The organism is Virgibacillus sp. LDC-1, from assembly GCF_030137545.1.
In the GTDB taxonomy this organism is placed as follows: domain Bacteria; phylum Bacillota; class Bacilli; order Bacillales; family Amphibacillaceae; genus LDC-1.
The window spans coordinates 1-57671 of the sequence record NZ_JARUVL010000002.1 but is presented as its reverse complement, the minus strand read 5'-3'; the positions used below and the strand labels follow the sequence as shown (position 1 = coordinate 57671).

The window sequence follows — 57671 nt, the reverse complement described above, 5'->3', positions numbered from 1 at the left end:
TGCAATCGATAATTTTTGCCTTTGCCCTCCTGAAAGATCATTTACTTGTTTATGAAGAAATTCCTTTTCTAACGCCACCATTTCGAGTAGTTCGGAGGCAACCACTTTATCTAATTGCTGCTCACGTAATCGAAGCGGTAATGATAGGTTGTCAAAAACGGTACCTTGAATCATTGCTGCATCTTGCAATGCAATGCCCACCGTACGTCGAAGTTCAACGGGTTCAAACTGATTAATATGCTTATTGGCAATAAAAATGTCCCCAGCATTGGGTGAGATTAGTCCATTGCAAAGCTTAAATAAAGTTGTTTTCCCAGCTCCTGAAGGACCAATCAAAGTGGTAATCTTTCCTTTATGAAAGGTGCCGGAAATATTTTTTAAAATCGCAGTGTTGCCATTCGAATAACTAACATTCTTTAATTCAATCGCAGGTTCTGTCGTTGTTGACAATGTGATCCACATCCTTGCGTGTCTAGTATTATAATTAATAAATAAATTAATTAATGCTTCAACTAGTTAGTATGTACTTCATTCGTTTTTATCTTACATGGCTATGCGCTTTTTTGCCACGAATTACATTTTGTTTGAATTATCGCAATAAAAAACATACTTGTGTAAACCACAAGTATGTTTCAAAGCATGTAACACTCCAATTAATAATTTGTTTTTCTATTGTGAATAACTTTCTGGATCTGCGCAACGACAGAAGGATCTTCTAAACCAGTAATATCTCCAGCTACCTCACCGGTCGTTACAACTTCTTTTAATAATCGACGCATTATTTTTCCACTTACTGTTTTCGGTAACGCCTTGGTAATAATAATCTCTTTCGGACGAGCGATTTTACCAATGTTTTCAATAATGGCGTGGTGAATCGATTGTTCAATTGAACCCGTGTGTTCTATGTCATCTGCTAACCGAGCAAATACAATTGGAACCTCTCCTTTAATTTGGTCAGGTACGCCAATTACAGCAGCTTCCACCACACCATCTACCTCTAAAATGGCACTTTCCATTTCCATCGTACTTAGGCGATGACCAGCTACATTAAATGCATCATCAGATCGGCCGACTACCCAAAAATGCCCATCCTCATCCATGAGTGCCAAATCACTTGCAAAATAACAGCCATCTACCTGGCTATAATAAGAGCTATAATAGCGTTCCGGCTCTTTCCAAAGTGTGCGACAAAGCATCGGAAACGGACGCTTAATGACAAGATTTCCTAATGTATTGGGAGGAACTGGTTGACCAGCATCATCTACAATTGCTAGATCTGCACCTAGAAACTGGACACCTGCTGACCCTGGCTTCATTGGAGTGAGCCAAGCAGCACCAGCTAATGGTGTTCCAGCTGTTTCTGTTTGTCCCCATGTATTATTAATATAAATTTGTTTTTTTCCAAGTGTTTCATATGTCCATTGCCATGTTTCTGGATCGAATGGCTCGCCAACAAGTGATATGACTTCTAAACAAGATAAATCATAGTGCTGTAAAGGTTTTTCGCCCATGCTCTTAAGCATCCGTAATGCGGTAGGAGCAGTAAACAATTTATTAATACGATATTTCTCGATTAACTGATAGAATCGATCCTTTGTTGGATAATCAGGAGCCCCTTCATAAACAACAGTGGTTACGCCGTTTGCGAGTGCACCCGCTATTCCCCAAATATGCATCGTTAACCAACCGATGTCTGCAGAGCACCAAAACACATCATCTTGATGAAAGTCCATATGGTATTTTGCATAAAGATAATTTTGAATAACGAACGCCATCCCAGAATGAACGACACCTTTTGGCTTTCCAGTTGTTCCGCTCGTATAGAAAACAATTCCAGGCTCATTTGCTTCCATTTGCTCTGGTTCGCATTCAATGCTGGCTGATTCACGAATATCATGCCAATAATAGTCCCGACCTGATTCCATTTTAGGGTTGGTTCCCATTCTGTTAATCGTAATGACGGCTTCCACAGAAGGAACGTGAGGGAGTACGTTATCCACCTTTTCCTTTAGGAAAATTTGCTTTCCACGACGTTCTGTAGCATCAGCTGTGACAACAACCTTTGGATCGAACTTGTTTAACCGATCCATAAGGGATTTTTCAGAAAAACCAGAGAAGATTGCATTATATACTGCACCAACTCGAAAACATGCTAAAACCGCAATGAACGCTTCTGCTAAGTTTGGTAAAAATATTGCAACACCATCTCCTTTTTGAACACCAAAACGACGTAAGGAGTTAGCAAAACGATTCACTTCAGCGAGTAGCGTGTCATACGTGTACGAAGTGGTATCCCCATTCTCTCCCTCCCATATGAGTGCAGTTTGATTTCCATTGCCGGCTTGAACATGACGATCAAGGAGGTTGACACACGGGTTACTAATTCCACCGGTAAAAAATTGAAAATTAGGTAGCTTTCCAGAAATAGTCTTTTCCCATGGATGATACCAAATAAAGTCTTTCGCAACGGTTTCCCAAAAATGGTCAGGGTCTTTCTGTGAAAATTCTAGGAGATCTTGAAATGCTTCTCTACTCTTTATGGTAGTTGCTTGTTCTTTATCTCGGTTAGAATAAACAAGCTTACTTTGTTGAACAACCTGTAAAATACGATTTTGATCCATGTAATCCCTCCATTCTTTCCTCTATTTTAGCATAAGGTATTATGCCTAGGTACTATTATAAGCAATGTTCTGAATTTTGATGATGACAGTTAAGTGACAAATTTAGAGAAAAACAGCTGATAAGACAATAAAATAAAACAGCAATCAAGGTGGGGATGAACAGAGTCATCAATTACTGTTAATGCATTGAGAAAAGAAAAAAGACTTATGGGGACTCCATAAGTCTCGGTATATTTCATTGAATAAGTTGTCAGTTATATTCATATAGGGACGATTACCAGCCCCAGCCTGGACCGCCATATCCGGGTCCATAGCCTGCACCACCATAACCAGCGCCATAGGCAGGACCATAACCGGCGGCACCACCAAATCCACCGACATATGCCGTGCCAACAATGACGAGTAGAATGAATAATACAACGATTAACGCAAATCCAGAACCAGCTCCATAGCTTTCACTCATGAAATACACCTCCTTCTTCCTTGCGATACTGTTAGTGTATGTGTCCCTAATCAGCATGTGTGGACGTATATCCATAAAATAATGATAGACGTCGTAATCATTACAGGATTTTCTGAATAGGATATTAGAAATACTTGTCCTATTAACTTAAAATCGAAATGCTTCATTTTCATAAGTGAAGAAGGTACGGTGTGAATGCGTGTGAGTTTTATGTAAAGCCCCTGACTTTCCATTTCGCAATATAGCAAGAATTAATTCCTTATTAGGAGGAAGCAAATGAATAAAACGTTTAGCGTGATATTAGGAGGGGTGATACAAGGGTTTGGCATGGGACTTTTTCTCTTTCCACAGTCGATTCCATCAGGGGGAGCTGGTGGATTGGCGTTAGTTATTCACCATTTTTTTTCCGTTGGAATGGGTCTCTCATTATGGATTGTGAATTTTTCACTTCTTTTATGTGGTATGTATTATTTAGGAAAGCGATTTGTATTATGGACAATTGTAGGGATAAGTATAACTTCCTTTTCCATTTATTTTTTTGAGCAGCTTTTTTTTATTGAAGAAAGATTACTGTGGTTTGATTTATTTGTTGGATCAATATTTTTAGGGACAGGCATTGGGCTGTTGATGCGTAGTGGTGTATCCAATGGTGGAATTGGAGTGATAGCTTTCATGATATCCCATTGGAGAAACACACTTCCAGGCAAACCATTATTTTGGATTAATTGCTGCATATTTTTATTAACTGCAGCTATTATTAGCTGGAAGGTGTTAATCCTAGCTTTTATTAGCCAATGGATATCTACTTTTGTCGTTAATATGATTTATCGATATTAAGTATACGTATACTTAAAGGTTGTATGCTTGTCTTTTTTTCCATCTAGCCCTTTTACATGAAGCAAGAATAAGATAAGTAGAGCAACAATAAAAGTGAAAATGGCAATCGATAAAAACATACCAGCAACAGACCAACTCATTAATCGAGCAAAGATTGGAGGTCCAATGGCAACACCAATAAATCGAACAGAACCATATAAAGACGTAACAAATCCTCTTCTATCTTTACCGACAGCTCCAGTAATTAAGCTGTTAGTACATGGAAGTACGAGTCCGGCACCTACACTGCTGATGGAGAGAATAATTAAAAAAAGAATGAGTTTGTCAAACCAAATAAGCAGTGTATAGGAAAGCGTCATGAATAATAATCCAATAAGAATAAATTTCTTCATTTTTTCTAGATTTTTTTTAATTCTACTTCCCGTAAAATAGTTTGACGTTACCATGACAAGTAATGGAATAGCTAAAACCAACCCTTTCGTAAAGCCTGTTATACGATGCTTTTCCTCGAGCAGGTCAGATAAAAAAAATAAAATCCCAAACAGTGTGAATAAACACGTCCCGCCCGCTAAATAGGTTACAAACAACCACCTTCCTTCAAGCTTAAAAACACTTACAAGTCCATGGACGTATTTTCGAAATGAAAGGGGAGCTTGTTGATTCTTTTTTTCTTTTATCCATATCCATGTGAGGAAGATTGAAAGCACACATATAACTGGAAAAGCAAAAAAGACGGCATACCAAATGAGTAAGCCTAATAATGCTCCGAGAATTGGGGAGAGCACCTTTCCCAGTCCATTAGAAGCTTCCAAAATCCCGAGTACACGACTTTGTTCGGCACCTTTAAATAAATCCCCTGCTAGTGCCATTGCAATAGGAGCTGTTCCAGCCGCTCCAATTCCTTGAATAATTCGACCTACCATTAACCATAAATAGGCATTCGAAAATGCTGCTGCTGCAAAACCTGCGAGCAATCCCCCAATGCTAGTAAGAAAAAGTGCAGGGATTATAATCGCCTTCCGAGAAAAACGATCAGATAGATAGCCGAATAAAGGTATAAAGATGGCTGCCGCAATAGAATATCCTGTAATGGTTAAACTCACTTGCATTTCAGACAGGTGTAAGGCCTTTTTCATTGCTGGTAATATGGGGATAAGCATGGAATTTCCTAATGTCGTAATTAATGGAATCGATCCGATGGCCCAAATCGCCATCGATTTATTTTTTTTAGCCATGAATTAGCCACTCCTGCATTATTTTTTATCAGCATGTAACTTGCAGTAAGCCTCTCACTTTAGCATATAGGTATTAGCCCACAAGTTAGGTTGGTTCTATTCAACTAACAATCAGTGGTGGATAATCCCCCACTGATTGCTGATTATTTTATATGGACAGGTGGTGAAACAACCCATCCTTTTTTCTTTGATAAATCGGATAATTTTCGGTAATAAGTTGTTTTTTGTTCGTGAAAGTCACCAAATATTTCCTCGAAGTCTGTTCGTATAGATATGTTCATCATAGAGCTACATTGTATTTTGCCATACATTAGCTCTTCCTGAACTAATATCGCAATTTCAGGTTCATGAAAACGAGCGCCTGCGGGAATGTCTTCCACTTCAACATTTGGACGATCAGGTGGGGCAGGAGGTAATCGGATTCCAGCCTCTTTTAAAATCATTTCGATTTGCTGTGCTTCCTGCGTTACTTCATTTTCCAATAAATCCTCTAAATATGCTTTTAAATCTTCATCGCCAGTATGATTAATAAAGACTTGTAGTGTGACTAAGTAATGCTTTGTATGAAATAGATATGCCCATAAATGGTATATCTCCCCTGAATGGAATGGTTCATTTTCTTTGTTTTTGCTCATTTCAATCACATGGATTTTCCCTTCTTTTTTAGTTTTAGGTTTCCATAAATAAAGAAAAATATGATGGTATTGGATATAAATGTTTTAGAAAAGAAGAGAAAATGGAGCGGGACAGGAACCTAGATTGAATTTTTACATAGGCTAAAAGCAGAGATTTTAAGCTGGGCGTTTTAGGAAAAAGCAAAGGAGATGACATGGTGGGATTGAAAAGAAAATTATTTTTCTTGCTTATAGGCTTGCTGCTGTTATTTGCATATGGTTGCAGTGGTGAAGCGAAAAAGAAGGATACGAAGGATGAGGAAAAAGACAAAGTAGTGCGTATTGGCTATCAGAAAAACTGTCCTTTCGTCATTGTTAAAGGCTTAGGAAAATTGGATGAGCGCTTAGATGAACTTGGCTATAAATTAGAATGGAAGGAATTTCAAGCTGGTCCAGCTTTAGTGGAGGCATTGAATGCAGGGAGCATTGATGTTGGTAGGACCGGGAATTCCCCAGTTATTTTCGCACAAGCAGCTGGTACCCCATTTGTTACACTTGGCGCTGGAAAACCAAAATTTTATGGAAGTGGAATTCTTGTGCCAAACGATTCCAACATTACATCGATTCAAGATCTAAAAGGGAAAACAGTAAGCTTTGCTAAAGGCTCTAGTTCCCACTACTTATTAATCAAAGCATTACAAAATGCAGGATTACAATATTCCGATATTACACCAGCATATTTGTCACCGGGAGATGCGCGAGTAGCTTTTGAACAAGGAGATGTAGATGCAATGGTTGTGTGGGATCCTTATACAGCTTCTACAGAGCTACACGCTAATGCAACTTTACTTACAAGTGGGGAAGGGCTCTCAACAGATCGAGATTTTTTTATCGCAACAGAAGCATTTGCAAAAAAACATGACAATATAGCAAAGATTATTATGGAAGAAGTAGAAAAATCTTCTCTTTGGGCAAATGAAAATCATGCGGAATTAGTGGAAATGCTTGCTCCGATACTAAATCTTGATGAGGATTCTGTAACAAAAGCTGTTGAACGCAGAGAATATGGCGTAGATAAAATAGGAGAAGAAATTATTCAAGAACAACAGGATATTGCTAATATTTTTTATGAATTAGATATCATTCCAAAAGCGGTTAATGTATCTGATGTGATGCGAAAATAGTAGAAAGGGAGGTCGATTCGATTGCAAGGAAGCAGGAAATTTTTAAAAATAACTCCTTGGATCGTTCCCATATTATTAGTATGTTGTTGGCAGCTTTTATCGATGATTGGAGTCATCCCAGTTAGAATACTTCCGTCACCTGGAGCGGTTTTACAGGCAGCAGTTGAACTGATTGGCACAGGGGAGCTGTTTGAGCATGTTTCAATTAGCCTTTGGCGTGCTTTAGCTGGGTTTTTGATTGGTGGTGGCATTGGCTTTTTACTCGGTATTTTTAATGGTATTTCTAGAATATCAGAGCTTTTGTTTGATACATCGGTACAAATGCTACGTAATATCCCACATTTAGCCTTAATTCCACTCGTTATTCTATGGTTTGGCATTGATGAATTTTCGAAGATCTTTCTCGTTTCATTAGGGGTCATGTTTCCGATTTATATTAATACGTATCATGGCATTAAATCAGTGGATAAAGGCCTAATAGAAATGGGTAAAGCCTATGGATTAAAAGGACGCTCCTTGTTTATGCATGTTATTTTACCTGGAGCGATGGCTTCCATTCTTGTCGGTGTTCGTTTTTCATTGGGGGTTATGTGGCTTACATTAATTGTGGCAGAAACGATTTCAACCCGATCGGGAATTGGGTATATGGCCATGAATGCCCGTGAGTTTATGCAAATGGATATTATTGTACTGAGTATTTTACTGTATGCATTATTTGGTAAGCTTTCAGATGTGATTGCGAAATATTTTGAGGGGAAATTGTTGCAGTGGAATACGTAAAGAGAGGTGGGGAAGAAGGAGATGGTTAGTAACGATAACACGTTTATCCGGCTAGATCATGTGGATAAAGCATTTGATAATAGAAATGTATTGAAAAGGATTAATTTATCGATTAATGAAGGCGAGTTTATTGCGATTGTAGGGAAGAGTGGCTGCGGAAAGAGTACATTACTTCGTATTATTGCAGGATTAGAAACGTATGACTCTGGAAATGTTTCCGTTCGAGAACAACCTCTACGGTCCTTTAACAAAAAGGCCCGTATCATGTTTCAGGATGGGCGTTTACTTCCATGGAAGACAGTAATTGAAAATGTAGCAATTGGACTTGGGAAAGGGAAAGAAGAAAAGGCTTTGGAGGCATTAGATAGTGTAGGACTTGCAGAGCGTATGAAAGACTGGCCGAATAAATTATCAGGGGGACAGCAACAACGTGTCGCCTTAGCACGAGCGTTAGTGCACGATCCCAAGCTTCTATTACTAGATGAACCGCTTGGTGCACTTGATGCATTAACACGAATTGAAATGCAGGAGCTAATTGAGCGGTTATGGAGGAAAAATAAATTTACAGCAGTATTAGTGACACATGATGTAGAAGAAGCGGTTGCGATAGCAGATCGCGTACTATTAATTGAAGATGGAACGATAAAGCTGAATCAAGAGATTAATCTTCCACGACCTAGACTACGTACACAACAGGCGTTTGGTATGTACACGGAAATGATTTTGAATCGAATATTAGGACGGAAACCGCTTCCGAATCCACTTCAGAGTCAGGCGGTAAATTAAATAAGGATAAAAATAATTTCAAAGATATAAAAAGCAGTTGTCTCTATGATTGAAAACAGATAGAAACAATTGCTTTTTAATTTGTATTTATTTGAAGAGGAATGTTCAAATTCATCGAAGGCGAGGTGGATTTTTTCAAATTAGGTAAACATAGTGATAAGGATAGGGGATTACGTGAAATATTCCATTCTTGCCTCGGGGAAATATGACTTCAGATAGTTACCGAGTGTTAGTTTAATTTGCTCTTGTTGGTCTGTCGGATACACGTATTTACCAATTCCATATCGACCCCACTTCCATTTTCTTTTTGATTCATCAAGCTCAAGCTTTGTCATTGGATAATTTTCTTGAATGACTCGTTTTGCTGGTTTTGTAAAGCGATGTTGAATAAGCTCGAATGTTAAATCCTTCTTGGCGAAGCTAGGAAGTGCTGCTTCAAGTTTCTCAAACATTTCGAGATATCCTTGTTCCCAGCCCTCATGTAAATAAATCGGTGCAACGATAAATCCAAGTGGGTATCCAGCCTCTGCCACCTTAACAGCTGCTTCGATTCTTTCATGTAATCTTGAGGTGCCTGGTTCAAAATATTTAATAATGTAATCGTCATTAATACTAAAGCGAAACCGAGTTCTGCCATTATGTTTTGCATCTAGAAGATGATCTACATGTGCAAACTTTGTTACGAAGCGCAGTTGACCATGCTCCGATTGTCCAAAATATTCGATCGCGTGCTTTAATGTATGGGTTAAATGATCTATACCTACAATATCTGACGTACAAGAAGCTTCAAACCGAGTGATTTCTGGAGCGCGCTCTTTCATATATCCTTCCGCTGCATCTAGTATTTCTTCCACATTAACATAGGTTCGGATATACGGCTTACTTCCCATTGTAGTTTGTAAGTAACAATAATGACAGTGCCCCATACAACCAGTAGCAAAGGGAATGGCGTATTCTGCGGATGGCTTCGATGAATCAAATTGAAGTGTCTTTCGAATACCAATTACTAATGTTGATTTAGCTAGTCGATATTTCTGAAAATGATTTTCACCAGGAAAATTACGGATTTGATTATGGGATGTTGTTTGTTTGATTTCCACTCCCATTTCCTCGAATTTTTTCAGAAGCTGATTGCCGAGCGGATAATCTAATGCTTTTGGTTCAATATATACAAGCTGGGGAATGAAAGGTTTAACCATACAAATCACCATCATCCATCACTGCACCACTAAAGGCTTCTTGATAAGCATTTTCTGCTTCTTCCTCTGATTTAAAAATAGCAAATTCATCTGACAAAGGATAATAGGTTTCATAGACAAATAAGGCAAGTTGTCCTCTTTGTTCGGGATTCTCCACAATCGCCGCTTGCTGGACATTTGCTACTCCTTGGACATGTGGATTTCGAATAATTACATATACAATTTCACCAGCAGAGAATGTTTCATTTACCATCGTATTGTTCCACCTTTTCTTTGTTTAATATCTTTTTATTATGCTTTTAAGCGATTATTTTATGCTGTGTATTACGGATAACTAAAACCCCTTTTAAAAACGAAATTTTTTCGTATGAATTTACAATAAGTTGTAAAAGATATCATTGAATCATACTTGCAGAAGGATTATTTTCAATGAGAAGAGAGCTTGTTCACGAAATGGCTTATCGTATACGTTATCGAAGTTTGTTTTGTACCATTATTGCCGTGTCCAGTGCTGGAGGAATGCAAGTTAGATTCAATTAGAAGTGAAGGCTTCTTGCAAGGAATAGCTTATGGGAAGGAGGTGGATGCATCATGCAAACACTGCAACGTATCGCATTAGCTTTGGTCATCATCGGTGCAATTAACTGGGGTCTAATTGGTTTTTTCAATTTTGATTTAGTTGCCGCCATTTTTGGAGGACAGACTGCAGCTTTATCAAGAGTCATTTATGCGCTTGTTGGGTTAAGCGGTTTGGTTTGTATTTCTTTGTTATTCGCCCCGCTTGGTGAAGAAGATGACGTAACCGATCGTACTGTAAATACAGGGAATTTACAGTATGGAACTGAGTTTGGAGAGGACCCGGATTTTTCTAATACGGACAAGCCAAATCGGGATTAATCGAATTACATGATTCGCCATGCATATGAAAAGATATGCATGGTTTTTTCTTTGACATTAAAGAAGGATAACACGATTAATTAATTGAAAATTAACTTTATTTAACCTACCATGTGTTATAGTTGATTAGGGGTAGTTTATTTAATAAAGGAGTGGGGTGTATGATACATAACAAGCTTCTCGAATTAGATGGGAGTTATTATGAAATAGGAAAAAAGATAGGGGAAGAAGCAGGGAAATCGCTGCATTTCCAACAGGTGTTAGCTTTGATTAAACAATATAATTTTCAGCAGGATTCACATGAAATTAGAGAAAAACTCACGGAATGGTGTCCACAATTATTAGATGAGATTGCTGGAATAAGCGATGGACTAAAAATTTCCAATGAATCGGGATTAAGACTCTTTGCAGGCTATGATATGCCAAAGCTTGAAGGAATGGGTTGTACCAGTTTTTGTACGCAAGACTATTACGTTCGAAATTATGATTTTAGCCCACAGTTGTTTGATAACATATTTATGGTTCAACATCCTGTAGACGGCCGTATGTTATGTGGTCATTCACAGCTGTTGTTGGGAAGATTAGACGGGATGAATGAAAATGGATTAATAATTGGACTGCATTTTGTAAATAACAATACATATAAGAAAGGCTTTTTATGTAGTACGATTACGCGAATAGTTTTAGAAACATGTACCACGACAGAAGAAGCAATTGAACTTTTAGGAAAGTTGCCGCATGCTGCTAGCTATAATTATTCTTTGTTGGATAGGCATGGGAGTATGGCAATCGTAGAAGCTGCTCCATCGATTCAATATGTTCATCGGAACACTAATTATTTGATAGGTACGAATATGTTTTATGCACAGGATTTGCAACCATATAATCGAGCGAATCATGATTCTTCACAAAAAAGGGTGGAAGCGATTAAAAATTGGGAGTACATTCCTTCGGCCGAAGAAGTACATGAATGGTTTGCTAATACCGATTCCCCAGTTTTTTATAAAGATTATGACGCTTTTTTCGGTACCTTGTATACAATAACTTATCTTCCAAAAGTTGCACAGGTGATCCGAACGAATATGACTGGTGAAACGAAATCATTTACCCTTTAAAATCATATGATTAACAAAGGACTTAGTTATATAAAAAGATATGGTAACTTTATAGACGATGTAAACTCTCATCCACAATTTGGATGGCTTACTATTTCTATTGAAGAAATTAGAGCTTTTTTTTCCAGTGATAGTATGTTAGAATAACTTTTCGTAACTAACAATTAATAAAATATTTTGAGAAGAGTAACTTTATAGAGAAAGAAGGATAAATATGGCTAACGATAAAGCCCAAAATCAGTCTGCACCGAAAGTGAACAAGGTACCTATCATGCTTGTATTGATTTCAGGGGCTTTTGTAGCAATACTAAATCAAACCTTACTCGTTACTGCTATTCCGCACATTATGAGAGATTTGAATTTAGAGCCAAGTGTCGTCCAATGGCTTCAATCTGTATTTTTACTTGTAAATGGGATAATGATTCCAATTACAGCATTCTTGATCGAACGATTTACGACAAGAGGGCTTTTTTTATCGGCAATGGGACTTTTTGGACTTGGAACATTGGTGTGTGCAATTGCACCTGATTTTACATTTTTAATGATAGGAAGAATTCTACAGGCATCTGGTGCTGGTATTATGATGCCATTAATGCAAACCATTTTATTTCTTATCTTTCCAATTGAAAAACGCGGTTCAGCAATGGGGATGTTCGGCATGGTCATTGCCTTTGCACCCGCAATTGGACCGACACTTTCTGGTTGGATTGTAGAGCATTATCCATGGCGAGCACTGTTTTATGTAGTTTTGCCTATTGTAATTATTGATTTAATTGTTGCCTTTTTCATTTTGAAAAATGTGACGAAGCGTACATTTCCTAAAGTCGATGTTATTTCGATTATCCTCTCCACATTTGGTTTTGGTGGCTTGCTTTATGGTTTTAGTACTGCAGGTAGTCATGGGTGGAGTAGTTCTCACGTTATCCTTTCATTAATAGTTGGGGCAATTTCCTTAGTTTTGTTTATATTAAGGCAGTTAAAATTAGAGACACCAATATTAGAATTTCGTGTTTTCCAGAATAAGATGTTTACATTAACTACTGCATTAGGAATGATTTCCTTTTTAGCGATGATTGGTGCGGCAGTTGTATTACCAATATTTATGCAGGATATGCTTGGATTTAGTGCGCTAGAATCAGGCTTAATGCTAATGCCCGGTGCTGTGCTAATGGGGATTATGAATCCAATCACGGGCCGTTTATTTGACCGCTTTGGTGCAAGATGGTTGGCGATTATTGGAATGCTAATTGTAACAATAACAACATTTATGTTTTCGCTACTTTCTGTCGAGACAACATTTTTGTATCTTGCTATTGTAAATGCAGTTAGAATGTTCGGCATTGCGATGGTAATGATGCCAGTAACAACTGCCGGTTTAAATCAATTGAACTCGAAGCTTATTCCACATGGAACAGCGATGAATAATACAATGCGACAAGTGGCTGGTGCAGTAGGGACAGCACTTCTTGTTACCTTGATGACGAATCATGCAATACCAAGTGAAGGGATGAATGGTATGATTCATGGTGTGAATGTATCCTTTGGTGTAGCTGGTATGTTGTCAATCGTTGCCTTTATTTTAGCCTTCTTTATAAAGGATCGAAAACCGAATATGAAAAACGCATAATGCTGGTAACAGACTCTATTGAAAGAGAGCCACATCGAAAATAATGGATGTGGCTCTCTTTTTAACATTTTTTCTAAATAAGTCTCTCTTACTTGCTTTAAGTTATGTACGGAATAAAAAATGTTGAAATTGTTCTACGGTTTCAAAGTAATAGTCGGAATCTGATTTCATTTCTTTCTTGATCTCGGGTATACTGTGTGACCAACCTGCAGCAGCAAAGTCCACTTTACAACTTTTTGCCATTTCCAGTCCTGGCTTTAAATCGTCAACCATTAAGGCTTCCGTTTCTAGAAGATTAAAGCGTTTTAATATTTCTTTTATCGGATATGGATGTGGTTTTCGCTGAGGTTCAGGAAGTTCCCAACCAAAAATTGCGTCTGGAACAAACCCACAATGAATAGCATAATCCCTTTTAATTCGATCCTTTTCAGAATGAGAAACGACCGTTACAATTCCACCTTGTTTTTTAAATTGTTGAACAGTCTCTATAAACAATTCATAAAAATCTGGCACAGTTGATTCTGTATATTTTCTCCATATTGCTTGCTGATGTGCTTGTTCTGCTTCTGTGAATTTAAGGATGTTCCTACACAGAGAAGAAAAGCCAGGATTAAAACAATATCGAACAAAATCTTCTAGTGTAATAGGCTTATCATTCGGTCGCAAATCTTTCAAAGCCTCTACAAATGATGGATAGTGTATATCAGGTGTACTTTTTACGCCAGTATCATCGTGGTCTAGGATTAAACATTTATATCTTAAAGCCATCATAACCTCCTGAAAAAACTGTATTATCCTAATGCGCAAATCTATCTTTAAATTTTACCTTTTTTGAAAGATTTAATCCATTAATAATTGGAGTGATTAATTTTTTCTATGAAAATATTTGTTTCAACATAACGATGTTTATAATACTTTTTTAAGTATCGGCACAAAATGGTCACAAGAAGAAATCCGAACTATGATTCAGCATAAAAATGAATCAGTTCGGACTTTCAAAAGTTATAAGTATTTTGGCACAGCTTCAAAATTTAGAAGTAGATTGCTTTATCCTTGTTCTTCATCTTCTGTTTTTGTTGCTACCATTTGCTCTGTGCTTTCTCTGTGATTTTGGAAGGAAAGTGAACGATCGTTTTGCTCTATATCCAGAAAGCGATTTTTTCCAGAAATATTTTCTAATAATTCTTTCACATCAATTCCAGAGGAGGCTTTTAATGATTCTTGAAGTGTAGACATAAGATTGGTAGCGTACCCTGTCACCTTATTTGCTCCACCTTCTGCACTATTTCCGCCAGTATCAACTACTGTGATCTTATCTATATTGGATAATGGACTTGCGACTTGCTTTGCGTAATCAGGTAGCATTTTCATTACCATATCGAGGACTGCCGCTTCACCGTATTGTTCAAATGCTTCTGCGATTTTACGCTTGGCCTCTGCTTCCGCTAATCCTTTTAAGCGGATAATTTCTGCTTGTGATTCACCTTGTGCTCGTTCTGCATCGGCTTTAGCAATCCCGTCGATACGAACCTTTTCTGCTTCCGCTTTTGCTTCTGCTTCGATGCGGTATTTATTTGCATCAGCATCAGCAATTTGTTTTGCTTTTTCAGCGACAGCTGCTTGTTCCACAGCGTAACGATCTGCATCTGCTTTCTTTTTAACCTCTGAATCATATTGTCTTTCACGACGGAGGATCTCTTTCTCTTCTAATTCAATCTGCTTTTGGCGCTCGATAATTTTTACCTGCATTTGTTGCTCGGTTACCTCTTGATGCGCACGTGCAGTTTCTAAGTCATAGGCTTGGTCAGCCCGAGCTTTTGCAATGTCCTGCTCTCTACGATATTCCGCGGTTTTTAACTGGTTTTCTTTTTCAGCTTCGGCAATTTCCGTCGCTCGCTCGAGCTCGGCTTTTTTTGCTTCTTTCGCTGCTTCAGCCTGTTTTATTCGTGTTTCTTTCTCTGCGTCAGCAGTTGCGATATCAGCATCACGCTTTACTTGGGCAATTCTTGGTTTACCAAGTGATTCTAAGTATCCATTTTTATCTTGGACATCTTTTATTGTGAATGAGACGATAATTAAGCCCATTTTGGCCAAATCTTGTGATGCAACACGTTGAACCTCTTGGGAAAACTTATCTCTATTTTTATATATTTCTTCAACAGTCATCGATCCAAGAATAGAGCGAAGATGACCTTCCAATACTTCTTTTGCTTCATTTTCACGGTCTTCCTTTGATTTTCCGAGGAACTGCTCTGCTGCTGTTGCAATTTCGCCAATTGAACCACCTATTTTAATAATTGCTGTTCCATCTGCTGCAACTGGTACACCTTGCTCTGTATATACCTCTGGTGATGTGACATCAAGCTTGCTAGATAGTAAACTTAGCGGTGATGCTTGTTGAAATACCGGAAGGACAAAGGCTCCTCCCCCACGAATGATTTTAATCTTATTCCCTGAATCATCAAGGTGGACATTTTTCCCACCTAGATAGCTTCCTGTTACAATGAGTGCTTCGTCTGGTCCGGCAGTTCGGTATTTTGAGATGAAGAGCCCAATTAATGCTAGTAAGAATACAATTGCTATACCGATTACAATCCAAATACCTTCAAACATTTCTTTTCCCCCTTGTATCTATTTATTAATTAAATTACACTTCCGATTGGAAGGGTATATTTAAACAGATCTGAGCTTATCTTCATATGGGACAACATAAAGCACACCATTTGTTATTTCTAAAACGAGTACATGCGTCCCTTCTTGAATGGAAACCTTATCCATACTTGCTGCTGGTTTTGAAATCATTCCACTGTTACTTTCAATAAATATTTCTCCATACCCATCCTCAGGAATAGGAATGATGATCTTTCCTACTCTGCCGATTAATGAGTCCTCTGTATAGCTTAATGAACCCTCCGCATTGGATAACGGGATAAGTACAAACACATTTAGTATAGTACTGAGTATTATTGCGATTCCGATAGATATAGCTAAAATAATAAAACTATTAATAGAAGTAACTCTTTCGAATATATAGCCATTAACAGAAAAAAAGATAACAAAAGCTAAGAAAAGTGCAGGATTCAGGAATCCGCTTGCCCCACCAATACCTTCAATAACATCTCCAAAGAATAAATAGATAATCGTTAGAAATCCAAACAGGATTAGCAAATAAAAATAGATTGTTTCCATCGGTAATCCAAAAAGCGTCATATGCACCCATCCTTTATGAAGAAGTAAGATACCTATATTACGATTCCAATTAAGAAAAGTTTCAATAAAAGGAATTTTCAGTGTAAAGCATTCGTTTTGGCGGATTTATTAGGTTAGAAACGAAAAGAAAGGGGTTTTCAGAAATAAAAAGATAGGTTACTTATTTCTTCAATAATTACACTTGAATTGTATAAAAAGGAAGCCGATATAAGAGAAGGAATGATAGCTTTATTACATAACAAAACGGAGGGAAATGTATGCTAAAAAAACTACGGTTCAAACCACGTTTTAAACCACGGTTTAAAAATATTTCGATTGGCTGGAAATACGGCTTCGTTTTTCTGATGACGATTATCCTTTTTAGCGGCTCTGCTTTAGCGGTATCTTTCTTAATTGCCAATGTAGGAAAAGGCATAAATACAGTTGATGAAAAAAGTAATCAAGCAGTAGATATTATGGAGCTAGGCTCATTGACGCGTGCAAAAGGACTTTATATCATTAGTTATTTTCACGAGGGTGATTCACAATATATTGAGAAATTTGATGCACATAGCAAGGAATTTAATGAATTAAAGGAACGTATAACAGCACAAATAGAGAATCAAGCGCAACAAGAGAAGCTTGCGGTTGTTTTTGATAATGACATGGAAATTAACCGAGTATTTGAGAATTATGTACAAGGCGCTGTTGCAAATGGAAATGCAGCATCTGCATTATCTTATGTAAAGCAGGCAGGAGATATAAGAGAAGAAAATGTTGCTATGCTTGATGAGCTCACAGCTGCGATAAATAAAGAACGTGAACAGGCAGTAGCAGGGGCGAAGCAGGAGCAAAATTATACGTATACAACACAAATTGTTTTTCTTATTGCTTCCATCGTAATTGGTGTGATTAGTCTAATAATTATTAGTCGTATTGTGTCACGAAATTTAAATCAAGTCGTTCATGCTAGTGATCAGATTGCTAATGGAGATTTGCTTGTTGAACCTATTAACTATGAAGGAAAAGATGAAATTGGTAGACTTGCAACCTCGATTAATAAGGTAGGAGAGAACTTACGAAATATATTAAAGGAAGTTGCATTTGTATCTGAAACAGTTCGTAGTCATAGTAATGAATTAACACAGTCGGCAAACGAAGTAAAAGAAGGGTCAGAGCAAATTGCAGTAACGATGCAGCAATTGGCATCTGGTTCTGAAACACAAGCAAACCGAGCAAGTGAGCTTTCTGCAGCAATGGGGAATTTTTCTATTAAAGTTCAGGATTCTAATCAAAATGGTGAGCTTGTTGCACTGGCATCAAATGAAATAAAGACAATGACGAACGATGGAAGTAAATTGATGAAAGATTCAACAGCGCAGATGGCTATTATTGATGGGATTGTGAAAGAAGCAGTTCATAAAATGCAAGGCCTAGACGAGCAATCAAAGCAGATTTCACAGCTCGTAAACGTAATCAAGGATATTGCAGAACAGACAAATCTACTTGCCTTAAATGCAGCAATTGAAGCAGCAAGAGCAGGAGAACAAGGCAGAGGATTTGCTGTTGTTGCTGATGAAGTAAGAAAACTTGCTGAACAAGTATCTGCATCGGTTGGAGATATAACGGGGATTGTGAAAACGATTCAGGAGGAGTCAGGAAGTGTAGCGGCTTCATTACAGCACGGCTATGATGAGGTAGAAAAAGGTTCAAGTCAAATAAAATCAACAAATGAAACGTTCCAAGGAATCTCGATGTTTGTAAATGAGATGGCGAGTAATATTCAGTTGGTCACAAAGAATTTATCAGAAATTGTTGATGAATCGTTAGAGATGAATGGATCTATTGAAGAGATTGCAGCTATATCTGAGGAATCTACGGCTGGTGTAGAAGAAGCATCGGCATCCTCACAGCAAACGAGCAGTTCAATGGAGGAAATAACACAAAGCTCTGAGGAATTAGCAAAGCTATCTATGCAATTAAATACTTTATTAAAGAAATTTAAACTGTAAAATCAAGAGGCTGGACAAAACAATTTTTCATCCGAAAAATCCGAACAAAATATAATGAAATAAAATTATTGAGCAGTTGAGATGGGTGAGATTCCTTGAAAAAGAGATGCGCTTTTTCTGGTGCAATGAGTCGCTAATGTAGCATTCCTCGTCTTAAGGGATCAGCAACAGGGAACGCAGACTAAAACCGCTACGGCCTGTGACAATGTCTGCGCTAATAATTCCTGTACGTCGAAAAATCCACTCGGAAAAGCAAACTTTCTTTTTCTTAGTTTGCTGAGGACGTGCCCGGGGAGATCGAACCCATTTTCAAGCTGCAATGAAATTATTCGGATTTTGATCTACATACGTTTGTTTTGTTTGATCCTCTTGTGTTTTTCAAATTAGTGATTAAGTTCTTTTATAGAAGGAATTCAGAATCTTCGCTAACAATGTTGCGATAACCCTATATTAACTTTATAATGAACATAATATAAGCGGAAAGGATGATCATGGGCAGATGAAAAATTAATCCTATTTTTTACGTTGAATCGAATGGTTGCTTACTGAACAGGGGGTCTCTCTGTTTATTTAGTAAGCAAAGGTTTCGGTTTGCGAGGGATAGGATTAAGTTTGCCCAGAATGATTTCATGCGTAGTCCATTCTCGGTATAAGTCTTTTTCCTGTTCCTTGTGAACAGGATTTTTTAATTGTACAGATAGGAGCGGATGGAATGATCATTATAACTGCAACGGATATCGTATACGAAATACAAGGAAGGGAATTGCTGCAAGTCGAACAATTACAAATGAATAAAGGAGATGTAATTGGCGTTGTCGGCAGAAATGGTAGCGGAAAAACTTCGCTTGTAAACATTTTAGCGTGAAAGATTAAACCAGCAAAAGGCGAGGTTGTAACTGCTTCCTCGGTCCGGTTAGTTCCACAATTAAAACGAAATTCTTCTTTTAAAAGTGGTGGGGAACTAACACAGGAATACTTAAATGCTGCGTATGTTCATCGACCGGAATTATTGTTACTTGATGAACCAACAACGAATCTAGATACGGAGCATATTGAAAGGTTAGAAAAAGATTTAAGACGGTGGATTGAGAGTATTGTCATTGTTTCACATGATCGTGATTTTCTCGATGCGTTATGTAACAAAATTTGGGAGGTGGAAAACGGAACAGTAGTCGAATATAAAGGAAATTATAGCAATTACGAGGAAGCAAGAGCACTGAAAATAAGGCAGCAGGAAAGTGATTATGATCATTATGTGAAAAAAAAGAAAGAACTTGAAAGAGCGATTGAATTAAAGAAGAAGAAAGCAGCGAGAGCAACTAAAAATCCAAATAAAAAAACTGATTCCGATGCGAAACAAATGGGAACGAAGCCTTATTTTGCAAAAAAACAAAAAAAGTTAGATGCAACTGCCAATGCCATCAAAACGAGAATGGAGCAATTGCATAAAGTAGACAAAGTGGATGAAGTCCCTCCATTAAAAATGAATATTGTAAAAGCAGATGAATTGGGGAATCGTGTTATTATTCGAGTAAATGAATTAACAGGAAAAATAAAAGAACGATTGTTGTGGAAGCCAACTACTTTTCATATACGTGCCGGAACGAAACTGGCGATACTTGGAGGAAATGGTACTGGAAAAACGACATTTATAAAAAACCTATGTGCCAGGGTGGAAGGAATTAACGTTTCCAACGCTGTGAAAATAGGCTATTTTAGTCAAAATATCGATGTTTTAGATGAGACGAAAACGATTATAGAAAATGTGCAACAAACATCTTCCCAAGTGGAAGCATTAATTCGCACTGTTTTAGCCCGATTGCAGTTTTTTGGCGAGGATGTGTATAAACCGGTACAACTATTAAGTGGCGGAGAACGAGTAAAGACAGCTTTTGCTAAAATTTTTTTAAGTGACATTAATACACTTGTCCTTGATGAACCATCAAACTTTTTGGATGTTTTCGCCATAAAGGAACTTGAATCGTTGCTAAAAGAGTATCAGGGCACGGTTATTTTCGTCTCTCATGACCGTCGATTTATTCATCATATTGCAACACAACTACTCATCATAAAGAATGAGGAAATGGAGCTATTTGATGGCAATTTCAGTATGTATCAACAGCAAATGACTAGCAAGAAGACTTCGAATCATAGCGAACGCTTATTGATTTTGGAAACAGAAATAACTGAAATCATTAGTCGCTTGAGCATACAACCTGATTCAAAATTAGAAGAAAGGCTTCAACAATTACTATGGGAAAAAAAAGGACTGCAAAAAGACAAATAGCAAGGCGACAAAAAAGAGGTTCGTAAGGAATCTCTTTTTATTATATGAATTTGTATGCAAATAAAGGATTTTAATGAATTCTGTTGAACTTTATGTAAATAAGTTATCAATGCTTTCGTTAGGAGGAAGAAGATGAATGATGAGAAAAGCAATCGTAACGGCATGGGTTTTTCGTTAACTAAAGAAATTTATACGTATTTAACAAAAGAAACAAAACTAACCGGTGCATTATCTGGGATTAGTATCCGTTCAGCAGATACAGGAGCGATTATTTATGAAAAAATGGGCAGTACGCGATTTCATCCTGCCTCTAATATGAAGCTGTTAACAGGCGCGGCTGCATTATCCGTTTTAGGAGAAGGATATCGCTTTTCAACCGTGTTATCTTTTGATGGCGAAATTCGAGGTGATACATTGTATGGAAATATTTATTTACAAGGAAAAGGTGATCCAACATTACTTCCAGATGATTTTACTTTGTTTGCTTTAAAGCTTGTCGAGCAAGGCATTCATAAGATAGAGGGAGATATTATTGGTGATGATTCATGGTTTGATTCCATTCGTTTATCACCTGATTTAATATGGAGTGATGAGCATTTTTATTATGGATCGCAAATTTCTGCGTTAACCGTATCACCAGATAGAGATTATGATGCAGGTACAGTTATTGTAAAAGTACAACCTGGAAAGAAATGTGGAGAAGATACGATTGTCTTATTAGAACCGAATGTTGACATGATAGAAATTGTGAACCATTCGATCACTACCTCTGCTAGTGATGACGGAGAAATCGTAATAGAACGAGAGCATGGAAGTAATCGCATCATTATTAAGGGTATGATTCCAATTGATCATGAACCGGTACAAGAGTGGGTAGCTGTTTGGGAACCAACCTATTATGCATTACATGTTTTTAAAAATGCACTTGACGCACAAAATATTTCGTTTACTGGCACATTAAGAAGTGACATCACGCCATCGTATGTAATAACTGTGTATACGAAATGGTCGATGCCTTTAAGGGAGCTATTCATCCCCTTTATGAAACTAAGCAATAACAATCATGCGGAAATATTCGTAAAGGAAATGGGGAAGCTAGTTCTTGGAGTCGGGAACTGGGAGTATGGGTTAGCGGTGCTTCGGTCAGAAATGGAAGCGTTAGGCTTATCAATTTCCTCCTGCCTCTTGCGTGATGGTTCCGGAATTTCGAATGCAACTATGATTCCTCCAAATGAAATTAGTTATCTACTATACCAGGTTCAAAATCAAGCTTGGTATCCGGTGTTTCTTCAGTCCTTGCCGATTGCCGGAGAGATTGATCGAATGGTGGGAGGAACATTACGTGATAGAATGGAAGGACTTGAAATGGTGAAAGCAAAAACCGGAACCATTCAAGGTGTTAGTACATTATCAGGCTACATGTGGACAAAGGAGGGTGAAGAGCTTATTTTTTCAATAATGTTGAACAATTTATTAGATGAAGAAGAAGGACCAGCTATTATTGATCAACTCGTAACTATTATTGAAGCAAATACTGTGTTAACGAGTAAAGAATAAAAATCCTTTAAAAAGTGGTTGTAAAACATGTTAAATCATGCTATTATTTTTATATTGTAATAATGACCAAAATACTCATTTAGTCATTTCGGGCAAAAGGTTAGGGTGAGGCAAATGGCAATTGACCGAAAAAAACAAATCGTCGAAGCAGCTACAAAGTCGTTCTCCTTATTCGGTTATAAAGCAACAACAATGGATCAGGTTGCAAAATTAGCAGGAGTTGGCAAAGGAACAATTTATACATTTTATAAAAATAAAGAAGAATTGTTCGGAGATATTATCGCATCACTCATTAGAGAAATGAAAGCCGCGGCTGAAGCGGTTATTGATGAGAATAGCTCCTTCCATGAAAATGCCGATCGGGCTTTATATAGCTTACTGGAATTTAGAAAGGATCACCAGCTTACGATTAAACTGCTACAAGAGGAAAAAGAGATGGGAACTCCAGCGGTTTCAGAGGTGGTTCAACAGTTAGAAGCGGCTATTGTTGGTTATATTAAGGAGATTGTCCAACGGGCAATCGATAAAGGAGAAATCAAGCATTGTAATCCGGAGGTTACGGCCTTTGTCATGTTAAAGCTCTACATTTCATTAATTGTCGATTGGGAGCAATTTCATGAGCCATTTAATAAGGATGAAATATCAAAGCTATTTAAATTATATTTGTTCGAAGGATTATCACAATGATGATCCTTGATTTTTTTCAAAAAATGACCAAATGAATAAAACAGTCATAAATAAATGGCTAAATGAGTAAAACGTTAATGATTGAGGGAAGGGAAGAAAGTATGAAAAAGTCATTATTCATTTCTGAATGGAAGCAAATTTTTTCCAACAAAAAAGTGTGGGTACCGATTGTTGGAGTAATTTTTGTACCTATTTTATATGCTGGTATGTTTTTATGGTCGTTTTGGGACCCGTATTCACAACTCGACAAACTACCAGTTGCAGTCGTCAATGAAGATGCTGGTGCAACACTAGAAGGAGAAAGATTAGTCTTAGGAAATGAACTTGTTGATAAGTTAAAGGATAACAACGAATTTCAATTTCACTTTAGAACACGAGAGAAAGGGTATAAGGGTTTAGAGAAACAAGAATATTACATGCTCGTTGAAATTCCTGCTGATTTCTCTCAGAATGCAACAACATTAATGGATGAAGCACCAAAACAGTTGGAATTAAAGTATGTTCCAAATGAGAGCTATAATTTTCTTTCCGCACAAATTGGTGAAACTGCAGTAAAGGAAATTAAAACAGCGATTGCGAATGAAATTTCGGCAACGTATGCGGAAACGATGTTTGATCGTGTACACGAAATGTCAGATGGGCTTACGAAGGCAAGTGATGGAAGTGGGAGCTTAAATGAAGGGGCAGAAACACTACAAAATGGTACACAATCGTTAAAAGAAAATCTAGCACATTTCGCAGCAAAAGCGATAGAATTTCAACAAGGAACAAACAAAGCAATGAAGGGAGCCAATTTGTTAGCAACAGGGATGACAGACTTTTCTACAGCAATAGAGCAGTTTACAGAAGCTAATGAAAAGCTGTTGAACGCATCAACGGAACTCCAAGTTGGAACAGGAACGCTAACGAATGGAATTACCGACATCCAAGCTGGGGCAAGTCAAATGGAAGAAAAAATACCTTCCCTTGTTGACGCTACAAAGCAGATAGAGGAAGGCTTACGCGCATTTCAAAACAAACTTCCTAAAGAAATGGCGAATGCAATAGGTGAAAAATCAGATGCAAGTGCTGGTGCAATGAGCCAAGGGCTTGATCAACTACAGAGCAGGCTTGGCGAAGGGCTTTCACGAGAAATCGCAGCGCAACTATCACAACAGCAGGAAGCACAGATGACGCAGCTTTTTCAAGCGCTAAAGCAAAGTAATGTTGATCCACAAGTTATTCAAGCATTACAAGAGCAAGTGGCGAATAATACACCAAGTCAAAAACAGCTTGAAGCACAATTAAAACAAGAAATTGATAAAGGACTTCAAGCAGGATTTGTACCTTTTAAGGAAGAAGTAAATAATCAATTTGCAGCAACAGCTAATAATATGGAAATGCAAATCCAACAAGCAGTTGATCCAACATTTAACGAATTACTACAAGGTCTTGAACAAGTTAATGATGGACAAAGCACGCTACTGGATGGCATTACGAAATTAGCAGGCGGGTCAAATGAACTTGCAGCAGGTGCAGATAAGCTAAATAATGGCCAACAGCAATTCGTTGACAGCATGCAGCAGTTCCAGAATAAGCTTGTGCAAGCAAATGGGGCGGTAAAGCAGCTTGAAAAAGGAGCTACCGATTTAGATGATGGGATGCATGATATATCTAATGGCGCTCAAAAAATGAATGACGGCTCCCAAAAACTAGCAGAAGGTTCTGTCGCACTTGATCATGGGGCAACTGATTTACAAAAAGGAACAAATGAGCTTCATCAAAAGCTAGATGATGCAGCAGATGAAGCAAGTTCGGTTAAAGCGGATGATGACACGTATGAGATGTTTAGTAATCCAGTTGCTTTAGACAAAAATGAAATAAACCATGTGCCAAACTATGGTACCGGATTTGCACCATATTTTGTTTCATTAGGATTATTTGTTGGCGCATTATTAATAACGATTGTTTATCAGATAAAAGAACCAGCTATACAGGCTCAAAGTGGAATCACATGGTTTATTGGGAAGTTTGGTGTGTTAAGTATTGTAGGAATACTGCAAGCTTTGCTAGTCGATGCTGTTCTTCTTCTCGGTCTTGATATAGAAGTGAAGAGTGTACCATTATTTATTGTGACAACTATAATTACGAGTCTTGTGTTTATCGTGTTAATCCAATTTTTAGTAACCACATTAGGTGATCCCGGAAGATTTATTGCCATTGTGCTTTTAATCCTCCAGCTAACAACAAGTGCCGGAACATTTCCATTGGAATTGATACCAAACATGTTACAGCCTATAAACGCACTGCTACCTATGACATACTCCGTTCAAGCGTTTAAAGCAGTGATATCAAGTGGAGATTTCTCCTTTATGTGGCATAATATCGGTATATTAGCTTGCTATCTTTTTACGTTTGCTATGCTAACAATAGTGTATTTCACCTATAAAACTAAGAAGAATCCAAATGGTAATGAAGCATTGCAATAAAAAGTCGACACTCTCTTAAAAATGGAGAGTGTCGATTTTTATAATATGAAAAGTTCGAAGCTACACAATTAGAAGGGATAGTATTACTGATTCCTTCACTAAAAAAACTATGCGGGGAGCGTTATACAAATTAAAAGTAATAAGGTTGCTTATGAACTTGTACTGTTGTTTAGACGAACTTTGCTTTGTTTTTCTTCTATAAACAACTCGATTTGCTTTTTATGATGATTATCATGCCAAACAAAGCTCCAAAAATAATTGAACATTGTATGTGGAAGCCCAGAAAAAGGATCGATTGTATCCCCGTTTATTGTGAAGGACGCGTGAAAGTCTTCTTCGTTTTTTCGTTTTAATACAGAGACTAGCTGTGTTCGTGCACAAAGCTGGTGATCAATTAATTCACTTTTTGTAACACCTGAGTTTGCATATTCTGCCGCTTTCTTATTTAAAATATCAAAAGAAATACTTTGAATGGATGCATCATTTTTCATAAATGGTAATATTTCTTCGATAATATAAATATCCCAGAAGGTAATATGACAAATGATTTCTGCTGTAGACCATTTGTCTTTTTTTATTGGAGTGAAAAAATGCGTATCACTCATATGCTCTAAAGATTTTACCCATACATTAAATTGTGATAATTCATCGACTAAGTCACGGGTTGTTTTCATGAATTGATCCTCCTGTATTCAGTCCTCCGATTCGACTAATCACATGCGATTACGTAATATTATTCTAATTATCAAAATTATACCATATTTAGAAAAATAACGTGTAAAGAAAGTTGGGAAATGTAAAAAAACAGTAGGAAATACCTATGGAGTTATTCACTATGCAATATTTTCTAAACACATATCTACAAAAAAGATGCCCATATGGACATCTTTTTTTCCCTATTCATTGGATAGCTTAAGTAAATCAAGAAGTTTAAAGAACATGCTAAGAAAAATAGCTACAATTGTTGCGAGTCCCATACCTTTTAGTTCAACATTTCCCCCTAAGCTTATTGTTGCTCCACTTATTCCAATAACAAGTACAACACACGTTAAGATAAGGTTTTGGGAGTGGCTATAATCTACCTTTGCTTCCACGAGCATTCGAATTCCACTCGCTGCTATAATACCGAATAATAATAGCGAGATTCCTCCCATTACAGCGGTGGGAATCGATGAAATTAATGCTGCAAGCTTTCCACAGAAAGAAAGGAAGATCGCGAGTACAGCAGCCCCACCAATAATCCATGTAGAATATACTCTTGTTATTGCTAATACACCAATGTTTTCACCATAGGTTGTGTTTGGAGTCGAACCAAAAAAGCTAGAAACCATGGTGGACAGTCCATTTCCTAAAAGGGAGCGATCAAGACCAGGATCCTTTGCTAAATCACGTTTGACAATGTTACTTGTAACAAATAAGTGACCTATATGCTCTGGAATGATAACTAATGCGGCAGGTAGAATAATTAAAATCGCAGACCAATCGAATTTCATTTGGTAAAAATCAGGGACTGAAATCCACGCTGCTTCAGATACCGTTGTTAAATCTACTAAACCTGCTGCAAATGCAATTATATAACCAGAAACAATACCAATTAATATCGGAATAATTTTTAAGAAACCACGCATAGTAACCCAGCTTATAATTGTTATGGCAAGGGTGAGCATGGAAACCATTACAACCTTTGAATCGATTGCCCAGTCCGCAGCCGCATCAGCTGGTGCAATCAAGCCTGCCATTTCTGCAGCAACTGGCACAATTTCTAAACCAATGACAGCAACGATTGCTCCCATGGCAGCTGGTGGAAACAATACATCAATCCAACTAGTTCCTGCTACTTTAACAATTAAACCGACAATGGTGAGTACAACACCAACGACAAAGAACCCTGCAAGTGCATAGCCATAACCTTCCCCACCTGCATAGTGACTTAACACAACAAATACAGGTGATATGAAAGCGAAGCTCGAGCCAAGATAGGCTGGGATTTTCCCTTTTGTAATAAATAGATAAAAGAGTGTGCCTAATCCATTCATAAGTAGAATAGTTGCAGGATTTATGCCAAAAAGCACTGGAACTAGGACAGTTGAACCAAACATGGCGAATAAGTGCTGAATACTTAATGGAATGCTTTGAATAAATGGTAAACGTTCATCTACTTGAATTTCTTTATACTGTTTCATGCAATTCTCTCCCTCGTTATTATTGAGGTTCATATGTTACCGTTTAAGGATGAAACATAAAAAAACCTTGCCAATAGATAGCAAGGTGTTTTCATACAACATAAATGGAACAATAAATGTCCAATCTGTGCTGATAAATTTGCAGACCTTCGTCTGCTCACCTTGCCAGTCTCACAGGACTGATTTAAAGGTAACCGTATGAACTTGTATATATCATAGCACATTCATTCTAGTTTGTGTTAAATTTTTTCGCGTGGAACCTACAGTAAGCGATGCATATCAAACTCATGAGGCGGAGGCAAGGGGAGTCGATAACTCTCCTGAGAGTTGGTAGGACTTAAAACAGCATTCTAATAGATTCCTTGAACCAAGTGAATTTAAGGTAGCATATAATTATGAAGAATGGGACATAATGGAATCGATATTCTATGTAAAGCAATAAAAGATAAAAAGAGGTTATGGTAAAAACAGTAAACATTAATAGCCTATTTAAAAAAACTTTGATATTATGGAAATGTAATTCCAAGTAGGTTTTAAGTTGGTTATTTGCAATGAAAATTAAGCAATTTAGGATGGGAGAAGTTCATCAGCAATTTGCTTAAGAACAGAAAGGTGGATGTAAAAATGAGTAAACCTAGAATTGTCGTCCTTGGGGCAGGCTATGCCGGGATGATGACGACGAAGCGTTTAACACAAAAGTTATCACCAGAAGAAGCGGAAATTGTGTTAATTAATAAACACAATTATCATTATCAAACAACATGGCTTCATGAAGTAGCTGCTGGTACGATTAATCATAACCAAGCACGTATCATGATAAGTGATGTTATTAACCCGAATCGAGTTCGGTTAATTTATGATTCCGTTGTAAAAGTGGAAAAAGAAGATAATCGTGTTGTTCTAGAAAATGGTGAAATTACATATGATTATCTTGTTATCGCACTTGGGTTTGTAACGAACACATTCGGTATTAAAGGAATGGAAGAAAATGCATTTTTCATCCAGGATATTGATTCATGTCAATTAATTCGAGATCATATTGAATATCAGTTTGTAAAATATAAAAATAGTGAAGAAAAGAATGACAGTGATTTAACGATTTTAGTCGGTGGAGCTGGATTTACTGGCATTGAATTTGTTGGAGAGCTTGCTGAAAAGGTACCACAGCTGTGCAAGAAGTATGATATTGATCGTAGTAAAGCGCGGATTATTAATGTAGAAGCTGCTCCATCTATTTTACCAATGTTTGAAAAGGACTTAGTAGAATATGCGAAAACATCGTTAGAGCATCGTGGTGTAGAATTCCGCTTAGATGCGAAAATCCAGGAATGTACAGAAGATGCATTTATTGTTGGCGATGACCGTGAGGAGATTAAAGCTGGAACAATTGTTTGGACGGGCGGGGTTACTGGAAATCCGATTCTTGCAAAATCCGGTTTTGAACTTACAAGAGGAAAAGTAACTGTTAATGGTGATTTAAGAGCACCAGAAGAAGAAAACATCTTTATTCTGGGTGATTGTGCATGGGTAATGAATGAAAAAGAAGGTCGTCCATATCCACCAACTGCGCAAGCAGCTATGCAACATGCGGATACGTGTGCAAGCAATATCAAAGCATTACTTCGACATGAAGCCTTACAGAACTTTGAATTCCATGATAAGGGAACAGTTGCATCATTGGGCATTACCGATGGTGTAGGAAACGTGTTATCTGGAACAAAGCTCTCAGGAAAACCAGCAGCAGCGATGAAGAAAGTTGTTGACAATCGCTATTTATTCTTATTAGGTGGACCTAAGCTATTCTTGAAAAAAGGAAAAGTTCGTCCGTTTTAAGCTTGTATGGTGCACGGCTCCAAAATTAAAGGAGGAATAAAGAATGAAACGAAGTTCATTTTATTTTATTTTAGGACTAGCTTCTATTGTTGGCTATATGTTTGCTAGCAGAAAAATAGAGGACAATAGAGACTTTAGATAATATAATGATGGAGCTATCACAAAAGTCATGAACAATGATTTTCGTGGTAGCTCTTTTAATATGGCTTTTTTCCATTCTTTGTTCTTACTTATACATGAAAATTAAATTTAGTTTCATACTATTTTGGAGGAGGTCGTATTATGAAAAAAATAATCGCCACGATAGTGTGTTTGGCCATTTGTATTATACTGCCCCTTCATACTTCAGCTTTAAGACTCATTCTAAAAGAAGAAAACGTGAGTGAAACCCTCATTAGAAGCCATTTCTCATTGGATGCTGTTGAACCATACGTAGTGGATTATCAGAAACTAACACTTCTGTTAGATAAATTAGAAGAACAAGTTTATACATCTCCCGAAAATGCCCAAATTGGATTGGGCGGGGAGATAATCGCTGGAAAGCCCGGATGGAAATTGAATCGCACAAAGACGATGGAATATTTTTATTCCTTTTTTTATAGTGGTCAGTCAAAGCAATATTCTATTCCAAAAACACTTATCTATCCGAAAGTCGATGGGGAGCTTTTAGCAGAGATTAGTGCGAAAAAAATTGGCAGCTTCAAGACTTTTTTTCGACAAGAAAATGAGGAACGCTCTCATAACATATGGCTTGCAGCAAAAGCAATTAATAATCATGTTGTATTTCCTGGAGAAACGTTTTCTTTTAATAAAGTGGTGGGGAAACGTACAGAGAAGCGGGGCTATGAGCGAGCACCTGTTATTGTAAGAGGAGAATTAGCTGAGGATATAGGCGGCGGAATATGCCAAGTTTCGTCGACACTGTTTAATGCGGTTAATTTAAGAGGGATAGAAATTATCGAGCGGTATTCGCATAGCAGAGAAGTACCTTATGTTCCACCCGGAAAAGATGCAACAGTGAGCTGGTGGGGGCCTGACTTTTCATTTAAAAATAATTTCAATCAACCAATATTAATTCGAGCACAAGCAAAAAATGGGAAGATGGAAATACATATTTTTTCATCTGAACATGTAAAAGCAAGAAATTAGACTCAACAGACTTATCAATTGCATTTCTCGATCTTATGCAAACTTATGTATAGAAAATGTTTGTTATTTCAGTATAATAGGAATATACATACATTTCATTTCTATTCAAAGGAGAGATTGGATGCAACAAAAGGTTGAGTATGAACCAACATGGGATTTAGAGGTCATTTTTTCGGGGGGAAGTGACTCAACTGAATTTCAAGTTTATGTAACAAAATTACAACGAGCGATGACAACACTTGAAACGATGGTCGACCAATTTCAATGGAAGGATAAAGAACAGGCGATCGAGGGATTAGTTAAAATCGTTAGTGCTCTTGAAAAAGTGATGAAACAGCTACGTGAAGTATCTGCGTTTGTTAGCTGCTTGAGTGCACAAAATGTTCATGACGAAAAGGCGAATCTTCTTGTAGGAAAGCGGACAGAATTAAATGCCAGAATGGGAGCCATTCAAACGGTTTTAAAGCAGAAGCTTGTAACGATAGAGGAGCAAGAATGGGAAAAAATCGAGTTACATCCCTCTTTAGAGGACGTTTCTTTTAGCTTAAATGAAATGCGTGAAAAAGCAAAACAGCATCTTCCAGGAAATATGGAGGTGCTGATTGGCGATTTAGCTATTGATGGCTATCACGCTTGGGGGGAAATGTATAATACGATCGTTGGAAAGATGCATGTGAACCTGCAAGAGAACGGAGAGGATAAAAAATTTTCTGTTAGTCAAGCGGCAAATAAGCTAAGCCATCCGGATCGTGGGGTACGCAGATATGTCTTTAATCAAATCGGAAAAGCGTGGGAGGAAAATGCGCCGTTATTTAGCCAATCATTAAACCATTTAGCAGGGTTTCGTTTACAAACGTACAAACATCGTGGTTGGGAAAGCGTTCTCCAAGAACCTTTGTCCATTAATCGAATGGAAAAGGCTACATTGGATGCGATGTGGGATGCAATTAGGGAGGCGAAACCACATTTTAAAGCTTTTCTAGACAAAAAAGCCGCATTGCTTGGTCTAGATAAGCTAAGCATGTATGATATCGGTGCGCCAATATCAAATAGTGTGAAGCGCTATAGCTTTACTGAAGGAGCGCAATTTATCACCAAGCATTTCCAAAAGTTTAGTCCTAAAATGGCTGATTTTGCTCAAATGGCTTTTCAAAAGCGATGGATTGAAGCGGAGGATCGACCTGGAAAACGCCCTGGTGGTTTTTGCACGAGCTTTCCAGATAGTAAGCAAACGAGAATTTTCATGACATATTCCGGTACTTCTTCAAATATTGCAACGTTAGCACACGAGCTTGGTCATGCATATCATCAACATGTGATGAATGAAATGCATGGTTTGAATCAAAAGTATGCGATGAATGTTGCAGAAACAGCGTCTACGTTTGCAGAGATGATTGTAGCAGATGCATCTGTGAAACAAGCGAAAACACGTGAGGAAAAATTGGCGCTATTAGAAGATAAAATTCAACGAAGTATTGCTTTTTTTATGAACATTCACGCACGATTTTTATTTGAGCAACGTTTTTATGAAGAACGTAAGCAGGGCATGGTTTCTGTCCAACGCTTAAATGAGTTAATGCTCGAAGCGCAAAAAGAAGCCTACCATAATAGTCTTGAGGAATATGATCCTAATTTTTGGGCTTCTAAGCTTCATTTTCATATCACTGGTGTTCCGTTTTATAATTTCCCGTATACATTTGGATATTTATTTAGCTTAGGAATCTATGCCTATGCGCTTGAAAAAGGTGGCAGCTTTGAAGACGACTACATTGCTTTATTACAAGATACAGGACGGATGAGCGTAGAAGACTTGGCAGCGAAGCATCTTAAAGTTGATTTGACGAAGCCTGATTTTTGGCAACGCGCGATCCATTTATGTGTGAAAGATGTAGAGGAATTTATCGCTTATTAGTATTATTATATTCTAAATCTTGCAATCGATTTTAGAATGAGCTACAATACATGTAACAAAAAAAGTATAGAAAGAAGCCTACAGGGGGAGCCATTTGGCTGAGAGTGAACAAGATGTTCAGACCCTTTGAACCTGTTAGTTAGTACTAGCGTAGGGATGGTGGCTTTTTTGATGGAAAAGTAATGCTGTGAGCGGATTCCCCATCAGGAAGCTTCCCCTTGGCATTACTTTTTTTGTGTTGGTAAATATCACATGCTTGTTATAGTCACTAGCATTAGGGGAGGTATTTTTTCGTATGCAATCTAAAAGTTTACTGTTTTTGATCGAAGTTTCCATTTTTACCTCATTGGCACTTGTATTGGATTTAATTCCATTTCTCTCGTTTAAAATTTGGCCACAGGGTGGCTCTGTATCATTTGCAATGATTCCGGTATTTATCGTCGCATTTCGCTGGGGATTAAAAGGCGGTTTGCTTTCAGGATTTTTGTGGGGGATACTGCAAATTGCCGTTGGCGAAGCAGCCATTTACTATTTTTGGCAAGCTGTAATTGAGTACGTATTTGCTTTTACAGCGCTTGGATTAGCAGGGATATTTGCAAGGTCTGTGCATCGTACGATCAAGGATGGACAGCGCAAAAAGAGTTTTATTTATATTATGTCAGGTGTATTTATCGGAACGTCACTTCGTTTTCTAGCTCATTTTTTCGCAGGATTTATTTTCTTTGCTGAGTTTGCACCTGAGGGACAGCCAGCATGGTTATATTCCTTACTTTATAATGGCTCGTACATGCTTCCGTCTTTTGTCATATGTACATTTGTTATTTATTGGCTATTTAATAAACAGCCGCGAACTTTGTTAACGGCTGCTGCGTAATAGAAGAATAGAATCCGCTCGAAGGAGGGTAATTCCGATAATACGGAATTACCCTTTTTCCATAATGGAGTGAATTTTTCTCCCTTCTTGTTCTTCAACAGAATTCTCGCAAGTAAATATAATGATAGGTCGAATGTTATAGAATGAGGAGCGATTTAATGCGGGAATTTGTTGGGTATTGCAGCTGTTGTGGAGTAGAGGTGTATTGTGAGGATGGATTTTTCAATGGCTTGCATGTAGATGGCGTATTATTATGTGCGAGCTGTATAGGTGAAACAAAGTTAGAAGAGGTTCAACAATTTTAAAAATTTGTAATGGACATATTTCTAAGCACCGCTCTAATTAAGCGAGCATAGGCTATTGTATAGTACTTTTGGAAAGGGAGATTCAGTTGGAATTAACATTATCCCATTGGCTATACGGTATATTTACATTGCTCATTATCATCACAATGATGTTTCGAAAAGGAGTGGTGCTTCCAACGCTATTGGGTACTTTTTTCATTGCACTCGTGTATAAAGGAAGTCTCGTAGACGGATTTACTGCCATATTCAATGCGAATCTTGTAGCTGCGCAAGAATTGTTTAATATATTTCTAATTATTACCTTTATGATTGCTTTACTTCATTCTTTAAATGATTTAGGCGCAGATCAACGTATGATCCAACCGATACAAAAAATGATGGTGAATGGGCATCTTGCGTTTTTTATCCTTGTTATTATTACGTATACTATATCGCTGTTTTTCTGGCCAACACCAGCTGTTCCGCTCATTTGTGCGCTTCTTGTTCCAGCGGCAGTGCGAGCTGGTTTACCGGCAATAAGTGCTGCGGTAGCTATTGCGCTTGCTGGGCAAGGAATGGCACTTTCCTCTGATTATGTCGTTCAGGTTGCGCCTAGTTTGTCAGCAAAGGCTGGTGGGTTAGAGGTAAGTGCGGTTGCCGATCAAGCACTTATTTTATCGTTAATCGTTGGATTTGTAGCCATTTTAGGCGCGTATTTATTCCACCGAAAAACCATTCGTCTAAAAGGAGATAAACAGAATGAAGTAGAGCTTCAATCGTTGCGCACAGCGGAACGAACGGTGAATAAAGCGACTGCAACTCATTTGCCAATTTGGAGTAAAGTGTTCGCCATCTTCGTCCCATTAGCATTAGTTACAGTAGTTGCGTATATGATGTATACAAAATTAATTTCTGGAAGAATGGGTGGACTAGAAGGAGGAGATGGAGCAGCACTTATTGGGGGTGTAGCAGTAATCTTATTGTTACTTGCTACGATTGCGTTTGGAAAGCAACATGCTCTAGACTATATTAGCAATCATATTACCGATGGTTTTGTATTTGCGTTTAAGGCAATGGGTCCAGTCATTCCAATTGCTGGATTCTTTTTTCTAGGAAGTCCAGATTTTTCTGGTCGTATCCTTGGTGTTGATGAGGGACCAGCTCTTTTGTTTGACTTAATTCAATCGATGCAAGGATTTTTACCACAGGACGCTTTATTTGTAGGGTTTAGTGTCTTATTGGTTGGTATGATAACAGGACTGGATGGATCAGGTTTTTCCGGATTGCCATTAACAGGAGCGCTGGCTGCCACAATGGGAACAAGTACGATTAGTTCCGAAACACTTGCTGCAATTGGACAAATGGGAGCTATTTGGGCAGGTGGAGGAACGCTCGTCGCTTGGTCATCGTTAATAGCTATTGCGGGTTTTTGTGGCGTATCCGTAATGGAATTAGTCCGTAAGAATTTTTTACCCGTCGTGCTAGGACTATTTATTGCTACGGTTATTGCTGTGTATTTATTTTAATCCGAGTTTTTAATATTAAGGAGAGATAGACGAGAATGGTCTGCATCAAGCAACATATATGGAAGGAATGAAGGAGCTGTTCATTTACGGACAGCTTTTTTATGTTTAGAAAATTATTAAAATCGTTCGTTGTGGATAACGTTTTATAGAACAATAGTTACGTCTAGCTTCAGTACTCGTCGGTTCATTCGCACCTTCCCTGGGATTCCTTTTTTACAGTTAGGAGATTTCAGAGAAATTGAGAGATGGGTTGTACTAAACAAATGAATGTGGACATACGCTATATTAATTTAATGAGAATGGGAGGTATACAAATGAATGGCATGTTCATTGCATTCATTGGAATGGTCGTGTTTGCATTAGGCTATCGATACTATTCGAAATTTGTTGCAGAGAAAATATTTCGACTAGATCCAAATTATGTCACACCTGCGCATCGCTTCAAGGACGGTGTCGATTTTGTTCCGACAAGCAAATATGTCTTATGGGGCCATCACTTTACATCAGTTGCAGGCGCTGCACCAATCGTAGGACCAGCCATTGCGGTTTATTGGGGATGGCTACCAGCATTTCTATGGGTTATTTTAGGAACCGTTTTTGCTGCGGGTGTTCATGATTTTGGAACATTAGTTTTATCTGTCAGAAATAAAGGACAGTCTGTTGGAACGCTTGCAAACAAATTGATCGGACAGCGTGCGAAAATATTGTTTCTATGCATTATATTAATTCTTGTACTAATGGTAAATGCAGTATTTGCCTGGGTCATTGCCAATTTGTTTATATCTTTCCCGGCAAGTGTATTACCAGTATTTATTCAAATTCCATTGGCTATTTGGATTGGGCATGCGGTATATAAACGTAAGAAACGCATGCTTGGCCCTTCGTTAATTGCCTTGGTTTTAATGTATGTAGTAGCTATCTTTGCTAGTAAAATTGATTTTTTACAAATTGATCTTGTACAATACATGGGTGGAGAGAATGGGGCAGGTTTATTTGGATTAGGGGCTGTATCGTCTGCTTTTTTCATTTGGATTATCATCTTGATGATCTATGTTTATATTGCTTCAACACTCCCGGTATGGAAGCTATTGCAGCCACGTGACTTTATTAATTCGCATCAGTTAATTGTTGGACTGGCGATATTATATTTAGGGCTCTTATTTACGAATCCAACGATAACGGCTCCGCTTACAAATACAGGAACAGATGTATCCTGGTTTCCTTTATTGTTTATTACTATTGCATGTGGAGCCATTTCTGGTTTTCATGGATTAGTTTCCTCTGGAACGTCTTCTAAACAATTAAATAAAGAAACGGATGCACGGTTTGTCGGCTATTTAGGTGCGGTAGGTGAAGGATCATTAGCGTTAATAGCTATTCTTGCGGTGGTTACATTTTTCCCGAGTGCAGATGAATTTTTAGCAACATACCACAGCTATACGGCTGCAAATGGTGCTGGGTTAAATGTATTTGTTGAGGGAGCTAGTAAGCTAGCAACTGGATTAATGATTCCAGTTCCGATTGCCACTACCATTGTTTCTATTATTGTTGTGAGCTTTGCAGCAACGACGCTAGATACTTCAGTTCGTCTAATGCGTTATATTATCGCGGAATTAGGAATTACGTACAATTTCTCAACCTTATCCAAAAAGCATGTAGCTACAAGTATTGCTGTTGTTGCTAGTGCAGCCCTTGTTTTGTTACCTGAAGGACCTAAAGGCTTTGGGTCTGGCGGATATTTGCTATGGCCCTTGTTTGGAACATCCAATCAACTATTAGCAGGGATAAGTCTTTTGTTAATTGCAATTTGGTTAAAACGTCTTGGTAGGAATTATGCAATTGTTCTTATTCCAATGGTTTTCCTCATGTTCATGACATTGTATGCGATGTTCCAGCAAGTCTTTTTTGAATGGTCATGGTTTGGTTCCAGCTCCAATAGCTTATTGTTTATATTTGGAGCAATTATTTTCGTGTTTGCTATCTGGATAACATTGACGGCTTTTTCCGTATTAAGTAATGAACATCGTTCGGGTTCCCCTAGAGAATAAATACGTGTGGATGAATAAATCAATGCGGCTAGCATTTAAACGTTTTACGTAAAGTAAAAGTTATACAGGTAAATACGCGCTCTGGACAATACGATCGCCTTCAAAGAAGTAGTAATTAAGCTACTCCATACTGGATTACGGGCTATCGTATTTTTCAGAGCGATTTGATATTCGAGCGTAAGGTCTATCTACAGGCAAAAGGTATACCTTGATCTAATTGTTTTTACTAACTTTGCATAGGGGTGATATTGGATGATCAAACAAGCTAAACAATTAATTCGTTGGTATGAAGAAGTATTGTCAATGCCACATCGTACAGAAATTGCTCGCGAACTACGAGGAGAGGATGATTTGTTCTTTCTACTCCTCTATTCTGAGTTGCTAGGTGTACCTAATCCGGCCTATTACTTTACATTAGAGCTCTATCCATACATAATCGAAGACTTTCATGATTGGCATCTACGTATGGGAATGGATAAGTCTCCTTTATCGGGAATTAGATGCTGTTAATAGGGGCCAGAAAGGAGGAAAAATTAAATGGAGGAATGGAATAAGCAAATCTTGTTCATTGGTGGCAAAGGTGGTGTTGGTAAATCAACATCAGCAACAGCTATTGCCTGGAAACAAGCAATGCTTGGAAAAAAAACCTTACTTGTTTCTACAGATCCAGCACATAACTTAGGAGATTTATTCGATTCTCCTATTGATAGGAAAGGAACAAGGATTTCACCATCACTTACCGTATTAGAAATTGATCCTCAGTTTGAAACCGAGACATATATTTCAGAAGTAAAAGAAAATATGAAGCATATTATTCATTCAGGCTGGCTGGATGAAGTGAACCGATTACTAGATACAGCACGTGTTTCTCCAGGTGCAGATGAAGCAGCAATGTTTAATAAAGTAATTGACATAGTTGTTGAAGAACGCAAGCAATATGATGCGATCATATTTGATACGGCACCAACAGGTCATACGATTCGATTGCTTTCTCTTCCAGAATTGATGGGAGTTTGGGTCGAAAGCATGCTTCAAAAAAGAAAGAAGACGAATGAGCATTACAGTAAGCTTTTGCATGATGGAGAAAGAGTAGATGATCCAATCTATCAAGTATTAAAAAAACGGCAGGAAAAATTTGCTCATGCACGGACAATATTGCTTGATAATGATCAAACTGGCTTTATATTTGTATTAAATCCGGAACGCCTTCCTATTTTAGAAACGAAGAAAGCAATCAATTTACTTGATAATTATCAGCTTTTTGTGAAATCCTTAATAATAAATAAAGTGTTACCAAATGATGCAAGTGGGGAATATATAGAAATGCGACGCAAGCATGAACGGTTCTATTTGCAACAAATTCGCGAATTATTTCCACGTAAACACTTATGTGAGGTGCCGTTATTTTCTAAAGATATAAGTTTTATTAGTGATTTGGAGATTTTTAGTTCATATTTGGAAGGAGAGGCGAAGCAATGAAAGCATTTGTAATTGATCAAGGTACGTTCAAATTGAAGGAGATGGAAGATCCTGTTCCTAGTAAAGGTGAAGTAATAGTTTCCATAAAAACAGCGGGGTTAAATCATCGTGATTTGTTTATTCCAGATCGCTTATCAAAGGATCACTCTCCACTAATCATTGGATCAGATGGAGCCGGAATGATTGAAACGGTAGGAGAAGGGGTTCAACATGTTAAATGCGGGGATGAAGTAATTATTAACCCTTCGCTTAGATGGTTTCAACAAAGTGATTTTCCTCCGAAAGAATTTGATATATTAGGAATGCCTGACAATGGTACATTTTCCGAAAAAATTGTATTATCAGCAGATCAGGTTGAGGCTAAACCAAAGCATCTTTCTTGGGAAGAAGCAGGAGTATTGGCGCTTTCAGGCTTGACGGGGTACCGAGCAATGTTTACAAAAGGTAAATTAAAAAGTGGAGAAACGGTATTTATTCCGGGGGCAGGAAGTGGAGTTGCAACCATATTAATTCTACTTGCTAAATGTATCGGAGCACGGGTAATTGTAACGTCACGAAGTAAAGCTAAGCTGGAGAAAGCAAAAAAACTTGGTGCAGATGTCGTTATAAAAACAGCGAGTGATTGGCCTGCTATATTAAAAAATGAAAAAATCGATCTTGTAATCGATAGTGTGGGAAATGCTACATTTAGGCGTTCATTGGAGGTTCTTCGAAAGGGTGGTAGAATGGTTGTTTTTGGTTCTTCCACAGGAGATGAAGTAACATTTGATTTAAGAACATTTTTTTATGGACAATATGAATTACATGGTACAACAATGGGGAGTAGAGAGGAGCTTCAAGCATTCCTCTCCCTTGTTAGTAAATATCACATACATCCTGTTGTTGATCATACCTTTCCATTAAAGGATGCTGCAGATGCTTGGAATTATTTAAAGGATGGAAAGCAGTTTGGAAAGCTTGCATTAACTGTTACATCAGTATAAGGAAACTTCCGTACGGGTTATTTAATTGATCTCACCATTTATCTCTGAAAACAGAGAAGAAGGGAAGAATAAGGACGGCAAAGGCTAAGATTAGCATGATGAATACACCGGCCTTGTTCTTTCTTTTCCATAATGTAATTGCGAATCCAAAGGAATAAAGAAAGACGCCAATCATAACAAGCCATATTATCAAGGACATTACTTTCTCAGCTCCTTCATTTTTGGAACTTCACTTTGTCTGCCAAATTGTCCTAAACGAACATTAACGGAAATCGAGACCTCTGCATCAGGGTACTTTTTGAGCCAATTATAGCTATTAAATTCAGGAATTGTAGAGAATTTTTTTCTGGCGGTTAATGACCAACCAAATGGCTGGGCTTTATATTCTTGTTTTGTTTTTTCTACCAATGTATTCATTTTTTGTTCTAATTCTTTTTCAATCGATTTTTTAAGTATTTCTTTTTTACTGTAGTCCTTTGTATAGTTAACCATACTATGATTCGTAAAAATTTTAATGTTTAAAGGAATATGAACATTGATTTTAGGGGACTTATTATCACGAATAGATAGTTTGACCTTCGCAGGGGAGTCTAAGGAAACTCTACCAGCAACTTTATATTTTTCGTGTTTTGGATCTTGAAATGTCATAACCATACCCTGAGGATTCAGTGTATTGTTCAATAAATAAGCGAGGCGTGTTTCTTCCGCTGTCAGTGTTCCAATCATCTTTCCTTGCATGAAGACAGCTGAACCCGCAAATTGTGCTTGTCCTGATATTCCACTTGCTTTTAACTCCCCAGCTTTAAAATTGTCCGTACTTTCATTTGTAGTTGGTGTTTTCTCAAGGGTGCCATACATGCTGAGATATAGATCCTCTCCGGTTTCTGTAATTCGGAAAAATGTTAATAGGTCGGAAAAGGGGATCATCGATGTTTCTTTTCCACGCTCTAACGCTTGCTTATAATATTCATGTGGCCTCGTTTCGAGAACAGGTTTATTATTTTTTAAAAAGTCACTCGTCTTTTCCTTCGTAACTAATAGTTGAAGATCTCTTCTTATTTCCGGATCCTTTGTTAAATCATACATCCATCTAATAAAATCTGGTTCCTTTGCAAAATCTTCCGAAACACTGACGAGCCGAGCTATATCGTAGGTTATTTCTTTTGCAACAATGACGTTTGCTGTATCCTTGGCTGAGATAATATCATTTGCCGGGAAGGTAATTGTTTCAAAGGCAGGTTCATTGGCACCGCCTCCTTGCTGCTGAGAGCCGTAATCTGGATTAACGATAATATATGTGACTTCTATTGGATCATTTTCTTCTCCTTTATCAAGCCCAATTGCGAAGACATACGCGTGTTTTTCAACTTGCTTTTGATCCCAGCATCCTGCAAGAAGAACGATACATAATAAAAATACAATAACTCTAGTTAGTCTTTTCACGACGCAAATCTCCTTTTAGCTTAGCTACAGCCCATAGGATAAAGGGAAGAAAAATAAAGATTGGAGTGAGTATATTTAATAAATTTTCTCGAAGATGAAAAATTAAATAATCTGGACTTTCTGGTATATATCCAATAAAGACGAACACAGTAGCTAAAGCTGGAATGGCATATTCGAAATTATTAATTTTAAATAACCGCCCCATAATAACTGCGCTAATATAGAGGTAAACGGTAAAGCGAACAAGAGAAGAAATAAGCCAGAAAGGGAAAAAGAGTGTTTCTACATTCGTTAAAAATCCAAGCTGGATATAGCGAATTACTTCATGAAATGGATAGTCCAGCATTTGAACGGATCTGTAATCAAAGATGAGTAGAAAGCTCATGATGCCACCAATTAATATAAGAGTAATAAGAATAAGACCAATCCAGGATGCTTTTTTAAAGGATTTCAAATCCTTCATAAAAGGAATAAAAACAAATAAAAATAAGTAATCAGAAAGGATTGATGTTTTTATTATACTTTCTTTAATAACCTCCATTTCTCCTGGACCGAAGAATGGGAAAAAGAAAGCGGTTGTTCCATTACGAAGTGAAATTACAAGTGCAATGATCAAAGAAGCCGTAATATATGGGAATACTGCCCATGAAACAGAACCAATCTGTCCGAATCCTTTTTTTGCGCCATATGTGCAAGCTGCCATTAATAGTAAATAAATAATAATCGTCGGTGTTTTTGGAAAATACATGGTGACAATGATGTCAGAATAAATTGAGGAATCAATGATGGTTGCAGCAGATATACCAAGCCATAATACGAACAGAATAATCCAACCAAGGTATTTTCCAAATAGATGAAAAACGATATCGATTAACCCTTTTTGTTTATAGGCAGAAGCGACCTTAAATAAAACGAATAGAATGACTGCCGTTAGCAAGGCAATAATTATTGGACCCATCCAGGCAGCGTTTTTTAAGACATCGTATAAAATAGGTGGCGTATCATCTCCTACCTTTACTCCCATCATGATGAAGATGATGGCAACTAATTCTTTTGTTCCAACTCTATTCTCATGCTGCCCCATGTGCTCACCTATCTTTTTGTTATATCTTTTGGTTTAACATAACCAGGTCGAAATAGTTCGTTTTGTAATGTTCTTCGAAAAATCGTATCTCCAGAAGATTGATATGATGGTGCAAGCGGGGAAAAATAAGGCACCCCAAACGACTTAATTGATACAAGGTAAAAAAAGCCAACAGTAAACAAAGCTGTTATACCGAAAATACCAACTAGCCCTGCTGCAAAAATAAAAAGAAACTTCATTAATCGAATGGCGAAATTCATGCTTAAATCCCCAATTGCAAAGGAACTCAAACCGCTTAAAGCTACTGCGATAACTACAATAGGGCTAACGATATTTGCTTGTACCGCAGCTTGCCCTAAAATTAATGCTCCTACAATTCCAATGGTTGGTCCGATTGGAGTTGGCACACGGAGTCCGGCTTCACGAATCAATTCAAAGGATAATTCCATTAGTAGCACTTCAACTAAACCGGGGAAAGGAACCTTATCGCGTGTAGCAATAATGGCAAGTAGAAGATCTCCTGGAATCATTTCAGAATGAAAATTTGTGATTGCTACATAAATTGCTGAAATAAATACAGAAATAAATAAAGCGATCAAACGTAATAATCGGATAAAATTACCATACATAAAACGCAAATAGTGGTCTTCAGATGAATGAAAAAAAGACCAAAACGTTGCTGGAAGAACCAGACATGCAGGGTCGTTATCCATGACTAAGACAATGTATCCATCTTCTAAAAAAGATGCCGCTCGGTCTGGTCGTTCTGTGTACAACGTAGATGGAAATATCGAATATCTTCTTTCCTCAATATATTGCTCTAAAATACCAAGGTTTTGAATAGAATCGGTATTAAGCGATTGCACTCTTTTTTTGACATTAGCTAGTAGTTTATCATCCACAAGATCACTTATATAAAGAACATATAGCTCATTTTTAGAGCGCTTCGAGATGGTAAATGATTCTGCGACAAGGGATTCACTTTTAATTTTTTTGCGAACGAGCGAAATATTTGTTTGTGCTAACTCATTAAAGGCTTCTTTTGGCCCTTTCACGACGTTTTCGTTTTGGGGCTGTTCTACGCTACGTCCTTCAAATTTTGCTACATTTATTAAAATAGCTTCTTCTTCACCGTCGATAAATATGGCAGCACTACCTTCATTAATTTTTTTACAAATGGTTTTTACTTTGTTTTCTTTGGACGTCGATGGCACCGTAATTAAATCATCGATTTGTTGCGCGGCTTCATTTATCGTCATTAAAGGTTTAAGAATATCTGTGTCAATAGTCTCTGCACTTGTTATTGTACTTATGTGAAGTAATGCTGCGTCCTTTTGCAGCGCTGGAATATGAAAATGTCGGATCGTTACATCTTTGTTTTTTGGAAACGAGTAAAGGGATTGGAAAATTTGCACCGTTTTGTTGAGATTTTTTTCAATTGTTGTTTCCTTGATAGATGATCCGATATCAGGAGTCGATTGTTCTCTTTTTGCTTTACTTCGCATATATTTTCTCCGCATGAAAACAACTCCAAATTAGTTTATTTTTTATTATCGTGCCACCAAATTCCAATAATATGTACGGTAAGATGGGAAATTTAAATCTGAGAGGGGATGGAACCGGCATAGTCGTAAATGGTTTCGACTATACCTTTTTGGTTTGAGTTCTAGCTCCTTTGATTTCCACTTCAAGTAGACGCTTTCCGCGGGCTCCATGGTAAGTGGTGTGCAAGCGTTGCCCGCAAAGGTCTCATTTAGTGTGCCTTCCTACTAACTCTTATTGTTCCACTAACGTGTCGCAATAATGATTTTCGGTTGTTGCTATTCCTGCAGGAGTCTTCGTTGGTTTCTTCCGCTAATGGTGGTGGAGCAGTTTTTAAGTTTGCATCGGTATAAGTTGTAATTCAATTGCCTCAATACGATGGTAATAAATTTAAATAGGTTATTCTGTTTACATTTTCTTTTTGATAAACTCCAAAATTCAAATATCATTTTAGCGTTGATTAAACTGATTTCAGTAAGTTTTTTCTTTAATTATAGAAGAAAATACTGGTGCGACAGAGATTAGAAAAGTTTTATTATAAAAGATTTTTAGCAGAGAAAATATGCGAGCATCCTGCGGAAGTAAGCTTATTTCCCGTTTTGGCGCATAGTGCTAGATGAGGGGCTTTCTTTCTATAAAAGGTTATACACAACGAACGATTTTCATCATTGTTAAACAACAAAAAAAGATGGCCCAATAAGAGCCATCTCAAGCTTAGATCATGCTATGCAATTTCTGCTTTCTCCATCCAATCTTTACCCTCAAGTCGTCTTGCTACGAGCATACTTGAAACAGTATCCCCTGTAACATTCACCATCGTTGCTGGAGGATCAACGACAACCCCGATTGCAGATATGATTGGTAATGCGGTAATTGGGAGTCCGTAAAGGGTTACAATCATCATTTCTCCCATAAAACCTCCACCAGGAATACCACTCATTACAATACCAGATAATAAGCAAATTCCAATTGCCGTAATAAACGTATCAAAACCTGTAAAATCCATGTTAAACACACCAAAAACGAAGGCGATTTTTAGCATTGCAGATAAGCATGAACCGTCCATATGCATGGTAGCTCCTAAAGGAAGCACTGTTTCGCGAATGTCTTTTGGTACACCGATGTTTTTCGCTGCTTGCAGGTTCACAGGTAGGGAAGCAATACTACTTCCTGTTCCCAAGGAGGTCACTGCTGGAGAAAGAATATTCTTCCAAAAACGTGTGACTCCTTTTTTCCCTCCAGCTAGAAAAGCATAGAGTGTAAATCCGATTGCAAAATATAAAATCGAAACCGGATAATAAATTATGACTGCTTTCGCATAATCGCCAATTAAATCTGCTCCAAATTGACCGATTAAGGAAGCAAAATAAGCCCCGAGTCCAATTGGTGCAACATACATAACAAGTTGAACAAGCTTCATAAACACCTCTGAGCCGCTCGTTAGAAACTTCGAAAATGGGCGTCCTTTTTCACCTGATAGTCCAGCAGCAGCACCAACTAATACAGAAAAAATAATGAGTGCGAGCATATTTTTCCGCGAGAACAAATCAATAAAATCAGGAACTGTAAATGTATTGACCAATTGGTCTGCTAGCGTAACTTCTTCTATGTTTTCAGGCGTTTCTAGTGGAATGTCTGCATTCGTACCAGGTGGAAACAGCACGGTTGCAAACAGCATAACAACAGCGGCGATGATCCCTGTAATTATAAACACGAACATCATCGTGCCAAGAATTTTGCCAAGTCTTTTCATACTGTCCATGTTTGCGATCGCGGATGAGATAGAAAAAAATACAAGTGGTATTACAACCATAAATAATAAATTAATAAATAAACTACCTAATGGTTTAATGATTTCTGCTTTTTCTCCAAATATTAATCCAATAATGGAGCCAATAATTATAGATAATAATAAAATTATTGGAAACCGATAAGCTTTTAGCTTTGCTTTCATCTTCATTCTCCCTTTTCGTAGTAATAAGCTCAATGGCTCTATTTTACACGAATTTGCTGGGACAAGAAAGGTTGATTACCTGTAAAGGTAGTTTGTCAAGCTAGTATTACTTTAAAAAGGGCTGAATGCGCTCAATGGCCGTTTGCATTTTTTTACTGTTTCTTTGATACATTTCTTTGGATTGTGAATTGTTTGTTTGTAATGCAAAAAGCTCTAAATCAGCTTGTACCTTTTTCATCGTCGCTAATAATAACGGTTTTTGTGTAGGAACTGGAACTGTAATTTTGTCATCATATAAGTCAATGGTTAATTGTCCATTACTATCAACTTGGCCTAAAAAAACATTTTCAATGCTAACATTTTGCTTTTCAAGCTCTGTTTCGAGCCAATTCGTATTTAGCGAAAGGTTCGCGAGTGGTTCAAGCAGTACTTTTCCATCCATAATAACGGTTTCTGGTTCTTTTGTTGGAGCAAGCTTTAAACCGATGTCTTTCGCAGTAAGAGGTTGATTTTCTCTTTTTGGTAAAACACTAATAGATCCCGAGGGCTCTATTACTGCAAATTCAACGTCTGCTACTTTAAATATATTTTTCTCTCGGAGATTTTCCAATAAGTCATCAGAGGAGTAGCCTTCTTTTTTTAGGTTATCCTCCATTATTTTTCCATTTTGTATGACGACAGTACTCTTTCCTTGGGTGAAGTTACGGAACGATTTACTTTTTAACGAGATAAGCTCTACGATAAATGGAATAATAAACCAAACGAGCATTGCTAACAATCCATACATGAACGGATATTCTGTCGTACTAGAATGGATGGCAACAATACCTCCTAGTACAATTCCAGAAATATATTCAAAAATGCTAAGCTGTGAAATTTGTTTTTTTCCGAGCCATTTCGTGATAAAAAAAAGTACGATAACAAGAGAGAAAGAGCGTAATAATATGGTTGTCCATTCAGGCATGATATTATCTCCTTTCTACTGCTTATATTGCGGTTCTTCGTTTGAAAGCATTATTACTTGCTTATCTAAATCAACTTTAATCTCCTTAATAATCTGATTGACCGATTCAAATAATTTCCGTGTTTCATTTTCCGTTGTTTGTACAGCAAGCCCAGTTAATGTTGCCTCAATGCTTTTTATACTAGCAAAACAAGTTTTTACATCTGATCCAACAGTCATATTAATTGCTCCTTTTTAATTGCTATCCCTTTGGTTTAAATAATAACGCACCGATCATTCCAAAAATAATGGCAGCAGATATTCCTGAACTTGTCACTTCAAACATGCCCGTTACAACTCCAATTAACCCATGCTTCTCTGCTTCTGCCATGGCACCATGTACAAGAGAATTTCCAAAGCTCGTAATCGGAACGGTAGCACCAGCTCCTGCAAAATCAATTAATGGTTCGTATAATCCGAAACCATCCAATATTGCTCCAGCAACGACGAGAATACTTAATGTATGTGCTGGTGTAAGCTTGAATACATCAAACATGATTTGACCGATTACACAGATGATACCACCTACTACAAATGCCCAAAAAAAGATCATAAAGCATCACTTCCAGCTTCTATAGATACTGCGTGTGCAATACAAGGAATAGAACTCTTTTGTTGCACGCTTAATGGGGAATGTAAAGCACCAGTTGCTACTACAAGGATTCGCTTTGCTTCGCCATTCTTTAATAAGTTTATAAAATGTCCGTAAATTCCAACAGCCGAACAAGCTGATCCACTTCCTCCCGCTAGCACAGGCTGATCCTCGCGATAAATGGAAAGACCACAATCAACAAACTGATCTTCTTTGATTTCAATTCCATTGTCATGTAAAAGATCGAGTGAAACTTCTCTACCTATATGACCAAGATCACCAGTTATGATTAAATCATAATAAGAAATATCCACATTCCTTTCTCTTAAATGCGCAATTATTGTGTCTACTGCAGCTGGAGCCATTGCGCCCCCCATATTAAACGGATCAGTCATCCCCATATCAACAACTTTACCAATTGTTGCAGAAGTAACGATTGGACCTGTTCCTTTTTTTGCAAGTAAACAGCATCCGGCACCAGTAACTGTCCATTGCGCTGTTGGAGGTTTTTGTCCACCATATTCAGTCGGATATCGAAACTGTCGTTCTGTTGCTGCATTATGACTTGAAGAACCACTCAGTATATATTCTGCGCCATTACTGTTTAAAATGAGTGCAGATAAGGCTAGGCTTTCCATCGACGTAGCACATGCATTAAATAAACCGAAATAAGGGACTCCGATTGTTTTAGCTGCAAAGCTTGTTGGTGTTATTTGGTTGATTAAGTCACCACTAATAAAGAACGTTACTTGTTCTTTTTGTATAGGACTATTTTTAATGGCATATTGGCATGCTTCTTCCATCATCATTTGCTGCGCTTTTTCAAATGATGCTTGTTTTAACCACATGTCATCATGCAAAATATGGAATGCCTCAGGGATTTTCCCTTTCGCTTCAAAGGGACCGCCTACAGTGCCGGTTGAAATGATGACAGGTTTTTGATTGAATATCCAGGTTCGATGTCCAACAAGCATTATAATCCCCCCCATTGAATTAAAATGGTTTTAATAATTGAAACGACAAAAGCTGAAAAAACCCCAAATAAAATAACGGATCCCGCAAGTTTAAACATATTTCCTCCTACACCTAATACAAAGCCTTCTGTGCGGTGTTCAATTGCAGCTGAAATGACAGAGTTACCAAAACCAGTGACCGGTACTGCTGATCCTGCTCCTGCAAATTGTCCAATACGATCATAGATTCCAAAGCCTGTTAAGATCATCGTAATAAAGATTAAAGTCGCCGTTGTTGGATTGCCAACCGTCTGCTCCGTAAAATCAAAAAAATAAATATAAAAGGTAGAAATAAATTGACCAATAAGACAAATAAAGCCCCCAACGAAAAATGCTTTTACACAGTTTTTTAAAATAGGCCGCTTTGTTTCTCTTTTTTGCTGGAATGCTTTATATTTTTGTGCTGCCGGAGGGAGATTCTTCTTTTTTTTATCTGCCATTTAATGTCACTCTTTCTTCCATTGAAAATTGTTCCCGCTATCATTGTGATGAGCGGGACTGGTAATGATTTTGGTATCTATGTTTGTTCCTTGGATAATTGGATGAGTCGTTCGAGCTTTTTCTTTAAATCCTTTTCAGAAATATTTTTATTGGATAGCTGCTGTTCTAACTTCTCTAGCTCAATTGTTATTTTTTTATCGGTCGATAATTCTACATCATAATCTGCATATTTCTCTTTCAAGTCCTTTGTAAGCTGCTTTCGAATGGTCGCCAATTGGAAACGCATGTTGTGCGGGATCTCAACGGCTACTAGTAATTTCTTTGATGTATTAACGGCAAATACGGAAGAAACATTTTTCTTTTTACTTAAATAATCTTTTGCTTCATTTGCTAATTGCTGATCTGTTTTATTGTTTTGCGTTGAAATCTTACTAAATTGAACAGAATCGGGATTAGCTTGCTGACTATTATTTTTCTGACATCCTCCAATAAATATGAAGGTTAAAAGGATGAAGAGGATGAAATACAAAGCTTTCTTCCAGTTAAACATGTGAATCCCTCTTTAGGTTGTAGTATAGGAAGACAAAAGGGGGGAGGCCCCTTTTGTCAATTTAAAATCCTTTATATTGAGGCTCTTCCTGTTCAAGTTGTTGCACACGAGGCTCTACACTTTGAAGAATGGTCTCCGTTTGCATTGCAGCATTTTCGAATAGTTTTTTTGCTTGTTTATTTTCTGTTTGTAGAGCAAATTGTTCAAAGCTTGCTTGTGCACTTTTTAATCCAGCAATCGTTTGTTTAACCTGACTTGCTACTGTCATGGAATGACCCCTTTCACTGTTTATCGTTTAACAGATGGAAACGATCTATACGTACTATTTTTTTCCGAAAAAAATAGCACATACGTAGTATGTACTGTTTTAGAAAAAATATCTTATTAAGATGAAAAAATGTAATGGGAGTTATCCAGTTTATACATTTTTAGGATCATCTTCGTTTGATTGTGTACCGTGCGTTAAGTAATCCTCATGTAATTGCTCTGCTTCTTTTTTTGATAGATGAGTCCCGTGTGACCGATGCTTTAAATAAGCCATGAAGACGAAAAGTAGCACAAGAATTATGATAATGATAAGAAGTATCTCCAATAAATTCACCCCACAGTGGATTTGTTTTTATCCAATGTTCCATTTATAGGGTACCCGTTTTTATTTAAAATAACGGAAAAATATAACGAATAACGAACCAGATTATCCCAAAAAAGATAATTAAATAGGTTGCGTACTTAATTAATGCTACCCCGATTAAACTTGGCTCCGATTTTTTCTCCTCATGTCTTACTTCGACATTTTTATCATTGTTCATAATTTTGTCACCTCATTCGTTAGAATTGAATTATAGTAGGTTTTACCCGTTTTTAGTCTTGTTAAACCTGTGAAATAAAGTATGAATTGTTTCTGTTCTCTGATAAACTTGAGCTAGATGAAATAAATAGAAAATAAGGTGATCTGATGATTGAGATACGCAAACCGATTTTAGTGGAAAAAGCAGTTGAGCTAGTCATAAATCATACGTTTACAGGGCAATCCGAAATTATCTCAATTGAAGCGTGTGATGGAAGAAGATTAGCTGAGCCTTTAATCGCACGAAATGATGTGCCATCCTTTAACAAGTCCCCTTATGATGGGTTTGCACTTCGTTCAGTTGATACATTGGATGCTTCCTTAGATCATCCAGTTCAATTTGAAGTCATTGAGCATATCGGTGCTGGTCAAGTGCCTAAGAAAAAGTTAGAAGCAGGGCAAGCGACCAGAATTATGACTGGTGCACAAATTCCAGATGGGGCAGATTGTGTGGCAATGTTTGAAGTATGTCAATCTGTTGAAACGGAAGAAAAATCAATTATTCGTTTAAAACGTAAAATGGAAAAAGGTCAAAATATTATCGAACTTGGATCAGAAGTAAAAGAAGGAGAAGTTTTAGTAGAAGCTGGTGAAAAAATTAATCCTGGTGTGAAAGCTTTATTAGCAACTTTTGGATATGATAAAGTGGCGGTCGCCAAAAGACCACGAGTAGGAATCATTGCAACCGGAACAGAGCTTCTTAATGTTGACGAACCATTAGAGCCTGGAAAGATTCGTAATTCCAATGCCCATATGATTGCTTCTCAAGTGACACGTGCAGGTGCGGATTATATTTATTTTGGTAAATTAAAGGATGAGCTCGAAACGAGTTATCAAACGATTTCGGAGGCACTAAAACAAGTAGATGTCCTTATTACAACTGGTGGGGTATCGGTAGGGGATTGGGACTTATTACCAGATATATATGAAAAGCTTGGAGCAGAGGTTTTATTCAATAAATTAGCAATGCGTCCAGGAAGTGTGACAACTGTTGCTGTAAAAGAAAATAAGCTGTTGTTCGGATTATCAGGAAACCCTTCGGCATGCTATGTAGGCTTTGAGTTATTTGTTCACCCAATTATTCAAGCGGCCTTATTTAACAAACGACCATTTCATAAACGTGTAAAAGCTATGATGATGGATAACTTTCCAAAGCCAAATCCATTTTCAAGATTTGTTCGCAGCTATATTTCTTATGAGGAAGATCGGCTTAAAGTGCATTTAGCAGGAGTAGATAAGTCTAATGTGGTTACCTCGCTGTCCAGTGCTAATGCTTTAATGATTCTACCTGGTGGGACAAGAGGGTATAAGGCAGGAGATATGGTTAATGTCTTACTACTTGAAAATGACGAGGGCCAAGCTGCATTTTTGCCAATCGTAAAGGAGTGATCAAATGGAAGCACAACAAATTCGCGACCAGTTTGGTAGAGTATTAAAGGATATCCGTATATCTGTAATTGATAAATGTAATTTACGCTGTACATATTGTATGCCAAAAGAAGTTTTCGGAGATGATTATGAGTTCTTGGATGATAATGAATTACTTCGTTTTGATGAAATTGTTCGTGTTGCCAAGCATTTTGCTAAATTAGGTGTAGAAAAAATACGGATTACTGGTGGAGAGCCTTTATTACGTAAAGACCTTGACCAATTAATTGCACGTTTAGCAAAGGAAACTGGAATTACGGATATTGCACTTACAACGAATGGAATACTTCTTCCAAAAAGGGCAAAAAAATTAAAAGAAGCGGGATTAAAGCGAGTAAATATTAGCTTAGATGCTATTGAAGACCATGTTTTTACGCAAATAAACGGAAAAGGGGTTAGTGTAGCTCCTGTGCTAAAAGGGATTGAGGCGGCAATAAATGCAGGGCTACAGGTGAAGGTTAATTCCGTCGTGAAAAAAGGAATGAACGAAGGACAAATTATCCCATTGGCAGCGTATTTTAAGGATAGTCCTGTTATTCTTCGATTTATTGAATTTATGGATGTTGGAAATCATAATGCATGGGACATTAAGAATGTGATTACAAAACAACAAATTATTGATACAATTCATGAACAGATGCCAATGGAGCCTGCAGAGGCGAATTATTATGGGGAAGTTGCATCACGTTTTCGATATAAGGATGGTAGTGGAGAGTTCGGCGTTATTTCTTCTGTATCGGATTCCTTTTGTGGAACTTGTACAAGAATACGACTATCAGCTGATGGTAAATTGTATACATGTTTGTTTGCAATTAGCGGGTTCGATTTGAAGAAGGAGTTACGAGCTGGCATAAACGATGAACAATTACGTGAAGCAATTGTTTCTCTTTGGAGGGAAAGAACAGATCGTTATTCTGATGAACGAGCCGAACGAAAGAATACAGATGAAAGAAAAATTGAAATGTCATATATTGGTGGATAATACTTGAAATGGGTAGATTGAAGTGTAAGGGGGTGGGTAAGTAAATGAAGACGTTTAAATTAAAATCATTAAAGATCAAAGAAAGTGTCAAGGACGAATTGTTTCACCATGATATAGAGTTAATGGATGGATTAATTATCAATCGCGAGGATGAAAAAAACCGCTGGATAACAGAGGCCTATATGGATAAACGTTATTATGATTTAATTCATCGACTTCGTGAAGAAAGAGATGAGTTAATGATTGAGGTGAAAATAACAAAGGAATCTAATTCGCCGGCAACTTTTATTAGCAAAATTATTAGTATAAACGATATTGGCGAGCATATTAATGTGCTTTTTATGGGGACCATCATCGATCAGCGGATACAAAATATAGAACAAATGCTAAGGGATTTAATCAATCAAGGATATCATGGCGAAGAATTACTTACTCAATTTAAAGCACTAATCTAATCGAAAAAACACACCTTCTTCTTCTGTTGAAAAGAAAGTGTGTTTTTTTGTTCGAAAGATCCTGATAAACAGATATCAGGAGCAAACGATAATATGAAATTGTCGAAAAGTAAGGAAATAATGTAAGTTGCCTGTTATAATGTTAATAAGTTTTTTTGTATTTAATGATGAATAGAATAATCGAAATGTATTAAGGAGACTATAATGTTCCACTCAACAACTATAATGAACTGGATTAATAAACGTTCTCCAGTGCAAATGATCCTACTTTTTTATTTGTTAGCAGTAATTTTGTCCACTGCTTTATTATCTTTACCTGTTGCTTATCAAAAAGGAGTAAGTATTCCTTTTATTGATAAATTATTTACCGCAGTTAGTGCATTGAGTGTAACAGGATTATCAACGATAACGGTGGCAGATACGTTAAGTGTGACAGGAATTATCCTGTTAGCTTTTATTTTGCAGCTTGGTATGGTTGGGATAATGGCAATCGGTACATTTATTTGGCTGCTGTTAGGAAAGAAAATTGGCTTTAAAGAACGACGCTTAATTATGACAGATCAGAATCAGACGAAGTTTGAAGGGATGGTTCGCTTAGTCAAACAGCTGTTTTTAGTTTTACTTACAATCGAGTTTTTTGGTTTTCTTATTTTTAGTACATATTTTTTACAGTATTATTCATTTAATGAAGCTATTTTGCATGGTTTTTTTAGTACAATTAGTGCTATATCCAATGGTGGTTTCGATATTACTGGACAGTCACTTATTTTTTATAAGGATGATTATTTTGTTCAGTTTGTGACGATGCTTTTAATTATTTTTGGAGCGATTGGATTTCCCGTCTTAATTGAAGTGAAGGAATATTTATTTGCAAAATATGATGATCGCAGATATTTTCGTTTTAGCTTATTTACAAAGCTAACGACTGCTACATTTGTTATTTTAATCATAGCGGGGGCTTTTCTTATTTTTATCCTTGATTATAATAATTTTTTTGCGGATAAATCCTGGCATGAAATTCTTTTTTACACGTTTTTTCAATCCATTACAACGAGAAGTGCAGGACTATCGACAATGGATGTAGGACTGCTAACCGAGCAAAACCATTTAGTCATGTCATTTTTAATGTTAATTGGTGCATCCCCTAGCAGTTCTGGTGGAGGAATTCGTACAACCACTTTTGCATTAGTTGTTATCTTTTTAATTACGTATGCCCGTGGTGGAAAAAGTATTAAACTGTTTCGTCGAGAAGTGCATGATGATGACCTTATTAAAGCTGTTGTAGTTACACTGCTTGGGATGTTTTTCGTTTTTGTTTCTGTTGTGTTTATATCAGCAGTAGAGCCTTATTCTGTGACAAAAATATTCTTCGAGGTAAGCTCCGCGTTTGGTACAGTAGGATTAAGCCTTGGAATTACAAGTGAGTTAAGTACAGCAAGTAAGGTTGTTTTAATGATTTTAATGTTTATTGGAAGAGTTGGTATCGTTACCTTTTTGTTTATCTTTAGGAACAATCGAAGTACTGCAAATTATCACTATCCAAAGGAAAGAATTATTATTGGATAGGATGCAAAATGCTGGGCATGGAATGAAGATTTTATTAAGAAAAGAGGTTATCTCGTAGGCTTTTTAAGCTTATGAGATAACCTCTTGTTCTATATATGAATGTATGCGTTAATCTTTAGTTTTAGTAAGTTGTAGTATTTTTAATTGATCATTTTCAAAACCTACTGTTATCGAATAACGTATTTTTTCTTTCTTAGTTTCTTGTTTGTTCGGAAGCTTATTTTCTATTGTCACATCTACTAGTAACGTTGCTTGATTTTGAGATGCTACTTTATTTTCGACTATTTCGCTGTTTACTTTTGTAATATAAATATATTGCTCTCTAAAAGAAGAATATGTCTGTTCGGATTGCATCGTATCACCTAGTAACGTGTAAGCATTAATATAGTCTCTAATATCAATACTTTCAAAAAAATAGTCCACGATATATGCGGCATCTTTTTCTAATTGATCAGTGTCAGTTGATTGTACGATGTTGTTTGGGTTTCCAAAGTCTAGATTGTTGGGTTGTGCACTATTTATCCAACCTTCAATGGTTTCGATTACGGTATGAATCGGAATACTAAAGCCAATTGTCCCATCCTCTGTTCCAACTGAATTAATTCCAATGACCTTTCCTGTATTACGATTAATTAAAGGACCACCACTGTTACCGTGCGTAATCTGTGCAGAAATTTGGTAAACATTATTATAATGGTAGTCATCGACCGAAAAATTTCGTTCTGTTCCAGAAATAATACCAAGTGTTACAGTGTTTTGAAAGCCATGGGGACTACCAAGTGCAATTACTTCATCACCAATTTCAGAGAAAGTCTCCCTTTCAATTGTCATTGCCTGCTGATTAGAAAGTTGTGGGACACGAATAACGGCAACATCTAATTCTTCGCCAATCCCTATCACTGCTGCTGGATAGACTCGAGCATTTGCTGTTCGGACGTAAATAACATCCGCATCCTGAACAACATGCGCATTTGTAATAATATCTCCTTTATCATTAATTAAGAAACCTGAACCAGTAGTCGTGTTCATTTCATTTTGACCATCTATTTGTACAACATTTTTTTCAGCCTCATGGATGATTGACTTTAAATTTAATGACTGCGGATCTTTATTTACTTTTTCAATGATTGGATTACTGATAGATATCGTTTTTTCCTGCCAGCTTTGGTATATATAGATGAAACAAGCAATTCCCAGAGCTCCAATAATGATGGTTATAATAATGGGGGAAACAAGCTTTTTGTGCATGTATTTCACTCCGTTAATGGGTAATATTTAATCCGTATACCACGTGATTTTGTCTACTTTTATTTTGACATTCTCTGTTGATTTCGTATCATAATGCGTGAATTCAAACTTGCCATTATCTCCTGGATACAATGTATCAGGGAAAACATAAACTTCATTTGTAATAAAAGGCGTACCGTTTTTAGTAATTGAATAATCAATCTTAATCGAATTAATAGGAACGGTTGCTACACTTTTTACATTTCCATTTACAACTAGCTTGTTCTGATCATCACTTTCCACCTTTACAGAAACGAGCTTAATGGCATCTTTTTCATTTAGCTTTCGTTCTTGCTCAGCAGTAGTCATCGCCTGTTCAATACGTTGTTGCTGTGTTGTTTCGAAGGCTACCTTTTCTTTTTCAATTGTTGTTTTGAGACTTTGAAGCTTTTCGGATGCAGGAGCATATTTTATTCCATCTTCAACGATCAATTGCGCATCCCGGAATTGCTTTTTGTTTAACTGCTCACTCGCCATTGAAAAGGTATAATCAATAATTTGCTCACGAATGTCGGTTGTAATCTTCACCGCTTCTGGACTTCGTATTGCTTCTACTTCCCAGATGATGAGTTTTAGTTTATTGATGTCTGTTTCATTATTTAACATGCTTTTGATTTGTGCTAGTTTAATCGCATCACGATTTTTTGATAGTTCATTTACAATAGATGAAACTGCAGTGCCAGAATAGTTTTTTAATGTTTTTTCGGCCTCGTTGACTAAAGAGAGCGCCTCTTGAAAATTATCACGTTCAGATTCAGAATGTGCATTTTCTATTGCAGATTGAACAGTGAATACTTTATCAATATATATAGACGCAACTTCAGCCTCAGAGAAGTTAGCTTTTTGCTGTAAGGCTTTATCAAACAATTGCTTTGCTTTACTAAAGTCGCCGTCTGAAAGTCTGTTTTCACCTTGTTCGTAATATTCTTTTGCTTGACTCGTTTTTGCCTGTAGGACGAAAAAAAAGATACTAATCGAGAAGATTAATAGAATAATTGCGCTTATAGGAAGAAGCCATTTCTTGTTAAATCTTTTCTTTGCCTTGGTTCGATTATTGATATCTTCTGGCAATGGAGAACCACAGGAGACACAATATGTTTCATCTTCTTTTATTGTGGATCCGCAATAAGGGCAAAATAACATCGTGCCACCTGCTTTCTAAATATTTTAATGGGGAAATAAAGATATCATTTTTTTAATAGATTAAAAGGGTAGAGTAAACTCTTTTTTAAAATAGTATATGGTAGAAGAAAAATGTACACTTCATTTGAAAATATCTTTATATATTTTAGCACACTTTTACTTTATTTAGGGAAAACATATTGATAAGATAGGAGAAGGATGTGGCTATTGTAAATGTAAAGATTTTAATGAGACAAGGGAATTTATGGAGAGGGGGATGTGATTCATGGAGGCATTAGAAATTGTATTCGGTATTGTTTGTTTTGGTATTTTAATAATGAATATTGGCTATAGCGTGTTCGACAATGAGAAGTAAAAAAATAACGGTCCATACTTTAAAGAAACAAGGGGCTTGTCAAATAAAGTGTGTAAGTTCTAATTTACTCAAGATACTTTAACACTCTATCTTTTAGTTCATCTTGAAGAAGAAGTTGGTTCATAACCATTGCCCAGTTCTGGATATGGCCACTTTC

The 57671-nt window shown here is 37.2% G+C and carries 53 protein-coding genes, 1 pseudogene and 1 riboswitch (1 of these 55 running past the window's edge); of the genes and pseudogenes, 26 read left to right on the top strand and 28 right to left on the bottom strand.

The window, feature by feature from the left end; genetic code table 11:
* The 3 genes from QBK89_RS01980 to QBK89_RS01970 form a co-directional block, all read right to left on the bottom strand.
* Nucleotides 1–450, bottom strand: the 5' portion of a protein-coding gene (locus QBK89_RS01980; RefSeq protein ID WP_284139340.1) for an ABC transporter ATP-binding protein. 285 nt of this gene lie to the left of the window's left edge; 450 of the gene's 735 nt are visible here — the first part of the coding sequence; the start codon lies at nucleotides 448–450; its stop codon lies beyond the left edge, outside the window.
* A gap of 203 nt (nucleotides 451–653) precedes the next feature.
* A complete protein-coding gene (locus tag QBK89_RS01975) occupies nucleotides 654–2621 on the bottom strand; it encodes an acetate--CoA ligase (RefSeq protein WP_284139339.1) in 1968 nt (655 codons plus the stop codon).
* A gap of 274 nt (nucleotides 2622–2895) precedes the next feature.
* Nucleotides 2896–3084 (bottom strand): YjcZ family sporulation protein, encoded by a 189-nt coding sequence (locus QBK89_RS01970; protein WP_284139338.1) that lies wholly within the window; start codon nucleotides 3082–3084, stop codon nucleotides 2896–2898.
* A 276-nt stretch (nucleotides 3085–3360) separates the two neighbouring features.
* On the opposite strand from QBK89_RS01970, the gene QBK89_RS01965 reads away from it, so the two are divergent.
* Nucleotides 3361–3921, top strand: coding sequence for a YitT family protein (locus QBK89_RS01965; RefSeq protein WP_284139337.1), 561 nt, complete (start codon nucleotides 3361–3363; stop codon nucleotides 3919–3921).
* Here the strand turns inward: QBK89_RS01965 and QBK89_RS01960 are convergent.
* Both QBK89_RS01960 and QBK89_RS01955 read right to left on the bottom strand, forming a co-directional pair.
* Nucleotides 3918–5156, bottom strand: coding sequence for an MFS transporter (locus tag QBK89_RS01960; RefSeq protein WP_284139336.1), 1239 nt, complete (start codon nucleotides 5154–5156; stop codon nucleotides 3918–3920). The two genes, QBK89_RS01965 and QBK89_RS01960, sit on opposite strands and share 4 nt — an antisense overlap.
* A gap of 143 nt (nucleotides 5157–5299) precedes the next feature.
* Entirely contained in the window at nucleotides 5300–5791 is a 492-nt protein-coding gene (locus QBK89_RS01955) for a DUF3231 family protein (protein WP_284139634.1), read from the bottom strand.
* A gap of 194 nt (nucleotides 5792–5985) precedes the next feature.
* Between QBK89_RS01955 and QBK89_RS01950 the strand changes: the two genes are divergently transcribed.
* From QBK89_RS01950 to QBK89_RS01940, 3 genes are read left to right on the top strand one after another with little or no spacing between them, the layout of a single operon-like run.
* Complete coding sequence (locus QBK89_RS01950) at nucleotides 5986–6954, top strand: sulfonate ABC transporter substrate-binding protein (protein WP_284139335.1); 969 nt, start codon at nucleotides 5986–5988, stop codon at nucleotides 6952–6954.
* Nucleotides 6955–6975: 21 nt separating this feature from the next.
* Nucleotides 6976–7734: an aliphatic sulfonate ABC transporter permease SsuC gene (ssuC, locus tag QBK89_RS01945; RefSeq protein WP_284139334.1), complete on the top strand. Its 759-nt coding sequence runs from the start codon at nucleotides 6976–6978 to the stop codon at nucleotides 7732–7734.
* 21 nt (nucleotides 7735–7755) lie between these two features.
* Nucleotides 7756–8520: an ATP-binding cassette domain-containing protein gene (locus QBK89_RS01940; protein WP_284139333.1), complete on the top strand. Its 765-nt coding sequence runs from the start codon at nucleotides 7756–7758 to the stop codon at nucleotides 8518–8520.
* 170 nt (nucleotides 8521–8690) lie between these two features.
* On the opposite strand, the gene splB is transcribed toward QBK89_RS01940, so the two are convergent.
* Together splB and QBK89_RS01930 are read right to left on the bottom strand one after the other, a co-directional pair.
* Complete coding sequence (splB, locus tag QBK89_RS01935) at nucleotides 8691–9719, bottom strand: spore photoproduct lyase (RefSeq protein WP_284139633.1); 1029 nt, start codon at nucleotides 9717–9719, stop codon at nucleotides 8691–8693.
* The gene (locus QBK89_RS01930) at nucleotides 9712–9972 is read right to left on the bottom strand and encodes a transcriptional regulator SplA domain-containing protein (protein WP_284139332.1); all 261 of its coding nucleotides are present in this window, start codon (nucleotides 9970–9972) and stop codon (nucleotides 9712–9714) included. Before QBK89_RS01930 ends, splB begins: the two co-directional genes overlap by 8 nt.
* 338 nt (nucleotides 9973–10310) lie before the next feature.
* Between QBK89_RS01930 and QBK89_RS01925 the strand changes: the two genes are divergently transcribed.
* The 3 genes from QBK89_RS01925 to QBK89_RS01915 all read left to right on the top strand — a co-directional run bounded on the left by QBK89_RS01925 (nucleotide 10311) and on the right by QBK89_RS01915 (nucleotide 13358).
* Complete coding sequence (locus QBK89_RS01925) at nucleotides 10311–10616, top strand: DUF378 domain-containing protein (RefSeq protein WP_284139331.1); 306 nt, start codon at nucleotides 10311–10313, stop codon at nucleotides 10614–10616.
* 161 nt (nucleotides 10617–10777) lie between these two features.
* Nucleotides 10778–11731, top strand: a complete 954-nt coding sequence (locus QBK89_RS01920) for a C45 family autoproteolytic acyltransferase/hydrolase (RefSeq protein WP_284139330.1) — start codon at nucleotides 10778–10780, stop codon at nucleotides 11729–11731.
* Nucleotides 11732–11945: 214 nt separating this feature from the next.
* Nucleotides 11946–13358: a DHA2 family efflux MFS transporter permease subunit gene (locus tag QBK89_RS01915; RefSeq protein WP_284139329.1), complete on the top strand. Its 1413-nt coding sequence runs from the start codon at nucleotides 11946–11948 to the stop codon at nucleotides 13356–13358.
* A 102-nt stretch (nucleotides 13359–13460) separates the two neighbouring features.
* On the opposite strand, the gene QBK89_RS01910 is transcribed toward QBK89_RS01915, so the two are convergent.
* The 3 genes from QBK89_RS01910 to QBK89_RS01900 all read right to left on the bottom strand — a co-directional run bounded on the left by QBK89_RS01910 (nucleotide 13461) and on the right by QBK89_RS01900 (nucleotide 16568).
* A complete protein-coding gene (locus QBK89_RS01910) occupies nucleotides 13461–14129 on the bottom strand; it encodes an HAD family hydrolase (RefSeq protein ID WP_284139328.1) in 669 nt (222 codons plus the stop codon).
* Nucleotides 14130–14405: 276 nt separating this feature from the next.
* Complete coding sequence (locus tag QBK89_RS01905) at nucleotides 14406–15971, bottom strand: flotillin family protein (protein WP_284139327.1); 1566 nt, start codon at nucleotides 15969–15971, stop codon at nucleotides 14406–14408.
* Nucleotides 15972–16031: 60 nt separating this feature from the next.
* Complete coding sequence (locus tag QBK89_RS01900) at nucleotides 16032–16568, bottom strand: NfeD family membrane protein (RefSeq protein ID WP_284139326.1); 537 nt, start codon at nucleotides 16566–16568, stop codon at nucleotides 16032–16034.
* Nucleotides 16569–16825: 257 nt separating this feature from the next.
* Here QBK89_RS01900 and QBK89_RS01895 point away from each other — a divergent pair, with 257 nt between their 5' ends.
* The 5 genes and pseudogenes from QBK89_RS01895 (at nucleotide 16826) to QBK89_RS01875 (ending at nucleotide 25558) form a co-directional block, all read left to right on the top strand.
* The gene (locus tag QBK89_RS01895; RefSeq protein ID WP_284139325.1) at nucleotides 16826–18559 is read left to right on the top strand and encodes a methyl-accepting chemotaxis protein; all 1734 of its coding nucleotides are present in this window, start codon (nucleotides 16826–16828) and stop codon (nucleotides 18557–18559) included.
* A gap of 712 nt (nucleotides 18560–19271) precedes the next feature.
* A pseudogene (gene abc-f, locus QBK89_RS01890) lies at nucleotides 19272–20846 on the top strand (ribosomal protection-like ABC-F family protein).
* 132 nt (nucleotides 20847–20978) lie between these two features.
* A complete protein-coding gene (gene dacB, locus QBK89_RS01885) occupies nucleotides 20979–22403 on the top strand; it encodes a D-alanyl-D-alanine carboxypeptidase/D-alanyl-D-alanine endopeptidase (RefSeq protein WP_284139324.1) in 1425 nt (474 codons plus the stop codon).
* A 114-nt stretch (nucleotides 22404–22517) separates the two neighbouring features.
* Nucleotides 22518–23090, top strand: coding sequence for a TetR/AcrR family transcriptional regulator (locus tag QBK89_RS01880; protein WP_284139323.1), 573 nt, complete (start codon nucleotides 22518–22520; stop codon nucleotides 23088–23090).
* A gap of 101 nt (nucleotides 23091–23191) precedes the next feature.
* Nucleotides 23192–25558 (top strand): YhgE/Pip family protein, encoded by a 2367-nt coding sequence (locus tag QBK89_RS01875; RefSeq protein WP_284139322.1) that lies wholly within the window; start codon nucleotides 23192–23194, stop codon nucleotides 25556–25558.
* Nucleotides 25559–25707: 149 nt separating this feature from the next.
* On the opposite strand, the gene QBK89_RS01870 is transcribed toward QBK89_RS01875, so the two are convergent.
* Nucleotides 25708–26232: a DinB family protein gene (locus QBK89_RS01870; protein WP_284139321.1), complete on the bottom strand. Its 525-nt coding sequence runs from the start codon at nucleotides 26230–26232 to the stop codon at nucleotides 25708–25710.
* A 222-nt stretch (nucleotides 26233–26454) separates the two neighbouring features.
* Nucleotides 26455–27741 carry a uracil permease gene (gene uraA / locus QBK89_RS01865; protein WP_284139320.1) on the bottom strand — a complete coding sequence of 429 codons (1287 nt, stop codon included), beginning with the start codon at nucleotides 27739–27741 and terminating at the stop codon, nucleotides 26455–26457.
* A 624-nt stretch (nucleotides 27742–28365) separates the two neighbouring features.
* Here uraA and QBK89_RS01860 point away from each other — a divergent pair.
* The 10 genes from QBK89_RS01860 (at nucleotide 28366) to QBK89_RS01815 (ending at nucleotide 39829) form a co-directional block, all read left to right on the top strand.
* The gene (locus tag QBK89_RS01860) at nucleotides 28366–29574 is read left to right on the top strand and encodes an NAD(P)/FAD-dependent oxidoreductase (RefSeq protein ID WP_284139319.1); all 1209 of its coding nucleotides are present in this window, start codon (nucleotides 28366–28368) and stop codon (nucleotides 29572–29574) included.
* A gap of 282 nt (nucleotides 29575–29856) precedes the next feature.
* Nucleotides 29857–30723, top strand: a complete 867-nt coding sequence (locus QBK89_RS01855) for a VanW family protein (RefSeq protein ID WP_284139318.1) — start codon at nucleotides 29857–29859, stop codon at nucleotides 30721–30723.
* A 121-nt stretch (nucleotides 30724–30844) separates the two neighbouring features.
* A complete protein-coding gene (locus QBK89_RS01850; protein ID WP_284139317.1) occupies nucleotides 30845–32635 on the top strand; it encodes a M3 family oligoendopeptidase in 1791 nt (596 codons plus the stop codon).
* Nucleotides 32636–32708: 73 nt separating this feature from the next.
* Nucleotides 32709–32809: riboswitch (TPP riboswitch) on the top strand.
* 121 nt (nucleotides 32810–32930) lie between these two features.
* Nucleotides 32931–33509: an energy-coupled thiamine transporter ThiT gene (thiT, locus tag QBK89_RS01845; protein WP_284139316.1), complete on the top strand. Its 579-nt coding sequence runs from the start codon at nucleotides 32931–32933 to the stop codon at nucleotides 33507–33509.
* A gap of 158 nt (nucleotides 33510–33667) precedes the next feature.
* Nucleotides 33668–33814 (top strand): hypothetical protein, encoded by a 147-nt coding sequence (locus tag QBK89_RS01840; protein WP_284139315.1) that lies wholly within the window; start codon nucleotides 33668–33670, stop codon nucleotides 33812–33814.
* Nucleotides 33815–33900: 86 nt separating this feature from the next.
* Entirely contained in the window at nucleotides 33901–35319 is a 1419-nt protein-coding gene (locus tag QBK89_RS01835) for a hypothetical protein (RefSeq protein ID WP_284139314.1), read from the top strand.
* 314 nt (nucleotides 35320–35633) lie between these two features.
* On the top strand, nucleotides 35634–37367 hold the full coding sequence (locus QBK89_RS01830; protein ID WP_284139313.1) for a carbon starvation CstA family protein: 1734 nt from the start codon (nucleotides 35634–35636) through the stop codon (nucleotides 37365–37367).
* 252 nt (nucleotides 37368–37619) lie between these two features.
* Nucleotides 37620–37877: a cory-CC-star protein gene (locus QBK89_RS01825; protein ID WP_284139312.1), complete on the top strand. Its 258-nt coding sequence runs from the start codon at nucleotides 37620–37622 to the stop codon at nucleotides 37875–37877.
* A 27-nt stretch (nucleotides 37878–37904) separates the two neighbouring features.
* Nucleotides 37905–38846, top strand: coding sequence for an ArsA family ATPase (locus tag QBK89_RS01820; RefSeq protein WP_284139311.1), 942 nt, complete (start codon nucleotides 37905–37907; stop codon nucleotides 38844–38846).
* Nucleotides 38843–39829, top strand: a complete 987-nt coding sequence (locus QBK89_RS01815) for a zinc-binding dehydrogenase (RefSeq protein ID WP_284139310.1) — start codon at nucleotides 38843–38845, stop codon at nucleotides 39827–39829. The genes QBK89_RS01820 and QBK89_RS01815 overlap by 4 nt, the downstream gene beginning before the upstream one ends.
* Nucleotides 39830–39860: 31 nt before the next feature.
* Here QBK89_RS01815 and QBK89_RS01810 read toward each other — a convergent pair whose 3' ends face one another.
* The 14 genes from QBK89_RS01810 to QBK89_RS01745 all read right to left on the bottom strand — a co-directional run bounded on the left by QBK89_RS01810 (nucleotide 39861) and on the right by QBK89_RS01745 (nucleotide 50260).
* The gene (locus QBK89_RS01810; protein WP_284139309.1) at nucleotides 39861–40028 is read right to left on the bottom strand and encodes a hypothetical protein; all 168 of its coding nucleotides are present in this window, start codon (nucleotides 40026–40028) and stop codon (nucleotides 39861–39863) included.
* Nucleotides 40028–41272: a Ger(x)C family spore germination protein gene (locus QBK89_RS01805; protein ID WP_284139308.1), complete on the bottom strand. Its 1245-nt coding sequence runs from the start codon at nucleotides 41270–41272 to the stop codon at nucleotides 40028–40030. Before QBK89_RS01805 ends, QBK89_RS01810 begins: the two co-directional genes overlap by 1 nt.
* Entirely contained in the window at nucleotides 41256–42356 is a 1101-nt protein-coding gene (locus QBK89_RS01800) for a GerAB/ArcD/ProY family transporter (RefSeq protein WP_284139307.1), read from the bottom strand. Before QBK89_RS01800 ends, QBK89_RS01805 begins: the two co-directional genes overlap by 17 nt.
* An 8-nt stretch (nucleotides 42357–42364) precedes the next feature.
* Nucleotides 42365–43876, bottom strand: a complete 1512-nt coding sequence (locus tag QBK89_RS01795; RefSeq protein WP_284139306.1) for a spore germination protein — start codon at nucleotides 43874–43876, stop codon at nucleotides 42365–42367.
* A 746-nt stretch (nucleotides 43877–44622) separates the two neighbouring features.
* Nucleotides 44623–45852: a dicarboxylate/amino acid:cation symporter gene (locus QBK89_RS01790; RefSeq protein ID WP_284139305.1), complete on the bottom strand. Its 1230-nt coding sequence runs from the start codon at nucleotides 45850–45852 to the stop codon at nucleotides 44623–44625.
* A 106-nt stretch (nucleotides 45853–45958) separates the two neighbouring features.
* On the bottom strand, nucleotides 45959–46816 hold the full coding sequence (locus QBK89_RS01785; RefSeq protein ID WP_284139304.1) for a DUF421 domain-containing protein: 858 nt from the start codon (nucleotides 46814–46816) through the stop codon (nucleotides 45959–45961).
* A gap of 15 nt (nucleotides 46817–46831) precedes the next feature.
* Entirely contained in the window at nucleotides 46832–47035 is a 204-nt protein-coding gene (locus QBK89_RS01780) for a DUF1657 domain-containing protein (protein WP_284139303.1), read from the bottom strand.
* Between the two features lie 22 nt (nucleotides 47036–47057).
* On the bottom strand, nucleotides 47058–47408 hold the full coding sequence (gene spoVAE / locus QBK89_RS01775) for a stage V sporulation protein AE (RefSeq protein WP_284139302.1): 351 nt from the start codon (nucleotides 47406–47408) through the stop codon (nucleotides 47058–47060).
* On the bottom strand, nucleotides 47405–48421 hold the full coding sequence (gene spoVAD / locus QBK89_RS01770) for a stage V sporulation protein AD (protein ID WP_284139301.1): 1017 nt from the start codon (nucleotides 48419–48421) through the stop codon (nucleotides 47405–47407). The genes spoVAE and spoVAD overlap by 4 nt, the downstream gene beginning before the upstream one ends.
* Nucleotides 48421–48900 (bottom strand): stage V sporulation protein AC, encoded by a 480-nt coding sequence (spoVAC, locus tag QBK89_RS01765; RefSeq protein WP_284139300.1) that lies wholly within the window; start codon nucleotides 48898–48900, stop codon nucleotides 48421–48423. Before spoVAC ends, spoVAD begins: the two co-directional genes overlap by 1 nt.
* 77 nt (nucleotides 48901–48977) lie before the next feature.
* Nucleotides 48978–49451: a YhcN/YlaJ family sporulation lipoprotein gene (locus QBK89_RS01760; protein WP_284139299.1), complete on the bottom strand. Its 474-nt coding sequence runs from the start codon at nucleotides 49449–49451 to the stop codon at nucleotides 48978–48980.
* A gap of 61 nt (nucleotides 49452–49512) precedes the next feature.
* Nucleotides 49513–49719: a DUF1657 domain-containing protein gene (locus QBK89_RS01755; protein WP_284139298.1), complete on the bottom strand. Its 207-nt coding sequence runs from the start codon at nucleotides 49717–49719 to the stop codon at nucleotides 49513–49515.
* A gap of 150 nt (nucleotides 49720–49869) precedes the next feature.
* A complete protein-coding gene (locus tag QBK89_RS01750) occupies nucleotides 49870–50043 on the bottom strand; it encodes a hypothetical protein (protein ID WP_284139297.1) in 174 nt (57 codons plus the stop codon).
* 64 nt (nucleotides 50044–50107) lie between these two features.
* Complete coding sequence (locus tag QBK89_RS01745; RefSeq protein WP_284139296.1) at nucleotides 50108–50260, bottom strand: hypothetical protein; 153 nt, start codon at nucleotides 50258–50260, stop codon at nucleotides 50108–50110.
* 146 nt (nucleotides 50261–50406) lie between these two features.
* On the opposite strand from QBK89_RS01745, the gene QBK89_RS01740 reads away from it, so the two are divergent.
* The 4 genes from QBK89_RS01740 (at nucleotide 50407) to QBK89_RS01725 (ending at nucleotide 54729) form a co-directional block, all read left to right on the top strand.
* On the top strand, nucleotides 50407–51687 hold the full coding sequence (locus QBK89_RS01740; RefSeq protein ID WP_284139295.1) for a molybdopterin molybdotransferase MoeA: 1281 nt from the start codon (nucleotides 50407–50409) through the stop codon (nucleotides 51685–51687).
* A gap of 4 nt (nucleotides 51688–51691) precedes the next feature.
* The gene (moaA, locus tag QBK89_RS01735) at nucleotides 51692–52708 is read left to right on the top strand and encodes a GTP 3',8-cyclase MoaA (protein WP_284139294.1); all 1017 of its coding nucleotides are present in this window, start codon (nucleotides 51692–51694) and stop codon (nucleotides 52706–52708) included.
* A 44-nt stretch (nucleotides 52709–52752) separates the two neighbouring features.
* Nucleotides 52753–53163 (top strand): YwpF family protein, encoded by a 411-nt coding sequence (locus QBK89_RS01730; protein ID WP_284139293.1) that lies wholly within the window; start codon nucleotides 52753–52755, stop codon nucleotides 53161–53163.
* A gap of 204 nt (nucleotides 53164–53367) precedes the next feature.
* Complete coding sequence (locus QBK89_RS01725; protein ID WP_284139292.1) at nucleotides 53368–54729, top strand: TrkH family potassium uptake protein; 1362 nt, start codon at nucleotides 53368–53370, stop codon at nucleotides 54727–54729.
* Nucleotides 54730–54837: 108 nt separating this feature from the next.
* Here the strand turns inward: QBK89_RS01725 and QBK89_RS01720 are convergent, their stop codons facing one another.
* A complete protein-coding gene (locus QBK89_RS01720) occupies nucleotides 54838–55977 on the bottom strand; it encodes a S1C family serine protease (protein ID WP_284139291.1) in 1140 nt (379 codons plus the stop codon).
* A gap of 27 nt (nucleotides 55978–56004) precedes the next feature.
* On the bottom strand, nucleotides 56005–57159 hold the full coding sequence (locus tag QBK89_RS01715; RefSeq protein WP_284139290.1) for a zinc ribbon domain-containing protein: 1155 nt from the start codon (nucleotides 57157–57159) through the stop codon (nucleotides 56005–56007).
* Between the last annotated feature and the right edge of the window lie 512 nt (nucleotides 57160–57671).

Coding starts and splice junctions, on each gene's coding strand:
- QBK89_RS01975 (WP_284139339.1), bottom strand. CDS start 2,621: ATGGATCAAAATCGTATTTTACAGGTTGTTCAACAAAGTAAGCTTGTT.
- QBK89_RS01970 (WP_284139338.1), bottom strand. CDS start 3,084: ATGAGTGAAAGCTATGGAGCTGGTTCTGGATTTGCGTTAATCGTTGTA.
- QBK89_RS01965 (WP_284139337.1), top strand. CDS start 3,361: ATGAATAAAACGTTTAGCGTGATATTAGGAGGGGTGATACAAGGGTTT.
- QBK89_RS01960 (WP_284139336.1), bottom strand. CDS start 5,156: ATGGCTAAAAAAAATAAATCGATGGCGATTTGGGCCATCGGATCGATT.
- QBK89_RS01955 (WP_284139634.1), bottom strand. CDS start 5,791: ATGAGCAAAAACAAAGAAAATGAACCATTCCATTCAGGGGAGATATAC.
- QBK89_RS01950 (WP_284139335.1), top strand. CDS start 5,986: ATGGTGGGATTGAAAAGAAAATTATTTTTCTTGCTTATAGGCTTGCTG.
- QBK89_RS01940 (WP_284139333.1), top strand. CDS start 7,756: ATGGTTAGTAACGATAACACGTTTATCCGGCTAGATCATGTGGATAAA.
- splB (WP_284139633.1), bottom strand. CDS start 9,719: ATGGTTAAACCTTTCATTCCCCAGCTTGTATATATTGAACCAAAAGCA.
- QBK89_RS01930 (WP_284139332.1), bottom strand. CDS start 9,972: ATGGTAAATGAAACATTCTCTGCTGGTGAAATTGTATATGTAATTATT.
- QBK89_RS01925 (WP_284139331.1), top strand. CDS start 10,311: ATGCAAACACTGCAACGTATCGCATTAGCTTTGGTCATCATCGGTGCA.
- QBK89_RS01920 (WP_284139330.1), top strand. CDS start 10,778: ATGATACATAACAAGCTTCTCGAATTAGATGGGAGTTATTATGAAATA.
- QBK89_RS01915 (WP_284139329.1), top strand. CDS start 11,946: ATGGCTAACGATAAAGCCCAAAATCAGTCTGCACCGAAAGTGAACAAG.
- QBK89_RS01910 (WP_284139328.1), bottom strand. CDS start 14,129: ATGATGGCTTTAAGATATAAATGTTTAATCCTAGACCACGATGATACT.
- QBK89_RS01905 (WP_284139327.1), bottom strand. CDS start 15,971: ATGTTTGAAGGTATTTGGATTGTAATCGGTATAGCAATTGTATTCTTA.
- QBK89_RS01900 (WP_284139326.1), bottom strand. CDS start 16,568: ATGACGCTTTTTGGATTACCGATGGAAACAATCTATTTTTATTTGCTA.
- QBK89_RS01895 (WP_284139325.1), top strand. CDS start 16,826: ATGCTAAAAAAACTACGGTTCAAACCACGTTTTAAACCACGGTTTAAA.
- dacB (WP_284139324.1), top strand. CDS start 20,979: ATGAATGATGAGAAAAGCAATCGTAACGGCATGGGTTTTTCGTTAACT.
- QBK89_RS01880 (WP_284139323.1), top strand. CDS start 22,518: ATGGCAATTGACCGAAAAAAACAAATCGTCGAAGCAGCTACAAAGTCG.
- QBK89_RS01875 (WP_284139322.1), top strand. CDS start 23,192: ATGAAAAAGTCATTATTCATTTCTGAATGGAAGCAAATTTTTTCCAAC.
- QBK89_RS01870 (WP_284139321.1), bottom strand. CDS start 26,232: ATGAAAACAACCCGTGACTTAGTCGATGAATTATCACAATTTAATGTA.
- uraA (WP_284139320.1), bottom strand. CDS start 27,741: ATGAAACAGTATAAAGAAATTCAAGTAGATGAACGTTTACCATTTATT.
- QBK89_RS01860 (WP_284139319.1), top strand. CDS start 28,366: ATGAGTAAACCTAGAATTGTCGTCCTTGGGGCAGGCTATGCCGGGATG.
- QBK89_RS01855 (WP_284139318.1), top strand. CDS start 29,857: ATGAAAAAAATAATCGCCACGATAGTGTGTTTGGCCATTTGTATTATA.
- QBK89_RS01850 (WP_284139317.1), top strand. CDS start 30,845: ATGCAACAAAAGGTTGAGTATGAACCAACATGGGATTTAGAGGTCATT.
- thiT (WP_284139316.1), top strand. CDS start 32,931: ATGCAATCTAAAAGTTTACTGTTTTTGATCGAAGTTTCCATTTTTACC.
- QBK89_RS01840 (WP_284139315.1), top strand. CDS start 33,668: ATGCGGGAATTTGTTGGGTATTGCAGCTGTTGTGGAGTAGAGGTGTAT.
- QBK89_RS01830 (WP_284139313.1), top strand. CDS start 35,634: ATGAATGGCATGTTCATTGCATTCATTGGAATGGTCGTGTTTGCATTA.
- QBK89_RS01825 (WP_284139312.1), top strand. CDS start 37,620: ATGATCAAACAAGCTAAACAATTAATTCGTTGGTATGAAGAAGTATTG.
- QBK89_RS01820 (WP_284139311.1), top strand. CDS start 37,905: ATGGAGGAATGGAATAAGCAAATCTTGTTCATTGGTGGCAAAGGTGGT.
- QBK89_RS01815 (WP_284139310.1), top strand. CDS start 38,843: ATGAAAGCATTTGTAATTGATCAAGGTACGTTCAAATTGAAGGAGATG.
- QBK89_RS01810 (WP_284139309.1), bottom strand. CDS start 40,028: ATGTCCTTGATAATATGGCTTGTTATGATTGGCGTCTTTCTTTATTCC.
- QBK89_RS01800 (WP_284139307.1), bottom strand. CDS start 42,356: ATGGGGCAGCATGAGAATAGAGTTGGAACAAAAGAATTAGTTGCCATC.
- QBK89_RS01795 (WP_284139306.1), bottom strand. CDS start 43,876: ATGCGGAGAAAATATATGCGAAGTAAAGCAAAAAGAGAACAATCGACT.
- QBK89_RS01790 (WP_284139305.1), bottom strand. CDS start 45,852: ATGAAAGCAAAGCTAAAAGCTTATCGGTTTCCAATAATTTTATTATTA.
- QBK89_RS01785 (WP_284139304.1), bottom strand. CDS start 46,816: ATGCCTGAATGGACAACCATATTATTACGCTCTTTCTCTCTTGTTATC.
- QBK89_RS01780 (WP_284139303.1), bottom strand. CDS start 47,035: ATGACTGTTGGATCAGATGTAAAAACTTGTTTTGCTAGTATAAAAAGC.
- spoVAE (WP_284139302.1), bottom strand. CDS start 47,408: ATGATCTTTTTTTGGGCATTTGTAGTAGGTGGTATCATCTGTGTAATC.
- spoVAD (WP_284139301.1), bottom strand. CDS start 48,421: ATGCTTGTTGGACATCGAACCTGGATATTCAATCAAAAACCTGTCATC.
- spoVAC (WP_284139300.1), bottom strand. CDS start 48,900: ATGGCAGATAAAAAAAAGAAGAATCTCCCTCCGGCAGCACAAAAATAT.
- QBK89_RS01760 (WP_284139299.1), bottom strand. CDS start 49,451: ATGTTTAACTGGAAGAAAGCTTTGTATTTCATCCTCTTCATCCTTTTA.
- QBK89_RS01755 (WP_284139298.1), bottom strand. CDS start 49,719: ATGACAGTAGCAAGTCAGGTTAAACAAACGATTGCTGGATTAAAAAGT.
- QBK89_RS01745 (WP_284139296.1), bottom strand. CDS start 50,260: ATGAACAATGATAAAAATGTCGAAGTAAGACATGAGGAGAAAAAATCG.
- QBK89_RS01740 (WP_284139295.1), top strand. CDS start 50,407: ATGATTGAGATACGCAAACCGATTTTAGTGGAAAAAGCAGTTGAGCTA.
- moaA (WP_284139294.1), top strand. CDS start 51,692: ATGGAAGCACAACAAATTCGCGACCAGTTTGGTAGAGTATTAAAGGAT.
- QBK89_RS01730 (WP_284139293.1), top strand. CDS start 52,753: ATGAAGACGTTTAAATTAAAATCATTAAAGATCAAAGAAAGTGTCAAG.
- QBK89_RS01725 (WP_284139292.1), top strand. CDS start 53,368: ATGTTCCACTCAACAACTATAATGAACTGGATTAATAAACGTTCTCCA.
- QBK89_RS01720 (WP_284139291.1), bottom strand. CDS start 55,977: ATGCACAAAAAGCTTGTTTCCCCCATTATTATAACCATCATTATTGGA.
- QBK89_RS01715 (WP_284139290.1), bottom strand. CDS start 57,159: ATGTTATTTTGCCCTTATTGCGGATCCACAATAAAAGAAGATGAAACA.